The organism is Chryseobacterium hagamense (assembly GCF_007991455.1).
Classification (GTDB): domain Bacteria; phylum Bacteroidota; class Bacteroidia; order Flavobacteriales; family Weeksellaceae; genus Chryseobacterium; species Chryseobacterium hagamense.
The window spans coordinates 518,167-575,837 of record NZ_BJYJ01000001.1 but is presented as its reverse complement, the minus strand read 5'-3'; the positions used below and the strand labels follow the sequence as shown (position 1 = coordinate 575,837).

Here is a 57,671-nt window from a genome sequence, read left to right as displayed (position 1 = left end):
TTAAATAATTTTTAAAGGTCTCATCCGGCATTTTGTTCCTTATTTCCGAAAGGAATGGATAAACTTCACAAAACGTATCTTCAAAAGTTCTCTGGAAAGCATAGAGGGAAGGAAATGCCTGAAGCTCGATCAGCTGTGGCTCTATTTCGCCGTTTTCACTTTTGCAGATTCCGAAATCGATGGTGAAAAAATGCGGCTGATGCGTGTCGTTCGGGACGCGACAGTTTTCCGGGATTGCTTTCCGTAAGGTTTCTGCCGGTAAAGCTTTAATCTGGTCGATAATGCTGTCGCTGGCCTCCAGAAGTTTGGCTTTGAATTCTCTGGTCAGGAACAGCGGGCTTTCCGATATCCTGAATGCGGGCTCGATACCGCTTTTTTCTTTCAGGATCTCTTTCAGCTGAGCGTATTTTTCATTTGAGAATTCCTGATTAAACTGCTTTCTGTATTTTGGGATCATATTCTTTTCCTTTTTGTGATTTAAAAAATCGGACATGGAGCCCGATTTTTGAATATTTCTGTTGGTTGTAATTAAACGGTTGCCCGGGCCTGATTCAGAAGATTCTTTTTCGCGTGGTCCAGGAATCGTGGGAGAATCTGTGCCTGCGTAAGCAGAATTTTGTCTTCATCATCAATCCGGTCGATGGTTTCCAGGTATTTTTCCATCCCGAAATTTTCAATCATGGCGGCTTTGTTTTTTTCGACCTTCAGGTTTTCGATCATTCCGGCAGGATTGGCTTCGGGATGAAACTGGGTACCGAAAATCTCTTCCGAGAAGCGCACGGCCATTACCGCTCTTTCCAGGTTGATGTGAGGCCGGAATTTTTCAATGGCAACAATATGCATTCCCAATTCTTCAAAACGATTGTAATCGGGCTCAATAAACTGGAACGCTCTTGAATCCACGCCGTAGAAGGGATCCGGTAAATTTTTAAGCAGAAACTCCTGTTCGCCTTCTTCGGTTTTGTGAATCGGCATTACCCCGAAAGAGTAGGACTTCCTTCTGTTGATGGTTCCGAGTTTCCAGTGGATGCCGGCCAGCTGGAAAGAATGGCAGATCAGGAACAGGTATTTCTTCCGGTCACCCGATTGATTATGCTCAAAAATTCCGTCCAGAAAAGCGGCAAACCGGTCTTCCCATTCCAGTCCTTCCCGGTGCGGGTCACCCGGCCCGCCTGAGGAAATGAAAATGTCGAAATCCGCAATGGCCGGCATTTCATTTTTAAACCTTACATCAAATGTTTCAATATGTACATGTTCTTCCGTGCCTTGCTGAAAAGCTTCGGAGATTTCTTTAATATTCTTAAATCCCTGGTTTGCCTGATTGTTGTTCATGTCTAGCAAAGCCATTCGTATATCTTTCATACCGCATTATTTTTGCAAAGTTACCGAAATATTATAAAGCCGTTTCGCTGTGGGTGATTCCGTATTCCGTTTCAGAGATCATATAATCCACGACTTTGGTAAGGTCGCCGGTTTCGTTAAATACCTTCAGCTGGCGGTCTGCACCGGTTCCGTTTTCGAGGATCGTCCAGGCATAATCCACTTCTTTCCGGCATCCCAGATCATCCACGACATCGTCGATAAATTCAAGCAGCTCTTTTAGCAAATCAGGATAAGGAACGGATTCTTCTTTCCCGAAATCAATCAGGTGGGCATCAATTCCGCTTTTGGAAGCCCTCCATTTATTTTCATTCAGCAAAAGCCTGCGGTAACTTCTGAAGCTCAGGTTCTGCTGGTGCAGTTTGTAGATCTTGGCCACCAGGGATTGCATAATGGCAGCCAGGCATACGGTTTCATCGATCCGTAAAGGCATATCGCAGATCCTGAACTCAATGGTAGGGTAGAACGGGTGAACCCGCAGGTCCCACCAGATTTTCTTGGCATTGTCAATGGTGCCCGTTTTTACCAGCAAATCAACATAGCTGTCGAACTCTGCCAGGGAATTGAAGAAACTCGGAATTCCGGTTCTCGGGAATTTTACGAAAATTTCCTGACGGTATGATTTGAAACCCGTATTTCTTCCGATCCAGAAAGGAGAATTGGTAGACAGGGCGTACACGTGCGGCAGAAAATACCGCATTACGTTCTGGATCCTTACGCCTTCTTCACGGTTCGGGATTCCGATGTGGACATGAAGACCGAAGATTAAATTTCCACGGGCCACATCGCCCATATCATCCACGATTTTATTGTACCGTTCCCCGTTGGTAATGGTGTTGTGTTCCCAGTTGGAAAAAGGATGGGTCCCGCCGCCGGAAACCCGGAGTCCCTGTTCGTGGGCGGTTTTTATGAGGTGACTTCTCAGGTTCGTCAGTTCCGCTTTGGCCTCCTGGATATTCTGGCAGATGCCGGTTTCCATTTCGATCATGGATTCGTGCATTTCGTGCTTTAAATTTTCACTTAAAACCGCTTTCCCGCCTTCGATGATTTTCGAAACATGAGAAATCAGGTCCCTGCTCTCAACATCAATGATCTGATATTCTTCTTCGATTCCGATAGTAAATTGATGCATTTTTTTGTGTTTTCAGAGGTTCTTATTTTACAGAATCTTTAACGAAAGTTCCCCAGGAGATGTTCGGCTTGCCGGGAACATATTCTTTCGCTTTTTCAACGGCTAATTTAGCGGCATGCTCTACGATCCAGGCAAAGTTTTCTTCCCCTACCGAATTGCGGTCGGCATCGGGAGCCGGATTGCAGAAATCAATGGCATACGGAATTCCGTCGCGTACGGCAAACTCCACCGTGTTGAAATCGTAGCCCAGTGCCCTGTTCATTTTAAGCGTATAGTCATGGATGGTTTTCAAAATCTTTTTAAGTTCTTTGCCCCCGGTTTTATGCGTTGTTTCATATCTCAGGTGAGGTTCGTTTCTCGGTTCGTACGGCATGATGTGTACGTATTTCTGGCCCAGGCAGTACACACGGTAATAATCGTCGAAAATAATTTCTTCCTGTACCATCATCACCAATTGCTCCGTTTCGCCAAGTTTGGCCCATAGGTCTTCCGGACTGTCGACGCGGTAAACATTTCTCCAGCCGCCGCCGTCGTGAGGTTTCATATACGCCGGGAATCCCACATAATCGAAAATATATTCCCAGTCATGAGGAAACTGCAGGTTTCTGAATGAGGTTTCCGAAGTGTTGGTCGGCCTTTCATGAGAAGGGAGAAGGACGGTTTTCGGAAGAGGGATGCCCAGTTTCGTCATCAGAGCATTATTGAAAAACTTTTCGTCGGCACTCCACCAGAAAGGATTATTGATGACATACGTTCCGTTCAGCGCTGCATTTTTCAGGTAAGCCCGGTAAAAGGGCACATCCTGCGAAATCCGGTCGATAATTACGGCATACCCGTAATCGGCACCCTGTTCAAGCTTATCGATATTTACCGGTTCGGCAACGATTTCCCCACTGCCCAATTCATTCACTTTATCGATAAATGCCCAGGGAAACGTATCTTCCATCCCGAACAAAATTCCTACTTTTTTAGCCATAATGTATTTTTTTATTTTTGTTAATTATTGAATATTTTGATTGAGATCTGAATTAATGATGATCTTTTAATTTAATCTCTGTGTGCTTAGCTGAGCAGAATCTCCTGGCAAACTTAAAGACAGTTAGTCGAAAAAAAATCTTTACGGACTTCGCATTAAGATTCTTTGTGCTTATAGTTCAGTCAGTTTTATGAAAAAAATGCTCCGATAAAAGTGGGGAATACCATTCGCCAGAGCGGCCAGTCATGGTTGATCCACTTCTTTTCATCGTACCAGAAATCGATTCCTTTTGATGACAGGATTTCGGCCATTTCCGCATTTTTATCCCTGCAGATGTCCTGATCGGATGTGCTCAGCACGATATGCAGGTGTTTGTATTTCCAGGCTTCGTCATTTTTTACGAATTCCCTGGGGCAATTGAAGTATACCAGATCATCGGAATAGCCGTCCATAAAATTCCTGATGCTGAATGCTCCCGAAAGGCAGAATAAATGCGACACCACATCCGGAAACCGGAAGGCAAAATTGGCAGCATGATATCCTCCGAAACTTGCGCCGGCTACGGCTACACGGTAGGTATTATGAAGCTTCTGAATATAAGGCACGAATTCCCTGATCAGGAACTGTACATATTTTTCGTAATTCCGGATTCTCTCCTGCGGCGGAATGCTTTCATCGTAAAAGCTCCGGCTGTCGATCGTCTGGATGTTGTAGAGTTTTACTTTTCCCTGTTCCACAAACCAGTTGATGCTTCCGTTCAGCTGAAAATCGTGGTTCTGGGTATAAAGCCCCTGTGAAGTCGGGAACATGATGATCGGGTAGCCGTAATGGCCCGTGACCTCAACTTGGAGGCTTGTTCCTAAAATATGTGAATAATAATCGGTATGTTCTATTTTCGGCATTTTTTGTTATTTGGAGTTAAAAGGTTTTCAGCTCTTGATCTCTGCTTTTGATTTAAACGGAAGGCAAAACCTGAAATTATACCGGTTTGTCCCGTTTCCGGCGTATTGCTGTTAATATTTAAAAATTCAGGAGGTAGGCTTATCCTTCGGAGGGAGAATGCTCAGCATTTCAGCCTGGATTTTTTCAGCGGCTTGATCCAGTTTTTCCTGTACGACATCCGCATCCTCTGATCGGTAAACGATGCCCGCATGATAATCAATCGGCAGGAATTTTACGGCTTCTTCACATTCAAACTGACTATAATCAGGTTCTTTATCTTTAATCAGGGCGATGATCAGTCCGGAATAATACCCGGTCGGTTTCGGGATCTTATACTTTTTACCACGAAGCAGTGCGTCTTCTATCTTTGCCCATTCTTTCCAGATGTTGATCCGGGTGGATGCTTCCACCAGATCGGGAATATGGGCACCGCCTACCCGTGAGGAAGTTTCAAGAAAGTAATATTTTCCGTTGTCCCGGCTTCTGATAAATTCGGTATGGGTAGCACCGTTCATCAGTCCGAAACTGGAAAGCACCTGGGCATTGGCCTTTTCCAGCGCCTTATATTCAACCGAATGGGGCCCTAATGTTTTGGTCCTGAAAACGCCGCCTTCATGGGAGACCTGCATCGGCGGGGCAAGATATTTTGAAGCAGAGGTAAAAACGATTTGTTTATTGAAGGTAAGGCTGTCTACATGATAGACATCGCCGGGCTTAAAGTTTTCCAGTAAAAAAAGGTGACGCTCTTCCCCTAAGTTGTTCAGGGCCTCCCACAAATCTTCCCTGGAAGTCAGTTTTTTAATGCCGGAAGCGGAGGCTTCGGAACGGGGCTTGAGGACCCATGGAGCAGGAACCTGATTGGTAAAGGCATTTACCTCATCATTGTTGAAAACAGCGGTAAATTCAGGAACGTTGATACCGGAATCTTTGGCTTTCTGACGCATGGCCAGCTTATCTCTGAAATAGCGGTGGGTAGTCTGTCCCATCCCGGGAATCCTGAAAGTTTCCCGGATAAGGGCAGCTTTTTCCACATCGTAATCATCCAGGGCGATTACCGCATGGATCTTCCGGGTCTGCATCAGATGGGAAAACCCCTGAACCAGATGATCGAGGTTCCATACCGACGGTTTGATCTCGGGCATGTAAAATATCTCGTCGATGGCGTGCCAAGGCCAGTTTTTCTCTTTGAGATTCTCAGATGTTACCAGGATTACTTTATTACCGAGTCTTTTCATTTCATTCATGAAATTATAACCCTTGTAATAGCATGAAATGCACACTATAGTTTTCTCCTCCATACAACGTTTTTAGTTTTTTGATGGATTTTTAAAAGCGAAAATCTTTATTTTTTAATTATTTGATGTTAAAAAATAAAATATCGTATACTTTTGAAAATCCTATCAATTATACAGAGAATTTTTGTAATAAACTAATTTTTAGTGATAATTTTCGATTAAATCTGCCAGCAGCTGTACGCCGAATCCGGTGGCTGCCTTTTCTTTTGCATAGCCCACATTTCCGAAGGCAACGCCGGCAATATCCAGATGGGCCCACTTCGGATGGTTTTCAATAAACTGTTCCAGGAATTTGGCGGCTACGATACAGTCTCCGATGGGTTTCATGGAAATATTTTTGAGATCGGCGACATCGGAACGGATGTCGTCTTTCCAGATGTCCCAGAGCGGTAAATTCCAAAGTTTCTGGTTGGTCTTGTCTCCGGTGGTAAGAAGGAGATTCTTAAGCTCTTCGCTGTTGGAAAACAAGGCCCCGCAGGTATCGCCGAACATCCGTACGGAGCTTCCCGTCAGGGTGGCAAGATCAATCAGGAAATCGGTTTTAAAATTTTTAGCCAGGTAAGAAAGTCCGTCTGCCAGAATCATTCTTCCTTCCGCATCGGTATTCAGCACTTCGATGGTCTTTCCGTTGTAGGCGGTAATGACGTCGCTCGGAAGAAAGGCTTTCTCGGAAATGGCATTGTCGGTGATGGGAAGAATGGCAACGATATTCACCGGGAGCTGCATTTCCGCAGCATAAATTAAAGTTCCCAAGACCGCTGTCGCGCCGCCCATATCCGATTTCATGTAGTGCATGTTGTCCGGGTTTTTCAGGGAAATCCCCCCGGTATCAAATAATACGCATTTTCCAACCAGCCCGAAAGTCCTGGCATTTTTAACGGTGGTTTTATATTCAAGGATGGTAAATGCCGCGTCATAAGCACTTCCCTGATTCACGGAAAGGTAGGCTCCCAGACCGAGCTCCTCGCATTTTTTCCTGTTGAATACCGTGTATTTTATATCGTACTTTTTAGCTAAATTTTTTAGATATAAACTGAAAATATCCGGTTTTTTAAGATTGGCGGGTTTGTTCAGCCATTCCTGGCAGGCCGTCTGTCCGTTGCTGATGGCTTCCGCTTTTTTACCGATGTGATCTAGCTTTTTCTGGCTTAAATTTTCAAAATGCAGTTCGAATCCGGGATTCCAGAAAGCATGTGTTTTTTCGAAAGGATAGTGGTAGGTCCCGGTCAGCAGGCCTTTTATGAACTCTTCAAACTGTCTTTCACTCATTAGATCAGCCAGGACCAGTGTAGGGACTGCCTGTATTTTTTCTTTGTAGGTCTGGGAAAATTTCAGGGCCACCTGTTGAACCTCAAAACTCTGCACACCCAGTTTTCCGAGGCCGATAAAATAAACCGTTCCTTCTTCATGGACCTGAATAAAGACGTCATGCTTCTTCCCGGTAAAAAAAGTGGAAATGTTTTTATGGAAATTCCTGCCGGATTTTGCCCATTCTTCTTCCGTAAAAAGATGAAAGACCTGCGTATAGTTTTTATTTTTTTTGTTGATAAGTTTCATACGTTAATTTTTTATGCTGTCCTGCTTGGGTTTTACTTCCACAGGGTTTTCGGTATTGTTGTAGTACAGCCATTCGATGGCTCTCGGAAATTCCTGCGACCAGTAAAATTCGCTGTGCGTGCCTTCCGGGTTGATGCTGGTCCTGATTTCAAAATCAAACAGGCCATTCTGTTCCCAACGTTTCATGGACTCTTCAAAGGTATGGATCCTTTTTACCATTTTAGAGCCTTCCTGGCCGCCGCCATAAAGATAGATCTTTGTTTTGAAGGGAACCCTGAAATTCATCATCGGGAAATTATTGTTCGGTTCCACCCAAAGCGAGGGCGAAAAAATCAGAAGCTTGGAATAGACTTCAGGATACAGGAAACCGCTGTAAATGCTGATCAGGGCGCCGAGCGAGCTTCCGCCGATTCCGGTATTTTCACGGTCTCTTTTGGTACGGTAGTTCCGGTCTACAAACGGTTTTAAAGTATCGGTGATGAAACGGATGTATTTTTTTCCTTCGGAGCCATTGGCCACATGATCGTTGTCGAAAATATATTCTTTGATCCGGTCTTCGCTCCCGTGCTCGATAGCGACGATGATTACCTCTCCGCGGCCATATTCCGAAAGTACGGAAAGCTTTTTGTCGATTTCCCAGTTTCCGTAATCACTGCCTTCGTTGAACAGGTTCTGGGCGTCCTGCAGGTACAGCACCGGATAGTTCTTGTCGGAATCGTAATAATCATAAGGCAGCAGCACCCATATTTTACGGTACCGGTCAAGCTGAGGGATGTAGAATTTCTCCGAAATGATTTCGGCGATCGGAAAATACTCGTCCTTGAAGGGCCCCCAGTTCAGCCTCCATTTTTCTACGGTGTCCGTTGCGGTGCCTGAAGATTTCAATGCTTTCCGGTTTGGGGTAATATTTCCGTATCCGTCCAGCTCCACGTTTTCCCAGCCGCCTTTGGTGAACTTGTATTCCACGAGCCCGGGCAGCAGCTGGTCGTCAATTTCAATGGAATAGTGCCGGTTATCGTCCCGGGTAAGCCGGAACCGCTGATCTCTGGGATTCCAGCGGTTAAAATTTCCGGTAATATAAATAATTCTCTCATCCGGTTCTGTAGTACAAAGTTCAAACTTCATCAGTGTCTTTACTAAATTTTGAAGGGATAAATTTATAAAAAATCTTTTTATGGCAAATAATTTCCCGAATCATGGTATTACTGGCCGAAAAGCTTTATATTTGGTAGAAACTAGCAACATGAGCCGGCTAACATAATAATTAATTTACTCATAATTAATATAGGTTACCGGTATTTTCCGTAGTTTCAAAAAATATAAAATTAAAATGAAGACCGTAATGAATTCGGTTAAAACGTACACTCTTTTCACAGATCAGGACATTTATCTTTTCAGGGAAGGTAAGCATTATAAGCTCTACGACAGGTTCGGAGCGCACTCTGTAGAAAAAGACGGGGTTAAGGGCGTTTACTTCTCCGTTTGGGCCCCCAATGCCAGCAAAGTTTCGGTAATCGGGAACTTCAACGGCTGGAATCAGGACGGTCATGCTTTATTTCCCCGTTGGGACGGCTCGGGAATCTGGGAAGGCTTTATCGCCGGCCTTACCTGGGGAACCTTATACAAATATGCCATTGAAACCCACCGCGGTGAAATTCTGGAAAAAAGCGACCCGTATGCTTTAAGCTGGGAACAGAATCTCCAGGCGGCCTCGCTGGTTTCCACCACCTGGTACGAATGGCAGGACAAAGAATGGATGCAAAGCCGATGGCAGAAAAATACCCTGAAAGCGCCTGTTTCCGTGTATGAAATGCATCTCGGATCCTGGGTGCGGGACGAACATCATCCGGAGAAATTTCTGAATTACCGGGATATTGCCGTTAAGCTTATTCCCTATATCAGGGAGATGGGGTTTACCCACGTCGAATTTATGCCTTTGATGGAATATCCGTATGATCCCAGCTGGGGCTATCAGATTACGGGTTTTTATGCAGCCACTTCACGCTTCGGCTCGCCGCAGGATCTGATGTTCCTGATCGATGAGCTTCACCGGAGCGGCATCGGTGTGATTTTAGACTGGGTGCCTTCGCATTTCCCAGGGGATGCCAATGGCCTTCACCAGTTCGACGGCTCTTACCTGTATGAACACGAAGATCCGCGGAAAGGCTTTCATCCCGACTGGAAATCCTACATTTTTAACTACGGAAGAAACGAAGTGAAATCTTTTCTGATTTCCAATGCCATGTTCTGGCTGGAAAGGTACCATGCCGACGGATTAAGGGTGGATGCGGTAACTTCCATGCTCCATCTGGATTATTCCCGGAATGAAGGCGAGTGGGAACCCAATATCTACGGCGGAAACGTCAACCTGGAAGCCAAAACGTTTTTACAGGAATTCAATACTGCAGTATATAAAGAATTCGGCGACAACATCATTACCATTGCGGAAGAAAGCTCCGACTTCCCGATGCTGACCAAGCCCGTTCATGACGGCGGCGTGGGTTTCGGGATGAAGTGGATGATGGGCTGGATGCACGATACGCTGGCTTATTTTAAGGAAGACACTGTCAACAGGAAATTCCTTCACCATAAGCTGACCTTTGCTTCGATGTATATGTACAATGAAAACTACATGATGCCGCTGTCACACGACGAAGTGGTGCATGGAAAAGCAAGCCTGATTTATAAGATGAAAGGTGACGAATGGCAGAAATTTGCCAATCTCCGGGCACTGTACGTTTATATGTTTACGCATCCGGGGGCAAAGCTGCTTTTCATGGGGGATGAGTTCGGACAAACGAGCGAATGGAATTTCAGGAAAAGCCTCGACTGGCATCTGCTCAACTTTCCTGTTCATAAAGGATTGCAGACAGCGGTTAAGGATCTAAACCATCTCTACCGCAATGAAACGGCGTTTTATGAAACCCAGTTCAGCCCGGAAGGTTTTGAATGGGTGGAAGCGGATGATACGGATAACTCGGTATATATTTATTTAAGAAAAGGAAAAAAAGAAGAAGATGTCCTTATGGTTATCCTTAATTTAACACCAAGGGTTTTGGATTATAAAATCGGCGTTGCTGCCGGAAGCCAATGGGAAGTCATTTTCAATTCCGATGACGAAAAATATGCCGGCAGTGGTGTTCAACCCGATATTTTCAGGGAAGATGCTGAAGAATACAAAGGACATCAGAAGTCGATCAGCATCAGGCTGCCGCCGCTGGCCGGGGTGGTTTTGAAAAAGAAAGCAAAAAATAACAACGGGAAGGAAGCAAGCAAAACAAAAGATAAGAAAGATGATTCAGGTAGAAGACGTACTGGGAAGCCACTACGATGATATTAAAAATAGGGTGATAAGAACTGATTTCGATACTGAAACATTAGAATCCTTTTCAGCTGCCGGAATTGAACCTCCGGTCAGCGAAGCAAAGTTTACCGGCAATCTGTATTTTTTCAGCTGTAAAATTGACCGGTATAAGATTGGCTTTTCTGATAACAGAATTGACGAAATTACCTTTATTAAAGGAAAAAACGATGCTATGGCAATGATTAACGGTTTTATAGCATCAAAGAGATTTGAATTCCAGTCGGTCACTAAAAAGCAGGTGAAAGAGACACCGTCTGAAATTTTAAAGGATGATTCGAAAGATGGGATGAATTTCATCGGGTTTGAAATCCAGCATTTTGAATCTGAATCTTCTCAATTTAATATGAATGATATTGATCAATACGCTTGCATGACATTCAGATCAGACGATTATGCAGTTATCGTTCAGCAGGAATACACAGAAAAGGACTGTTTCTTTGTATTTGAACTGCGTCCGTTCAACAGTAAAAAAACAAGTAGTAAAATCTCAGAATAATAAACAATAAATGACAGGGAAAAATATGACCGTATTTCATATCAGCACGGAATGTTATCCGGTAGCAAAAGTAGGCGGACTGGCCGATGTAGTAGGAGCTTTGCCAAAATATCAGAATAAAATTAAAGGAATTGATGCAAAGGTTGTTATGCCCTGGTACAACAAATCTTTCGTTCATAACCATGAGTTTGACATCATTTTTGATGGGTTCATCCACCAGGGCCCGAATATGCTGCAGGTGCAGGTTTTAAAAGAAAAATCGGATGCTTTGGGGTTTGAGCTGTATATGGTAAGAATCCCAGGATTGCTGGACCGTGATAATCCTTACGGTTATCAGGACGAAAACTTTCAGTTCATCGGTTTCCAGCATGGCGTGCTTCACTGGCTCAGTGCCATGCAGATCCGTCCGGATGTCCTGCACTGCCACGATTATCATACGGGACTGATCCCCTTTATGGTAGAACACTGTTGGGAATTTTCCTTTTTGAAAGGAGTGAAAACCGTTGCCACTATTCACAACGGAGAATACCAGGGCATGATGAGCTGGGAAATGGCCAATTATCTTCCGTCGTTCGACCGGTATAAATGGGGACTGTTGGATTGGGAAGGACTGATTAACCCTCTGGCCAGCATGATTAAATGTTCCCATGCTTTTACTACGGTTTCGCAGGGGTATATGGAAGAGCTTTTCATCAGCTTCCGCGGACTCGAGAGCCTGGTACGTGAAGAATTCGGAAAAGCCTACGGAATTATCAACGGGATCGATACGGAGGTCTGGAACCCGGAGACCGATCCGATGCTGGATTTTAATTTTAACAGTAAAAATGCCGTAGCCCTGAAGAAAAAAAATAAGGAAAAGCTCTGTAAAGAATACGGCTTACGGCCGGAACTTCCACTTTTTGCCTTTATCGGAAGATTTGCCACCGAAAAAGGAGCGGATTTCCTTCCGGATGTAGTCTGGAGAAGTATTACACAGACTCATGGCGCTTTAAACCTTATGATTCTGGGATCCGGGAATGCCTATATCGAAAATAAGCTGAAGGAATACGATTATATTTACAGCAATTTCGCGCTGGATCTCGGCTATAAGGAACATCTTTCGCATAAAATATACGCTTCGGCGGACTTTTTGCTGATGCCATCCAGGGTTGAGCCCTGCGGACTGAACCAGATGTATTCCATGAGATACGGTACGGTTCCGATCGTAAGGTATACAGGAGGATTGCGGGATACGGTAAACGATATTTCGACAGGTGGGGCAGGCCTGAATTTTACGTTCCCGGCGGTGGATGATATTCTTCATACCATGAACAGGGCACTGATGATTTATAATCAGAAAGGCGCCATGAAAAACCTGATTCATGCCAATATGAATTTCGATTTTGCCTGGGAGACTTCTGCAGAAAAATATATTAATTTATATAAAAACTAATAATAAATAACTAATAGCTAAATTATTGAAAAATTTTAATTGTTTATTCAACTTAGGATTTTTGAGCTTATCCGTTTCTGTTTTTGCACAAAGTAATCCGGCAGGAAATCAGTCGTTATCCACAGGAATGCGAACAGCTGCAACAGTAGGCAGAATGTCTGATCCGGCATATCACCTGCACAGCAAATTTATCGTTCCTAAGCAGAAGCAGGCTGACGGTTTCAAAAAGCTGATGGCCCGGGACGATAAAAAAATCGCCGAAATGGAAATCGAAATACAAGGTTTGAAAAACAACCTGGACAAAGCAGATGACCGGGACAAAGCAGAAAAGAAAATCGAATCAAGACAGAGATGGCTTGATGTCATTAAACGAGAAAGGCAGAAGTTTCAGCAGGAGATCAATACGCTGGAGTCGGAAATAGCCGCAGCCGATAAGGAATAGTTGATGCGCTTAAAAATTAGGTAATTAAGAATAAAAAATAAATGTACATATGAATCGCAATGTAATATCCATTGTTTTAGGAGGCGGAAGAGGAACCAGATTATTCCCTCTTACCTATTCAAGGTCCAAGCCGGCCGTACCAATCGCCGGGAAATACCGTTTGGTTGATATTCCTATTTCCAACTGCCTGAATTCAGGAATGAATAAAATCTTGGTTTTAACGCAGTTCAATTCAGCTTCACTGAATTCACATATTAAAAACTCTTTTCACTTTGATATTTTCAGTAAAGGATTCGTAGATATCCTGGCAGCGGAACAGAATGTAGAAAACGAAAGCTGGTACCAGGGAACGGCCGATGCCGTACGCCAGTCGATGAAGCATTTGGAAAAGTACGATTACGAGTACATCCTGATTCTTTCAGGAGATCAGCTGTACCAGATGGATTTCAAGGAAATGCTGGATTTCCATATCGAAAAAGGCGGTGATGTAACTATAGCTACAATTCCTGTTAACGCAAAAGATGCTACCGGATTCGGGATCCTGAGTTCGGATGATGAGGGGAATATCACTTCCTTCGTTGAAAAGCCGGGTTACGACATGCTGGACGGCCTGAAATCGGAAGTTTCCGACGAAAATAAAAGTGCCGGAAAAGAGTATCTTGCTTCGATGGGAATCTACATCTTTACAAAGAGCATCCTTAAAAAGATGTTTGATGAAGGGGCTGGAGATGATTTCGGCAAGGACATCATCCCGAATTCAATCGGTAAATACACCACTTTAAGCTATCAGTACGAAGGGTACTGGACGGATATCGGAACCATCGAATCATTTTACGAGGCCAACCTGGACCTGTGCCAGGACTTTCCTCAGTTCAACCTGTTTTCCTCTTCACCGATCTACACCAGAGCCAGAATGCTTCCGCCGTCAAAAATCAACGGTTCCTATGTAAGCAAAGCCGTTTTCGGAGACGGATGTATTATCATGGCAGATAAAATTGAAAATTCAGTAATCGGAAACCGTACGAGGATCGACAAAGGAAGTACGATCGTTAACTCTTATGTAATGGGTTCGGATTTTTACCAGGGTACGGCAGAAATCAATGAAAACGATAACAACGGCTATCCGAATATGGGAATCGGCAAATATTGCTATATCGAAAAGGCCATCTTAGATAAAAACTGTCATATCGGTGACAATGTAAGGATCATCGGAGGGAAGCATCTTCCGGACGGTGATTACGGAACGCACTCGGTTCAGGACGGAATTATCGTCGTGAAGAAAGGCGCCGTATTGAGATCGGGAACGCATATCGGATAAAAGGATTGATATTCATTACCAGTTTGCTTTTAGTCCTTGAAATAATTTCAAAAACAGAGTGGCCGCCATATTGGTCACTCTTGTTATTTTCAATACATTTGTGTCATGCGTTTTTTTAAGATCATAGCGGTATTTGTTATTTTGCTGGTCGGGGCCTATGCGGCTTCGATGTACTATTTTGTCGATGAAAATAAAGATTTCAAAATAGAAAAAGAGATCGATTACCCTTTGGAAAAAGTCTTTTCACAATTCAACAGCCTGCAGCATTTTACGCGCTGGAACAATTTCTTTACCAGTTCCAAAACGATCGATATCGATTATTATACCCCTTATGAAGGACAGGGAAGTTCGATCAGCTATGCAGATCCCAAAAACGATACCGACGGGGAGATGTTCATCCGGTATGAAAACCCGAATAAATCACTCAGGTACCAGCTGTTCGAAGACCGGAACGAAAGCCCGACCGTGGTGGACGTTAAATTCAAAGCCCTGTCTTCTGAAAAAACCAAGATTACTTGGGTGGTGCACACGCCCAAGCTATCCGTTTTGCGGAGGGTGGAAAACTTCTGGACGGAAGACCGCTTTGCTGAGAATATCGACAAAAGCATGGCCAACCTGAAGAATGTCCTCGGCAATAAAGTGGAGAAGGACAACCAGATGGCAGCCATCAAATACGACAGCATTATGGTTGAAAATGAGGAAGAAAAGCTTTTGCTGGGAATCAATGTGAGTGCTTCCAACAAAAAAGACGCATTGTATAAAAATATCGTGATGAATTATAACAAAATTTATAATTATACCACGATGGATCTCGGCAAAAAAGATGATGAGTTCGGCTATCCGGTCCTGGTGACCGATGCCGATAATTATAAAGACAAGGAAGTCTCTTATTTCCTGGGGATTCCGTTGTCTAAAAAGTTTGGGGTTACCGATAACAATTTCAGTTTCAGGACGCTTAATCCGGCGCAGAACTATGTGATGTATTACAAAGGAAATTATACCGGAAGAGTGAAGGCGATACAGCAATTAATTCAGAAAGCCAGGAAAGACGAGATGCGTTTTAATGATATCCGTCAGACTTTCATCGAACGCCCTACAGAAGACCAGGATGTCAATATGAAACTCTCATTATCAGTATTTAAGTAATAAATCATTTTATACTTTTTTTAATAGTTTAAAGGCTGTTCCAAGTCGGTTTTTTTTATTAAATTTGAAGCTTAATTCGACAAACAAATTTTAATAACAGATAAACTGTAATAATGGACAGATTTTCATTCCTAAACGCAGCTCATTCTCAGTTGATTGAGGATTTATACCAACAGTACTTAAAATATCCGGACTCTTTAGAACCATCATGGAAAGCCTTTTTTCAGGGCTTCGATTTTGCTTTGGAGAACTACGGGGACGAAGATAACGTTCAATATGTTCAGGCTCCGGCCGCTTCAGCTCCTGTAGTACAGCAGGCGACACAGGCTGCATCCAACGGTGAGGTTCCGGAACACATCAAAAAGGAATTTAAGGTAGTCAACCTGATTGAGGCGTACAGGACCAGAGGCCATTTGTTTACAAAAACCAATCCTGTCAGAGAAAGAAGGCATTATACCCCGACGCTGGACATCGAAAATTTCGGTCTGGATAGATCGGATTTAAATACCAAATTCAACTGTGCGGTTGAAACGGGAATGAAAGGGCCTGCTACCCTACAGGAACTGATTACCCACCTGGAAAACATTTACTGCGATTCCATCGGCGTAGAATACATGCACATCAACAACGTTGAGGAAAAGGATTACATCAAGCAGTGGCTTCAGGTGAATGAAAACCATCCGAGCCTTTCAGCGAATGAAAAAACTGAAATTTTACTAAAATTAAATCAGGCGGTAGCGTTTGAAAATTATCTTCATACCAAGTTTGTAGGACAGAAAAGATTCTCTCTGGAAGGTGGGGAAACCCTTATTCCGGCTTTGGATCAGCTGATCACCAGATCTTCCCAGTTAGGGGTGGATGAAGTGGTTTTAGGAATGGCCCACAGAGGAAGACTGAACGTGCTGACCAATATTTTCGGGAAATCCTACAAGCAGATCTTTTCGGAATTTGAAGGGAAAGAATTTGAAGAAGACGTATTTTCAGGAGATGTTAAATATCACCTGGGTTCATCCAAAAAGATCAAAACGGCTTCCGGAGAGGAAGTTTCGATTAATTTAACGCCTAACCCGTCCCATCTTGAGACGGTAGCTGCGCTTGTGGAAGGCATCTGCCGTGCGAAAGTGGACGATAAGTACAAAGACTATTCTAAGGTTTTACCGATCATCATTCATGGTGATGGTGCCTTGGCAGGTCAGGGTATTGCTTATGAAGTGGCCCAGATGATGACGCTGGAAGGATACAGAACAGGAGGAACCGTTCATATTGTGGTGAACAACCAGGTATCCTTTACCACCAATTACATGGACGCCAGATCTTCTACTTACTGTACCGACGTTGCAAAAGTTACGGAATCTCCCGTAATGCATGTGAATGCGGATGATGCGGAAGCAGTGGTTCACGCGATTCATTTCGCCGCCGATTTCAGGGCGAAATTCGGTAAAGATGTGTACATTGATTTACTGGGTTACAGAAAATACGGTCACAACGAAGGGGATGAACCGAGATTCACACAGCCTAATCTGTATAAGACCATTTCCAAGCACCCGAACCCAAGAGAAATCTATAAAGATCAGTTGTTGAAAGATAACGTGACTTCCAATGATGTGATCGCTAAAATGGAAACCGAATTCAAGGCACTTCTGGATAAAGATTTCGATGCATCCAAAGAAATCGAGAAAAACGTAATGGATGTTTTCATGGCCGATGACTGGACCAATTACCCGATTGCCAGAAGAGGAGCGGTTCAGGATGCGGTGGACACGAAATTCGATCTTGAAAAACTGAAGGCGCTGGCGCTTAAAATGTCTACGCTTCCGGCAGATAAAAAATTCCTGAATAAAATCACGAGACTTTTTGAAAACAGAATCAAAGCCATCGAAGGCAATTCTTTAGACTGGGCTCTTGGAGAATGGCTGGCGTATGCAACCTTGCTGGTAGAAGGGCACAACGTAAGAATTTCCGGTGAAGACGTGGAAAGAGGAACGTTCTCCCACCGACATGCTGTTGTAAAAACCGAAGATACCGAAGAAGAATATATCCCGTTGAGACAGATCTCCGAAAGCAGATTCGATGTCTATAACTCCCATCTTTCCGAATACGGGGTTTTAGGTTTCGATTACGGATATGCCATGGCTTCGCCGAACACCTTGACCATCTGGGAAGCGCAGTTCGGGGATTTCGTAAACGGCGCCCAGATTATTGTTGACCAGTATCTGGCGGCGGCAGAAGAAAAATGGAAGATCCAGGACGGTCTGGTAATGCTGTTGCCTCACGGTTCGGAAGGACAGGGGGCAGAACATTCTTCAGCAAGGCTTGAGAGATTCCTGACGCTTTGTGCGAACGAAAATATGGTGGTTGCCAATATCACTTCTCCGGCCAACTATTTCCACCTGTTGAGAAGGCAGCTGAAATGGGCATTCAGAAAACCGTTGATCGTGATGAGTCCGAAATCGCTGTTAAGACATCCGAAAGTGGTTTCTCCGCTTGAAGATTTTGCAACCGGAAGTTTCAGGCCGATCCTTGACGATCCGAATGCCGATCCTTCAAAAATTGAAAAACTGGTGCTTTGCTCAGGGAAGCTTTATTTCGAATTGCTGGCTAAAAAAGAAGAACTGAATGCCGAAAATATCGCCCTGGTAAGATTCGAGCAACTGTATCCTCTTCAGACAGACGCCATTGAAGCCATCTTTGAAAAATACTCCAACCGCAAAGAAATCGTATGGGCTCAGGAAGAACCTGAAAACATGGGGGCCTGGTCTTACATCCTGAGAAACTTCAGGGATACGGGAATCCAGGTGATCGCGCCGGTACCAAGCGGTGCTCCGGCTCCGGGAAGCCACAAGATGTTTGAGAAAAACCAGAATAACGTAATCAACAGAGTGTTCGACAGAAACGACACGCCGGCAAAAAGACCCGTAACCGCTTAATTAAAAAATAATAATCAATAAAAAAATAAAAAATACGATATGTCAGTTTTAGAAATGAAAGTTCCTTCACCGGGCGAATCCATTACAGAAGTTGAAATTGCAACCTGGCTTGTAAAAGATGGGGATTATGTGGAAAAAGACCAGCCCATTGCTGAAGTGGATTCAGACAAAGCCACTCTTGAATTGCCTGCTGAACAAAGTGGGATCATCACTTTAAAAGCTGAAGAGGGAGATGTGGTACAGGTAGGACAAGTGGTTTGCCTGATCGATATGGATGCTGCAAAACCTGCCGGAGGTGAAGCTCCTGCCGCGGAAGCGCCAAAACAGGAAGAGGCTCCGAAAGCAGCCCAGCCTGCGCCACAGGAAGCTCCTAAACCTGCTGCACAAACTGCTCCGGCAGCCGCTGCCACGCAAACCTATGCTACAGGAGCGCCGTCTCCGGCAGCTAAGAAGATCCTTGATGAAAAAGGCATGGATGCTTCGCAGGTTTCCGGAAGCGGGAGAGACGGAAGAGTAACGAAATCTGACGCTGAACTGGCCGCTGTTCCTGCAATGGGAGGAAATGCGGTAACGGCTACAGGTTCCCGTTCCACGACCACCACAAAACTTTCAGTTCTTAGAAGAAAAATCGCGCAGAGACTGGTTTCCGTGAAAAACGAAACCGCAATGCTGACCACTTTCAATGAGGTGGATATGTCCGAGATCTTCAGATTAAGAAAGCAATATAAAGAAGAATTCGCCCAGAGACATGGGGTAGGCCTTGGTTTCATGTCTTTCTTTACGAAAGCCGTAACCAGAGCATTGCAGATGTATCCGGATGTAAATGCCTCCATCGACGGGGACTTCAAAGTGAACTATGATTTCTGCGATATTTCAATTGCGGTTTCAGGACCTAAAGGATTGATGGTTCCGGTATTGAGAAATGCTGAGAACATGTCTTTTGCAAGCGTTGAAGCCAACATCAAAGACCTGGCGATCAAAGTAAGAGACGGAAAAATTACCGTTGATGAAATGACGGGTGGTACCTTCACCATCACCAATGGCGGTACTTTCGGTTCAATGTTGTCTACCCCGATCATCAATCCGCCACAATCTGCGATCCTGGGAATGCACAATATCATCCAGAGACCGGTTGCGGTAGACGGACAGGTGGTTATCCGCCCGATGATGTATGTAGCGATGTCCTATGACCACAGAATTATCGACGGAAAAGAGTCCGTAGGATTCCTGGTAGCAGTAAAAGAAGCAATCGACAACCCTGTTGGAATACTGATGAACGGAGACGAAAGAAAAGGTCTCGGATTGTAAGATTAAAAGACAATCTCCTATAAATTTAAGATCTCGCCTCAAAAGGGCGGGATTTTTGTATCCTATCTATCAAATACTAAGATGATGTTCTCAAAAATGACCTCCAATATCAAAGTTTCAGTCGTTCCTGAATATGATAGCAAAAATAGTTACCCTTCTGAAAACAGACACGTTTTCAAATACCATATCACGATTGAAAACGACGGCAGTTTTCCGATAAAAGTCATTAAAAGAAAATGGCTGATTTTTGATGTCGGCTTCGGATATACTGAAATAACCGGCGATGGAGTAATCGGTCTTACACCGGAGATCGCCGTGGGTGAAAATTTCACTTATTTTTCCAATGTGATGCTACGGTCCGGAGTAGGGAATATGAGTGGGAAATACCTCGTCAGAAACATGGATACCCAGGAAAATTTTGAGATCGATATCCCGAAATTCAATTTGCTGTCGGAAGTGCTGAGCAATTGATAAGATGGATCCTGATAATTTCCGATATAGTGGCACTTAGTCAGTGGTAAATTAACGTGAACTAGAATAAGAACCGGAGTTCACCGGCTGGAAAAGGGAAGCTGGATGCGGGAAAGACTTTCTGTCAAAAATAGATCCGGAGGTCTTAATAATCAAACTAAACATTTAGCCATTCCGGCAGAGGAAATTCCCGTTTAATCCTTAATTAATAGCCTAAACCAAAATCTGATATCTATTGTTTTAAAATCATTATCCAAATCAATTATTTAAATTCGGCTTGATTATTCATTATTTTAAATAAATTTTAAGCCTGATTAAATAATTTCATATATCTTAATTGTATTGTTGATAGGAATAACTTCCGGCATCCAGCTTCCTTCTCCCAGCCTGATTTATGACCAGGATTTAATTTGGATTTAAACGGTAAATTGATGAAAATCTATCCGATTACAGTTTTTTAATTTTCAGTTTCATAAAATCCGATACTTCTTCATTGCTGGTAAGAAACAGTTTCTCAAAAGCCAGCAGAGAGATCTTGGCACAGACTTCGGCATCGGCACCGGCACGGTGATGGTTAAAACTGATCTGATGATATTCCGCCAAAGGTTTCAGTCCATATTTTGGCAGGTAGTCCCATGATTTTTTAGCCAGCTGGATGCTGCATAAATAATTCAGTTTAGGCGTAAACATTCCGTAATGATTCAGGCATCCGCGTAGTACACCTGCGTCAAAACCGGCGTTGTGAGCAATCATCAGCGTCCCATACATCATTTCTTCCACCTCATACCAGATTTCATCAAAAGTAGGCGCATCTTTTACATCATCCGGAAGAATTCCGTGAACGTCAATGTTAAAAGGGCTGAAATACGGAAAGCTGGGCGGTTTGATGAGCCAGGTTTTGGTCTCAACAATCCTGGAATCCTGAACAACACATACCCCCAGCTCACAGGCAGAATTTCTCTCATGGGTCGCTGTCTCGAAATCAATGGCACAAAAATCCATATTCTTTAATTTTAATCTAAAATAATCCTTATTTTTTTCCCAGAAAATGCTTGAAAATAATCCATTCCGTCTGGTAAAATTTCTTTTTCTGATGTTGCTGTCTGCGTTTCCAACTACCTTCTGCAGATCCGTAAAAGCTGAAATGTGCTTTTAAGACAGCTACAAAATGGGGAAACCCCAGCTTTATTCCAAAATAAACTCCTGCAATCCCGTCCAGGCACAATCTCAGAAAAATAATGCCGGTCAGCCTTGGGAAAGGCGCATTCTTTAATACCATGGACAGGTTATTCCGGATGTTTAAAAATGTCTTTTTGGGGCTTTGCTTATTCAGCGTACCGCCGCCGACGTGATAGACTTTGGATTTCCAGGTGTAAAAAATCTTCCTGCCTGAATTGATGAGCCTCCAGCAGAGATCGATTTCTTCCTGATGGGCAAAAAAGCGCTCATCAAAGCCTTTCTGGTCCCAGAAATCCTTAGAACGGATAAAAAGGCAGCATCCGGATGCCCAGAAGATCTCGGATTCGTCATCATACTGGCCGCGGTCTTCCTCTACTTCGTCAAACATCCTTCCCCTGCAGTAAGGATATCCCACATTATCAATCAGTCCGCCTGCCGCTCCTGCGAACTCAAAATAATTTTTACGGTCGTACGCTAAAATTTTAGGCTGAATGGCTGCAATGGAAGGGTCTTTTTCGAACAATTCAAGAACAGGTTCCGTCCAGTTGGCCGTTACTTCCACATCCGAATTGAGCAGGCAATAGAATTCATGGCCGATCTGTCCGAGTCCCTGATTGTATCCTCCTGCAAAACCATAATTTTTATCGTTCTTAATGATTTCAACCGATGGAAAATGCGCACGCAGAAATGCTACAGAATCATCGGTGGAAAAGTTATCAATGACGTAAATATCTGCATTCCGGGAAAATTCTACGACACCCGGAAGAAATTTTTCGAGCCAGCTTTTCCCGTTCCAGTTTAAAATGGCAACCGCTAATTTTTTCGGCATGAGAAGCTATATTTTTACTGAATCAAATTTTTTAATAGAGTCCTGATATTTCCATTTCCGGTGTGACCAAAGGTAATTGTCGGGACGTTTATGCAACGTGTTTTCCAGGAGTTTATGGAATTTTTTCACTACTTCATTTTCCGTAAACTTTTCCCCATCGGGATAAATCCGGTGATAGTTGACCTGGTAGTAGCCGCGTTTTACCTTCTTCATTTCACAGTAGATGAAAGCAAGATCCATTCTGGTGGCGAGTTTATCGTAACCGATAAAAGCCGGCGTTTTCTGATTCAAAAATTCCAGGCCGTAGGTGACATGCGAGAAATGCGGTGTCTGGTCGGCAACAAACATATAGACGGAATTTCCGTCGTTTTTGGATCTGAAAATATTAAGAATCACTTCGTTGGCTTCCAGGGGTTCATTTCCGAAACGGCTGCGGACCTTCCTCATCTGGTTTTCCCAGAAATCATTGTTTACTTTCCGGTATACCGGGTGGCAATGATCCTGCGGAATAAATTTAGCCATAGCATTGATCCATTCCCAGTTGAACACATGTCCTGCCAGCATAATCACATTTTTACCTTCCGCTCTGGCATCATGAAAAACCTGCTGGTTGATATGCTGCATCCTCACGCGGGATTCTGTTTCGGAAATCGTAAATGATTTTACGGTTTCTACCAGATAGTCGGAAAAGTTAAGGTAAAACTTCTTTTTAATCTGCCTGATTTCTTCCGGGGATTTCTCAGGGAAAGATTTCATCAGATTGTCGGTAATCACTTTCTCCCTGTAAGCGACAATGTAATAATTCAGAAAGAAAATAATATCTGAAAATACATACAGAATCTTCAACGGAAGTTTGGACAGGAGATTTAATATTTTAATTAGAAAATTCATAAAACGGACAAATTTACGAATAATAAAATTAGACTGGTATTTTTGATGGCGGTAAGTATTATTTTTTTTAATTTTATATTATGAAAAAATTATTGGTAACCGCTTTTCTGGGATTCAGCCTTGTGGCATTCTCCCAGGAGCTGAAAGATAAACTTAAGTCTCAGGAGACTGATAAAGCTTTGCTGGTGAAAACCGAACACGCAGAACTGGATGCAAAGAAGAAGGCTGCAGAAGAAAAAGCAAAACTTCCGAAACCCTACGATCCCAAAGCAGATGCTGAAAAAGACATTCTGAATTTAGTGGCCAAAGCGAAAAAAGAAAAGAAAAACATCATGATCCAGGCCGGAGGGAACTGGTGCATCTGGTGTCTGAGATTCAATCAGTTTGTACAGACGACGCCGGAGCTGAAGAAAATCGTGGATGAGAATTATGAATATTACCACCTGAACTTTTCTCCCGAAAACAAAAATGAGAAAATTTTTGCAAAATACGGAAATCCGGGAGATAAATTCGGTTATCCGGTCTTTATTATCCTGGATCAGAACGGTAAAATGATTCATGTTCAGCAGAGCGATGTCCTGGAGGAAGGAAAAGGCTACAGTCTCGAAAAAGTGAAGGAGTTCTTCAATATATGGACGCCAAGATCATAAATAAAAGCCGGGAAATTTAGTTTTTCCGGCTTTTGTTATCGCTCTGTAAAAAATAAAAATGCTGCCTCAAAAGAGACAGCATGATCTATAAATACTATTAAAAATAGAATTAAGCTTCTTCAGAAGGCGTTTCTTCTTTTTTAGCAGGAGCTGGTTTAGGAGCTTCTACCGGAGCGTCGGATACGATATCGAATTCGAAGTTATACTCAACATTTCTGTGTAATCTGATGTTTGCGGTAACTTTACCGGTTCTCTTGATCGTATTACCAGGAATTTTGATGTATTTCTTCTCTACGGATACCCCTGCTTTTTGCAAAGCTGCAGAAAGGTCTGCATTATTGATCGATCCGAATAATTTGTCACCTGAACCTACTTTTGCAGGGATGGTAACGGAAGTTTTCTTCAATTGATCTACCACAGCGTTTGCCGCAGCGATTAATTTGGCTTCTTCTTCTTTTCTGGCCTCCAGTGTAGCTTCAAGAGCTGCAATGTTTTTTGGAGTGGCCAAAAGTGCGTATCCCTGAGGAATTAAGAAGTTTCTGGCATAACCAGGCTTTACGCTTACGGTGTCGAATTCAAGACCTAAGTTTTCTACGTCTTTTTTTAGGATAATATTCATTGTTGTTGTCCTTTTTCAGATTTTAGGAGTCTAAAATCAAGTTAGAATTAATGATGTATTCAGCAACAAAAAGCCAAAAGCACGGAGCTAATGGCTGATTGTAATATGTTTTTACTTTAATAAGTCAGCTACGTATGGTAGTAATGCCAGGTGTCTTGCTCTCTTGATTGCAGCAGAAACTTTTCTCTGGTATTTTAAAGAAGTTCCGGTATATCTTCTTGGTAAGATTTTACCTTGCTCATTTACAAACTGTAATAAGAAATCAGCGTCTTTGTAATCAACGTGCTTGATTCCGTATTTTTTGAATCTACAATATTTCTTTTCAGATTTTGTATTGATATCAAGCGGGGTAAGGAATTTTACTTCAGATTCTCCTCCGGCTGAGGCTTGTTTAGCCATATCGTCTATTGCCATGTCTTGTCTTTTTTTTTTAAAATTGGGTTAATGATTAAGCTCTAGCTGCTTTTGCTTTTGCTCTTCTTGTTACAGCGTAGTCTACAGCGTGCTTGTCCAGTTTTGTAGTCAGGTAACGGATTACTCTCTCGTCACGTTTGAATGCCAATTCCAGATCAGCTACTACAGAACCTTCGCCTTTAAATTCTACTAAAGTATAGAATCCGTTCTTTTTCAATTGGATCGGATAAGCTAATTTTTTTAATCCCCAGTTTTCTTTGGCAACGATTTCGCAGTTCTTTTCTTTGATAAGATCTACATACTTGTTCACTGCTTCCTCCACCTGAGCTTCAGATAGAACGGGAGTTAAAATGAAAACAGTTTCGTAATTGTTCATAATGTTAAATGAATTTGTTAATTATTTCGAGGTGCAAAATTAGTGTTAATTTATTAACTATACAAATTTTCGGGATTATTTATCATAGATGATTGATTAATAAGACGTAGCTCGAATCAGAAGAAATGGCCGAAGAAGGGCTGCGGAATGCGGAGGATGTCTGTTTAAAATCCTGAGTGAATCAGCATTAATTTATTATTTTTTGACTGAACAACGGGATATAAGTTAGATACGACCGGATTGACGTTAAATTACATAAACAGAAGTATTATCTGTATGAAAAGAATTCCTGCTACACCTGCTTTAAGAATTCCGCGACATTCAGAGCGTTATCGACGTTGATATTTTCAGGTAATCCGAAATTCAGGATATTGTTTTTGATCTCCAGTCTGAAATTTTCATTGGGGAATGCCTTGATAAGTTCCTGACGGGATTCTTTTAAAAAAGCCATCGTTTTAAACCTGTCGATGCCCAACACATAATAATCATTGAATTCCCTGTTTTTGAAATTGATATTGTACCGCGTAAAAACACCGGCTATTCTGTCTGTCCATTTTTTTTTGCTGACTGAGATAAAGCCGTAATCCTCATTCAGAATTTTCATGCCCCAGATCTGAAGGCTGTCATATATAGCGGTTGTCCGGGCGCCTTTCGCCGTAGTGCCGATTTTGCTGACAATGAAAAGGTAAAACGGATTTTCCTTATTCTGATCCGTGATGAAATAACAGATTTCCGGACTGAACAGGGAATTTTCCGCACCGGAATTAAATCTCTGAAAAGGGGAGTCTTCAATGGCAACTACCGAAAGATCATAGATCCCGGATAACCGGTCATATATTTCGAAAATCAGCTGTTCCTGTTCTCTGGAAAAGCTGAAAAGTTTATCAGCGTTCAATTTTCTGAAATCGAGTTCCATTTTGTAAATCGTTTCTTTCAAAGATAAAATATTTCAAACAAAAAACCTCCGGAAAAATCCGAAGGTTCTGTTTTCAAGGGTGAAAATTACCCATTACTCATTACTTATATTTCCGTGTTCAGATCCCAGTTCTGCAGGTAATCGTGAACATGCTTCAGCATCATTCCGCCTAAAGAACCGTCTACCACGCGGTGGTCATAAGAGTGGGACATGAACATCAGGTTTCTGATGGCGATCACGTCACCGTCCGGAGTTTCGAGAACGGCAGGCTTCTTAACGATGGCCCCGATGGCCAGGATCGCTACCTGCGGCTGAGGGATAATGGGAGTTCCCATCAGGTTACCGAAGCTTCCTACGTTAGAAATCGTGTAGGTGGCGCCCTGTGTATCTTCAGGTCTCAGTTTCTTGTTTCTCGCTCTGTAGGCCAGGTCGTTGATCGCTTTCGCCAATCCTGAAAGAGACAGCTGATCCGCATTTTTAATTACGGGTACGATCAGGTTTCCGTCCGGCAGGGCAGTGGCCATCCCGATATTGATGTTTTTCTTTTTAATGATATTTTCGCCGTTAATGGAAACGTTGATCATCGGGAAATCCTGGATCGCTTTTACCACCGCTTTCACGAAAATCGGCATGAACGTCAGCTTTTCGCCTTCACGTTTTTCGAACAGCGACTTGTTTTTATTTCTCCATTTTACCACGTTGGTCACATCCGTTTCGATGAAAGAAGTCACGTGCGGTGCGATCTGCTTGGCTTTCACCATATTTTCGGCAATGATCTTTCTCATGCGGTCCATCGGGATGATCTCGTCACCGGCAGCAGCGGTAATGGTGGCTGCAGGAGCAGAAGTTTTTACCGGCTGAGAAGCAGGAGCGGACTGTTGTACGGGAGCCGCCTGGGAAGCAGGCTGGTTCCCTCTGTTTTTAACGTAGGCTAAAATATCTTCTTTGGTAATTCTTCCTTCCAGACCGCTTCCTTTGATGGATTTCAGTTCGGGTTCGGAAATATTTTCCTGTTGGGCGATTGATCTTACCAGCGGAGAAAGATAAAGGTCTCCCGAAAACTCTGCGGAAGCCGTTTCTTTCAGCGGTTCTTCGATGGTTTTCAGCGTTTCCGCGTCCGGAGCTGCCGCCTGGGTTTCTGCCGGTGTCTCTTCAGTAGCTGTGTTTCCGCCTTCTCCTTCAATTTCTAAAACAGCAATGGCTTCACCTACCTTTGCAACTTCATCCTTCTGCTTCAGGATCTTTACGATTTTCCCCGAAACCGGTGTCGGAACGTCTGAATCTACTTTATCGGTTGCAATTTCTACTACGGAATCATCCTCTTTTACAGTATCGCCTTCGCTGAACAGCCAGGTGATAATTGTCGCTTCCATAACCCCTTCTCCCATGGAAGGAAGCAATAATTTGTATTCTGCCATTTTTAATTTTTAGATTTTGACAAATATATAAAAAAAATCGTTTTTTTTATGAAATATTAAATTTTAGAAAAATTCAATGTAAATATTCTCGCCCACATTCATTCCGAAGAGTGATTTGGCTCCGTTTTTCCGGTTTCCTTTGTAAATGGTAAGCTCCAAAAGCTGGCTGTCATTGAAAATAGCAGCCGACTGGCCATGAAACTCGGTCTCCCTTTCCCAGTCGGAAACAACTTCCGTATGGTTGGAAAACACCCTTGACAGCGCCAGGTTCCTGAATTTGATCGTAAAATTTTCATAACCTTTGCTGATGGTATCAAAAAGATCTTTATTGATATTTGAGATTATATTTCCGAAATTGTCAATATAAGTCACTTCCCCGATAATCATCTTCTCAGACTCATTATAAACGGGTTTAGGAAACATGAGCTGCTTCGCGGCATCTATTTTCCGGCCGATCACTTCGGGAAGTCCGCCATTGGCGAGATGGACTGCTGCAGGAACAAAAATATCCGTGGATGTGAAATTGATCACATCATCGAACCGGTGATTCAAAGTAATTTCAAAGATAGCTTCGGGCTTGATGTCGAAAAAAATCAGGCTCAGGACGCCGTTGTCCGCCGCGAGGAAGTAATGTCCGTCTGATTTATAGAGAATATTGATCCTCGACCGGTTGTGGAAACTGTCTACGGAGATGATATGGATGGTTCCTTTCGGAAAGTGTTTATAGGCATTTCTTACGATGTAAGAGGTCTGTATCAGGTTAAAAGCCTGTATGTCGTGGGTAATGTCAACAATATTAACCTCCCGGTTCAGAGAAAGAATACTGCCTTTTACAGCGGCGACTCTGTAATCCAAATTTCCGAAATCTGAAGTAAGGGTAATGATTGGCATGGATTGCTGGTAAAGTGATAGAAATGCAAATTTATTTAAAATAAAAGGAAAGCCCGGTAAATATTGGAAAAGAATTTGATATAAGTTTTTAAAAAAAGCATTACATTTAAAATCTAAAATTAATACGACGACTGCATGTTTGAATTAACCTATGATCTGGAGGACATCGATGCGAAGATCTTCTATGGGGTGAATAACCAATATTTCAATTTAATCAAATCAACTTTTCCGACCCTTAAAATTACCGGCAGGGACCACTATATTTTTGCAATGGGAAATCAGGAAGCCCTGGATGTATTCAGGAAAAAGCTGGATGATATCGTTAATTACATTTCAAAAAACAATTCCATCGGGCTGAAAGATGTTGAGAATATCCTGAATATCAAAGATGAGAATGAAAAGCAGCTGGTTTTTGATCAGGACATCATCGTAAAGGGCGTAAACGGGAAGATTATTAAAGCAAAAACCACCAATCTTAAAAAGCTGGTGAAAGAAACTGAGAAAAAAGATATGGTTTTTGCGATCGGTCCTGCAGGAACGGGAAAAACTTATACCAGCGTTGCCCTGGCTGCAAAAGCGCTGAAAGAAAAGCAGGTAAAAAGAATCGTTCTTACAAGGCCTGCTGTTGAAGCCGGGGAAAGTCTGGGATTCCTGCCGGGGGATCTCAAAGAAAAACTGGATCCGTATTTACAGCCTTTGTATGATGCACTCAGAGATATGATTCCGCATGAAAAGCTGGAAGGGTTTATTGAGAAAAAAGTGATTGAAGTGGCTCCGCTGGCCTTCATGAGAGGACGGACCCTGGATGATGCTTTCGTCATCCTGGATGAAGCGCAGAATACCACCCATTCCCAGATGAAAATGTTTCTGACGCGGATGGGAATGAACGCGAAATTTATTATTACGGGAGACCCGACGCAGATTGATCTTCCCCCAAAACAACAGTCCGGACTTAAAGAAGCCATGAGAATCCTTCAGGACGTAAAAGAGATAGGATTTGTTCATTTAACGGAAGAGGATGTGGTAAGGCATCCTGTTGTTAAAAAAATTATTTTAGCTTACAATGCAGAGGATAAAAAGAACAGAGCGGAATAATTTTAGTTAAATTATAAACTTATTAATGCAGAATAATTAAAATTGTTCTGCATTTTTAATTTTTCCGCAAGAAAATGATGGATTTTGATATTTAAAAAAAAATGTTATTTTTGCTGTCGAATTAATTAAAAACTTTAAGCATGAAAAAGTTATTTTTCGCAGCAGTTGCTGTTATGGGAATGAGCCTACACGCTCAGGAATTCAGATTTGGACCTAAAGCAGGTTATTCATTATCAATGCTCACTGGAAAGAGTGACGGAGAAAAGTATAAATTCGATGCAAAATCTACTTTTTACGCGGGTTTTCTGGCAGAATATAAAATCAGTGATAAATTTGCCCTGCAGGGTGAAGTCTTGTATTCTCCAATTGGGGGTAAGCAGGAAGAATCGGTATCTTACAATGAAAGCGGTGTCAGCGTAACAGGGACCGAAAAAACAGATTGGAAATTCGGAACCGTACAGATTCCGGTAAGTGCTAAATTTTATGCAACTGAAAATTTAGCTTTCGGGTTAGGTCTTAACGTAGGCATCGTAACTTCTGCCAAGGTGGATTATACTGCTACCTTAACAGCATCGGCTATGGGACAAACGGAAACTCAAAGCGAAAGTTCAAGTGAAGATGTAAAAGATAACGTTAATACTTTAAATCTGGCTCCGTTTGTAGGTGCAGAATATACGTTGGAAAACGGTTTATTCTTCGATGCCCGATATAATCTCGGGGTTTCCAACCTTATTAAAAAGCCGGAAGGAAACGAAACTTTAAAAAATAGTTTCTTACAGGTCGGAATAGGATTCAAATTCGGAGGGAACTAAGGAGTTATTCCATTAAACAAAAAAGCGGTACAGAATTTGTACCGCTTTTTTGTTTTTATGTAAAATTTCAATTACTAAAAGATACATTCTAATTTTAAACCTATTAAAATGAAAAAACTAGTATTAGCAGGTGCATTTGCATTATTCGGCGGGCTTGCACAGGCGCAGGAAGGCTTCAGGCTTGGTGGCCATATCGGTGCTCCGCTGGGCGATGCGGCAGATGCAGCGAGTGTAACCCTGGGAATCGACGCTGCCTATATGTGGAACATTACAAAAGGTCTGGATATCGGTGCTGCCACAGGATATTCCCACTTTTTCGGAAAAGACAATGTGGATGACTTCGGATTTATTCCTCTTGCCGTTTCCGGAAAGTATACCTTTAATAAGGTTCCTCTTTTTGTCGGTCTGGATCTGGGAGCAGCCATCTCTACCAGAAATTACATCAACAGCGGTCTGTATGTTGCCCCCAGGGTAGGATACCAGATGAAAAAGGTTGAACTGTACTTAGGCTTCCAGAATATCGGCAGCAAATACAAAAATTATGGTCCGGGACCTGATCCCCGCTGGAACAGGAATGACCGTTTTAACTTCGGTGCCGTCAATTTCGGCGCAAATTTCTTCCTGAAATAAAATTTTTTAAACTAAATATAATTAGTTCCGGTTGCAGAATCGGAACTAATTTTGATATATAGTTGCCGAAAATATAAGTGCTCTATTTTTAATACATTTTATTCTCGAAAATTAGAAATATCGGGTGATGATATTAATCACATTAACAAATTTTAATATTCACCGGCACCACTGTAAATTTGCCGTCAGAAAGTATTAAATTTTTAAAAAAATGAAGAAAGTATTAATGGCGGGTGCTATTGCCCTTTTCGGTTTATCTAACGCTCAGATTGCAGCAGGAACTACTTATTTATCAGGATCTGTAGGTTATTCTCAACAGGAGAGAAACAACGGAAACAATAAGACTGAAAACTTCAATGTTTTGCCTACGGTTGGATATTTCGTCAGCAACAATTTTGCAATCGGTTTAGGAATCGGATACCAGACTCAGAAAGAGACAAATATCGTAAACAATTTCATGGTACCGGGAACAACAATCGTAACAACCAATGAAACAAAGCAGCCTGCTTTTGTAGTGGCCCCTTTCGCAAGAAAGTACTGGACTTTAGGAGATAAATTATACATCTTCGGTCAGTTGGCAGTACCAATGCAGTTCGGAAAAGCTGAAGTTGAAAATACGACAGTAACTACTTCAGGATCTTCTGTAACCACGGTATCTTCTTCTTCCGAAGCAAAATATACCCAGGTTGGAGTAACGGTAAAGCCGGGTCTGGATTATTTCCTTAACAAAAACTGGTCTATCGAAGCAACGATCGGAGAATTCGGATACAACAACTTCAAGCCGAAAGACGGTGATGCTACCAACAACTACAGCTTCGGTCTGAACCTATCTACCGTAACCTTCGGTGTTAAATATGTTTTTGCCAAGTAATAAACAAATCATATAAGATGAAAAAGTCCTCAGTTTTTAACTCAGGGCTTTTTTCGCTTAATCCTTTTTTTAACTAATCATCATGAAAAAATTATTGATTGCCGGTGCAGCCGTGTTGTACAGCCTTTCAAATGCTCAGATTAAAACAGGAACCGTCTATATTTCCGGACAGGTAAATTATATTAAGACAGAAACCTCAAATACGGATTTTAGCGACCAGACTTTCAAAATCATTCCGGCGGCCGGTGTATTCATCGCTCCGAATCTTGCCATCGGTACCGGTCTGGGATATACCATCGGCAAACTGGATTATACCGAAACCCTGGGCGGTGGATTTCTTACCACAATTATTAATTACTCAGGAAAAACAAGCGCGGTTACGGTAGCTCCTTTTGTAAGGAAGTACTGGACCTTATCAGAAAAACTATACTTTTTCGGCCAGCTTCAGATTCCTTTGGAATTCGGAAAAATCAATCAGCACGCTTTGATCACCAATATCTATGATTCTGCCGGATCTGTAGATCAACAAACGACTGCTTATGACAATAAATATACTTCCATCGGGATTAATGTAAAACCGGGGTTTGATTATTTCCTGAATAAAAACTGGTCCGTCGAAGCATCGATAGGAGAGTTTGGCTATAAGAATATTAAATCCAGGGATATGGATCCCCGTGACGGCAAAAATTATGATTTCGGCCTGAATCTTTCTGCCGTTTCCTTCGGGGTGAAATATGTTTTTGCCAAATAAATCAACCATACAACTAAACTTTTTTAAATAAATCTTTATGAAAAAATTATTATTAGCAGGTGCAGTGGCACTTTTCGGTTTGTCTAATGCACAAATGACTAAAGGAGACTGGGTCATCAGTGGAAATACCGGTCTTGGTTTCAATACCCAAAGTTCTAAAATGAAAGCCAACGGACAATCTGAGGACGGGCCGAAAATTTCAAGATTTTCCGTAACACCGTCTGTAGGATATTTCGTAATCGATGGTCTTGCGGTAGGTATTGACCTGGGTTTTGACAGCACTACGCAGAAGCAGGACGGGAGCAAAGTAACCCTCTCTACTTTTTCCGTAATGCCGACTGCAACGTATTATTTCAACACGGGAGGTAAATTTTTCCCTTTTATCGGAGCAGGCATCGGTTATGGTTCTACCAAAACGAAATATAATATTGCCAATGCAGTATATGATCCGATCCTTTTCTCAGGAGATGCTACGGAAGACGGGCTGGCATGGAAAGCCAAAGGAGGAGTTACTTACATGGCTACCCAGTCTTTGGGAATCAATCTGGGTCTTGGATTTGACCAGTATTATACAAAAGACACTTATTATAATACTGAAGTTAAAACGACAAGAAGCAATTTCGGTGTAAACTTAGGGTTCTCTTATTTCATCAAAGCTAAAGCCCAGAAATCCGATAAGTAAAAAAATTTGTCAAAGATCTAAACTTTGACAAAGTGCAGAAAAAATCCGGCTCTTTAACAGGCCGGATTTCTTTTTTATATTTAATTTTAGCTTAAAACCATTCTTTCTGGTTCTGGACATACGTTCTGTCGAATTCCTCATCCGATTTGGTAAGGTAAATGATTCCTTCGATAAAACCGATGATACCAGCAATTCCGCAAGTTACAATTCCCAATACCAGCTGGATGATTCCTGCTTTGGTATAACCCAGATAAAACTTGTGAATTCCCAAGCCGCCCAGTAATATTCCTAGAATTCCGGCAATTACTTTTTTCTCAGACTTATACGGGGCACCCGAATTGTAATTGTAGTTGCCCTGCTTTTCATTAATTTCCATAATAATATTTTTAATTAGTTTTTGGTGTGTTTATTTTCCGAACATTCCGCCCATTCCAGGCATATTCGGCATTTTGCTCATCATCTGCATCATCTGTTTTCCCTGAGGACCCTGCATCATCTTCATCATTTTACCCATCTGGTCGAACTGCTTCATCAATTGATTAACATCCTCGATTTTTCTTCCGGCTCCTTTGGCAATCCGGTTTTTTCTCTGGGTATTGATGATCGACGGTCTTCTTCGTTCTTCCGGAGTCATGGAATAGATGATCGCTTCGATATGTTTAAAGGCATCATCGCTGATTTCAACATCCTTGATCGCTTTTCCGACCCCCGGAATCATCCCCATCAGATCCTTCATGTTTCCCATCTTCTTGATCTGGTTGATCTGCTTCAGGAAATCATCGAAACCGAATTCGTTTTTGGCAATTTTTTTATGAAGCTTTTTGGCTTCTTCTTCGTCAAACTGCTCCTGAGCTCTCTCTACCAGGGAAACAACGTCTCCCATTCCCAGGATCCTGTCGGCCATCCTTTCCGGGTAGAAAAGGTCCAAAGCTTCCATCTTCTCACCGGTAGAAATGAACTTGATCGGTTTTTCCACTACGGAACGGATCGTCAAGGCGGCTCCACCACGGGTATCACCATCCAACTTCGTCAGTACGACCCCGTCGAAATTCAAAGCATCATTGAACGCTTTTGCCGTATTTACCGCATCCTGACCGGTCATGGAATCCACAACAAATAAGGTTTCGTTCGGTTTGATCGTCGCATGAACCGTTTTGATTTCATTCATCATCTGCTCATCAATCGCCAGACGTCCTGCCGTATCGACGATAACCACATCATGACCATTAGATTTCGCAAAATTGATGGCATTCTGTGAAATGCTTGAAGGATCCATCGAACCTTCTTCCGTGAAAACGGGAACCCCGATCTGGCCTCCCAGTACTTTCAGCTGATCAATCGCCGCCGGACGGTACACGTCACAGGCAACCAGAAGTGGCTTTTTACTTCTTTTCGTCTTTAAATAACTGGCTAATTTCCCGGAGAAAGTAGTTTTCCCGGAACCCTGAAGCCCTGCAATAAGGATTACCGAAGGTTTTCCCGAAAGGTTGATGCCTTCCTGCGAACCTCCCATCAGATCCACCAGCTCATCATGAACAATCTTCGTCATCAGCTGGCCCGGGGTAAGGGAAGTAAGGACATCCTGTCCCAACGCTTTGTCCTGAACTCTTTTGGTAAGGTCTTTTGCAACTTTATAATTAACGTCGGCATCCACCAACGCTCTTCTAATCTCTTTTACGGTCTCCGCTACATTGATTTCCGTGATTTTTCCACGTCCTGAAATATTGTGCAGCGCTTTGTCTAATTTATCCTGTAAACTGTTGAACATATTTATTGTAAATTATAGGTCTGCAAAAATAAGGAATTTTTGGTATTTATAAACGGTCGGGAAGGTAATATTATATATAAAGATGCAATTTGCAGGGATGATATAAATCAAATGATGATGAAATCCGGGGGAAAAAGCCTATTTTTGCCATAAATTAAAATTAGCCTAATGGTTGTTAGGTTAAAAATAAATTTAAAATGAAGATCAATCCCAATATTCTGGTAACAGTCCTGTTCTTTTTAACCTTCCTGGTTCATTTCTCTCTGTGGAAATTTGTTTTCCATCTGGATGAAATTGTTATCGTGAAGTTCTATCTGTTCCTGAGTGTGATGTTTATGATGATGATAACGCTTATTGTTCTGATCAACAGGGTAGCCCCTGAATTTTTAGGATTATCGGTCATCGGGCTTATTCTTTTAAAATTCGGTCTGATGTATCTGATCCGGAAAAAACTGAACTTTGAGGTGATTCCGGGATATAAATTTCATTTCATTATTCCTTATTTTATACTTACAACACTGCTTACTTATTATGCGATTAAGCTCATTAATCATGATAAAAAACAGTAAAATTATTTATTGTAAACCAGAAAAATTATTATATTTTTGCACAACGAAAAAAACCTATCAATGTTTAAGAAATTCGCAGTTTTATTCTACAGTATTTTTGTATTAAACTTAGTGTCTGCACAGCACGGTGAGGCTACTGCCGGGGCAGGTTCTGTCAGCACGGAGCTTTCAGAGAAAGACAAAGTAAGTAAAGAAAACAAAGAGTACATCGATCATCACTTACTGGATGCTCATGATTTTACATTGATGGTGGATAAAGAAGGTCACCACATCGGTTTCCCGCTTCCTGTTATTTTTTATGATAACGGTATTCATTCTTTTATGAGTAACAAAGAAGGTTTCATTCATGGAGAAACTACGGAGGTTGACGGGTCTTATTATAAACTGCACCACGAAAAGATTTATAAGACGGATGTAGCCGGAAATTTATCTTTTGATGAAGAAGGTCACGTAACTTCAGAAAAAGTACTGGATCTTTCCATTACAAAAAGTGTACTTATTATTTTACTGACTTCAGTCTTCATGTTGTTGTTGTTTACAGGAATGGCTAAGTCTTACAAAAAATCTCAGGTGCCTACAGGAGCAGCAAGATTTTTAGAGCCCTTGGTAATCTTCGTGAGAGACGAAATCGCTATCCCGAACATCGGGCACAAGTACAAAAGATTTATCGGTTACCTCTTAACGGTATTCTTCTTTATCTTGTTCCTGAATGTATTAGGATTGATGCCTTTCGGAATCAATGTTACCGGTAATATTACCATGACATTCTTCCTGGCGATCCTTACGTATCTGATTACAACGTTCTCTGCTAACAAAGACTACTGGAAACATATTTTCTGGATGCCGGGTGTACCTGTTCCGATGAAACTGATCATGCTGCCGATCGAATTGTTAGGAACCATTACAAAACCTTTCGCATTGATGATCCGACTTTTTGCCAACATGACGGCAGGACACATTGTTGTAATGAGTTTGATCGGATTGATCTATGTATTTAAAAATGTAGTTGCAGGAGTTGCTTTCCCTTTCCTTACATTGGTAATTTATCTTCTGGAAGTATTGGTAGCCTTCTTACAGGCTTATATCTTCACGATGTTATCCGCTCTGTTTATCGGAATGGCTGTACAGGAACACGAGCACGAACATCACGCGGCTCACTAATTAAAATTAAGTAAGAAACAAATTTTTAAAATTATATATTATGGAAATCCCTAAAATTGTAGGTGCTGGTATCGTAGTACTAGGTGTAGGTATCGGTCTTGGTAAAATCGGAGCTGCTGCTCTTGAAGCTATTGCAAGACAACCTGAGCAATCCGGAAAAATCCAAACAGCTATGCTTATCGCAGCTGCCCTTGTAGAAGGTGTTGCGTTTGCTGCTCTATTCGCAGTAAACTAATTAAACTAAAAACCACTATCCGTAACGGTTGGTTACAGATAGTGGTTATTTAAGAAAAAAAAGTAATAATTATTTATACATTTATATAATGGAATTAATTCACCAGTTTTCATCAGGATTATTTATCATCCAAACAATTATCTTTCTGGCATTGTTATTCTTGTTAGGCAAATTCGCCTGGAAACCTATTTTAAAATCGATTAATGACAGAGAAACTTCTATTGTTGATGCTCTAAACCAGGCTACCTTAGCAAGAAAAGAGATGGAAACTCTAAAAGAGGATAACGAAAGAGTCATTCGTGAGGCTAAAATCGAAAGAGATGCCATCCTTAAAGAAGCCAGAGAAATCAGAGATAGAATCGTAGGTGAAGCTAAAGATGCTGCCAAATCTGAAGGCGATAAAATGATCGACGCTGCCAAGCAGACCATCAATGCTGAGAAGAATGCTGCCATGGCAGATATCAAATCCCAGATCGGTGTGTTATCAGTGAATATCGCAGAATCGATCCTTAAGCAGAAACTGGATAACAGTGAAGCTCAAAACGAATTAGTTCAGAATTATTTAAACAAATCAAACCTTAACTAAGAATGCTTACATCTAAAGTAGCTAAACGATACGCACAAGGTTTGCTTGATTTCACCAATGAATCAGGTCAGACGGCTACTGTATTTTCTGAAATGAAAGATGTGGTAAAGCTGATGAAAGAATCTGCAGACTTAAACAAATTCTTCCTAACGCCTTACATCGATTCCAAAAAGAAAGTAGAGGTAGCAGGCCAGATTTTTAAGGGATTGTCACAATCTTCTCAGAATCTGATTACTTTGGTGATCAGACACGGTCGTGAAAACCAGCTGAAAAATATCGCTCAGGAATTCATCAACAAAGTAGAAGACATCAATGGAGTGCAGCGAGTGACGCTTACGACGGCAACCCAGCTTTCCAAAGAAAACCTTGAGCAGATTTTAAGAACGTCCAATCTTGTAAACCTTAAGACCAATTTCGATTTGCAGGTGAATGTAAAGCCTGAGATTTTGGGAGGTTACATTTTGAGAGTGGGAGATCAGCAGATCGACGCTTCGGTAAAGTCCAAGCTTAATAGCATTAAGAAAGATTTTCATTTAAATTAAGAAAAAAACAACCATACAATGGCAGAAATAAATCCGGCAGAAGTATCTGCGATCTTAAAACAGCAATTGGCCAACTTCGATACTCAGTCAAACGTTGAGGAAGTAGGTACAGTTTTAACCATCGGTGATGGTATTGCTCGTGTATACGGGTTAGAAAACGTACAATACGGAGAGTTGGTGAAATTTTCTAGTGATGTAGAAGGTATTGTACTGAACCTTGAAGAAGACAACGTTGGGGTTGCGCTTTTGGGGGAAAGTAAGTTAGTAAAAGAAGGAGATACCGTAAGAAGAACAAACAGAATCTCTTCTATTAAAGTAGGAGAAGGAATGTTGGGAAGAGTAGTGGATACCCTGGGTAACCCTATCGATGGTAAAGGTCCTATTACAGGGGATTTATATGAAATGCCGTTGGAAAGAAAAGCACCGGGCGTTATCTTCAGACAGCCGGTAACCGAGCCTTTACAGTCCGGTATCGTAGCGATCGATTCCATGATCCCTGTGGGAAGAGGGCAGAGAGAGCTGATCATCGGTGACAGACAGACCGGTAAGACGACTGTGGCGATCGATACCATCATCAACCAGAGAGAATTTTTTGATGCAGGCCAGCCTGTATACTGTATATATGTTGCGATCGGACAGAAAGCGTCTACCGTAGCACAAATCGTTAAAACGTTATCCGATAAAGGAGCTTTGGCTTATACCGTAATCGTTGCGGCTAATGCTTCAGATCCGGTTCCCATGCAGGTATATTCTGCCATGGCAGGAGCTTCGATCGGGGAATTCTTCAGAGACACCGGAAGACCGGCTTTGATCGTTTATGATGATCTTTCCAAGCAGGCGGTTGCGTACCGTGAGCTTTCCCTTCTGTTGAGAAGACCACCGGGCCGTGAAGCCTATCCTGGAGACGTTTTCTATCTTCACTCCAGATTATTGGAGAGAGCCGCAAAAGTAATCGCTGATGATACTATTGCCAGTCAGATGAATGATTTACCGGACTCTCTAAAACCAATCGTAAAAGGAGGAGGATCATTAACGGCACTTCCGATTATCGAAACTCAGGCAGGTGACGTTTCCGCGTATATCCCGACCAACGTAATCTCCATTACCGACGGACAGATCTTCCTGGAGTCTGATTTATTCAACTCAGGGGTACGTCCGGCGATCAACGTAGGGATCTCCGTATCAAGGGTTGGAGGTAACGCTCAGATCAAATCTATGAAAAAAGTTTCCGGTACGCTTAAATTAGACCAGGCTCAGTATAAGGAACTGGAAGCGTTTGCCAAATTCGGTTCTGATCTTGATGCTTCTACTTTAGCCGTTATCTCGAAAGGGGAAAGAAACGTGGAGCTTCTGAAGCAGCCGGTTAACTCTCCGCTTCCGGTAGACAGCCAGGTAGCAATGATCTATGCAGGTACTGAAAACTTATTGAGAAACGTTCCGATCAGAAAAGTAAAAGAATTCCAGATCGAATATATCGAATTCCTCAGATCCAAGCACCCGGATACAATGGCGGCGATCAAAGCAGGGAAAATTGATGATTCAATCACCAGCGTTCTTAAGCAGGCAGCTAACGACCTAGCTTCTAAATATAACTAAAAATTCAATGTTTAAGGTTTAGAATACAATGTTTTAAACCTTAAACTTCAGACCTTAAACCCTGAACCAAAATAATGGCAAACTTAAAAGAAATACGAGGCAGAATTACATCAATTTCATCAACGATGCAGATTACCCGTGCTATGAAAATGGTTTCCGCTGCGAAACTTAAGAAAGCACAGGATGCCATCGTGATGTTGAGACCGTATTCTGAAAAACTTCAGGAGCTGATCCAGAATGTCAATTCAAGTTCGGATCCTGATCAGATTTCTGTTTATGCTCAGAAAAGAGAAGTAAAAAGAATCCTTTTCATCGCTGTTACTTCAAACAGAGGTCTTGCAGGGGCTTTTAACTCATCCATCGTTAAGGAGCTTAATGCACAGTTTCAGAATAATTCCCAGTATGAAGTGGAAGTGCTTTCGATCGGGAAGAAAGCTTTTGATGCCGTAAGAAGAAGTCGTACCGTATATGCCAATGAAAGCGCAATCTACGATAAGCTAAGCTTTGATGCTGTTTCCCATGTTGCTGAGGCCGTAATGGACAGCTTCAGAGAAGGAAAATTTGATGAAGTTTATTTAATTTACAATAAATTTGTGAACGCGGCTACCCAGGAAGTAACCACCGAGCAGCTTCTTCCGATTTCAATGCCTGAAACAACGGAACCTCAGGTGGAAACCGATTATATTTTCGAGCCAAGCAGAGCTGAGATCCTTGATAACCTGATTCCTAAATCAATCAAGACCCAGGTTTTCAAAGCAGTCCTTGATTCGGTAGCTTCAGAGCACGGAGCGAGAATGACAGCCATGCATAAAGCTACGGATAATGCCCAGGCATTGAAAAATGATCTGGTTATTTTTTACAACAAAGCAAGACAGGCAGCCATCACCAACGAGATTCTTGAGATCGTTTCCGGAGCTGAAGCTTTGAAAAATTCATAAATAATTATTTTACCATAGTATTTATATTGAAGCATCGTGTACCACGATGCTTTTTTTGTTATTTTTATTTTGTATATATTTGTAGCAACAAATTTATATCACTTCTAAATGGACTCGGACATAGTCAGGCTTTTGCTGGCCGTATTACTTGTTTTACTTAATGGCTTCTTCGTAGCCGCAGAATTTTCAATCGTTAAAGTTCGTTACTCACAAATCCAGTTGAAAGCCGCAGAGGGAAACTCGATGGCCAAGCAGGCAGAACATATCATCAAGCATCTTGATGAGTACCTTTCGGCCACACAGCTCGGGATTACACTGGCTTCCCTTGCTTTGGGTTGGGTAGGAGAAAGCGCCCTGCATCATATTGTAGAAAATATTTTCGACTCTCTCAATGTGGAACTCAGTGAGGCGACTGTAACCTCGATCTCAGTTATTACCAGTTTTGTGCTGATTACAATTATGCATATTGTTTTCGGAGAACTGATCCCGAAATCCATTGCGATCAGGAAATCGGAAGCAACCACCATGGCTACTGCCATTCCGTTAAGGGTTTTTTATACGGTTTTCAAACCGTTTATCTGGTTGATGAACCTGATGTCCAATACCTTTTTGAGGCTGGTAAAAATACATCCGGCGTCGGAGCATGAGATTCATTCTACGGAAGAGCTGCAGCTTCTGGTGAAGCAGAGTGCGGACAGCGGGGAAATTGAGGAAGAGAACTATGAGATCATTAAAAACGCTTTTGACTTTACGGACCATTCTGCCAAACAGATCATGGTTCCCCGTCAGAACATCACCTCGATCGATTTTGAGGAAGACATGAATGAAATCATCAATAAAATCATGGATAGCGGCTATTCCAGGATTCCCGTGTATATGGATTCTATTGATAACATCATCGGTATCCTGTATACCAAGGAAATCATCCGGGAGTTTGTAAAAAGAAAAGGTGAACTGAGCCATGATGACTTAAAAGAACTGATGAGGGACGCCTTCTTTGTCGTGGGAAGTAAGAAAATATCGGACTTGCTAAAAATTTTCCAGCAGAAAAAACAGCATCTGGCGATTGTTATCGATGAATTCGGTGGAACGGAGGGGATTATTACCCTGGAGGATATTCTTGAAGAATTGGTTGGGGAAATCCAGGATGAAGAAGATGATGAGGAGAAAATCGTGGATAAGATCGGCGAAAACACCTACTGGGTACAGGCTACACAGCCACTGGACGAAATCAATGAATTCTTACCGAAAAAGCTGGCCCTTTCGGAAGAAAGCGAATACAATACCCTGGCCGGATTTATCCTTCATGCGCTGGAAGACATTCCGGAGGAAAACCAGGAGTTTGAGCTTGAAAATTACCAGTTTAAAATTCTGAAAATGAATAACAAAAGTGTTGAACTGGTAGAATTGGTCTATGAAGAGCCCAATAACGTCAATGACCTGGCAGAGAAAATAGGTGAGGTTTAATCTGTTTTTAAATAAATAACAATATGTTTTACAACCATATAAAAGATTACGATGACCCGAAAAGGAAATATGAGGAAGACGTCCTTGTCATGGAGGATACGGATGAAGTCTATAAGCTGGTTCTGCATAATGATGACGTGCATACCTTCGATTATGTAATCGATTCTCTGATCGAAGTCTGCAAACATACCCTGGAACAGGCGGAACAATGTACTTTACTGGTGCATTTCAAGGGCAAATGTACCGTAAAAACAGGCTCTCTGGATCTTCTGAAGCCTATGCACGAAAAATTGCTCTCAAGGGAACTGAGCAGCGAAATTGTATAAAACAGTCCGGCTCATTGCCGGATTTTTCGTGTCAACTTATTTCAAAATAAAATCGGACTTATTCGCTGGATACGTAAGTTTGCGTGCACGAAAATAAAGTAAATGACGGGAACCCGGAGAAATGATCAGTTTAAAAGAGCATTTCCAAAAAACCTATTCTGTTTTATTTTTGCCCTATAAGATTCCGTATGCTCACTAATCTTCCGGTTTAACCTATTAGCACAGATTTACGCTCTTACAATGCAAATTACATCGGCAAATAAAAAAGGTTGTTCATCAGCTGAGCGAAGCGCCCTTGCGGACGGAAATAGACGCAAGAATTTTATAAAAACCTCAGCGTTCCCTGCGTTTAATCAAATTCAGCCGATTACATTCCAGACAAACTAACCTGCTTTTATTTTGCTCTGTAAAATTCCGTATGCTCACTAATCTTCCGGTTTAACCTATTAGCTCCAGATTTACGCTCTTACATTGCGAATTATACCGGCAAATAAGAAAGATTGCTCATCAGCTGAGCGAAGCGCCCTTGCGGACGGAAATAGGCGCAACAATTTTATAAAAAACTCAGCGTTCCCTGCGTTTAATCAAAGCCAATCCCTTACCTTCTACAACTAATTAACGTAAGTTCGACCGTATCAATATCATATTCAGTCACTTATTTAATTCAAAAATAAAATTGAGACTGATTCGGTCAGGATTTTAAATAATACACAGTTTATGCTTCAGACAGGATTTTATCCTATCCTGTACTGAGCAGGCCTTTCAGGACTTTAAACAAAAGAAATCCTTCCCTGATTGAATAAGAACTCCTCTGATAAAGCGGTAACCTATTCAGTTTGATGATCAGGATCTTTGATCCTATGTCTGACAAGAGAAACTTCCGGCATCAAGCTTCCCTCTTCTCGCCTTTGTTTACGGTTTGTACCTCGAATTCACGTTAATTAATTTCACCCTTAAAAAATACCGATCTGCCTTTACCTTCTTCCGGCTTTTAAATAAAATAGTATATTTGTAAAAACTATAAAGAACAAAAAAGAATGCTTGTAATAGGAATTGCGGGAGGTACAGGCTCCGGCAAAACAACGGTGGTGGACAAAATTATCCAACAACTGGATATCGAGGGAATGAATATCCTTTCACAGGACAATTATTATCATGACAATCATAACCTCACCCTCGTTGAGCGGGAAGCCCTGAACTATGACCATCCGAAATCCATCGATTTCGATTTACTGATCAAACACGTAAGAGCATTAAAAAACAACCAGCCGATCGAGCAGCCGATTTATAGCTTCGTCACCCATTCCAGAACCGGAGATCACGTTACGGTAGAGCCTAAAAACGTATTGGTGGTAGAAGGAATTCTTGTGCTGACCAACAAGGAGCTGCTGAAAGAATTCGATCTTAAGGTATTCGTCCATGCCGACTCCGACGAAAGACTCATCCGGAGAATCAGAAGGGATACCCAGGAAAGGGGAAGGGATCTTAACGAAGTCCTGCACCGCTACCAGACGACCCTGAAGCCGATGCACCAGGAATTCATTGAACCTTCAAAAAACGAAGCGGATCTGATTATCCCGAACATGAGGCAGAATTCCGTTGCCATCGACTTTTTAACGACCGTTATCAAAAATTCGTTGAGAAAACATTAGTCATGAAAGAAAACAAACTGATCCGGGACATTCAGCCGAAGTCTGAAACCCTTAAGCTTATCCAGAAATATATTCTGAATAAATATACCATTACCATCTGCCTGTTTCTGGTCTGGATGATTTTCTTCGACAAAACTTCTTTCCTCGTCATCAACGAGCTCAACGGGGAAATCAACAAATACGAAGACCAGCTTCAGTATTATAAAACCGAGTATGAAAAAAATGATGCATTTTATAAAAAGCTGATGAACAATAAATCTGAAAAGGAAAAATACGCCCGTGAAAATTATTTCATGAAAAAACCGAATGAAGAAATCTTTATTCTGGTGGTAGACAGTACAAAAGTTGCAAAAAAATAGAAGACCTAAATGGCAATTGCTTAATTCGCCTTTACTTATCAGCTGAGCGAATCCTGAAATTCACCATTCACTATTGACCATTCACCCATTATCATAATCCATTACGCCATGTCAGACAATACCTGGGAAAATTTAGTAAAGAGACAGCTTAAGACCGAAGATATCTATTCCATACTGAAAAAGGAAAACCTGGAGGGAATCGAGGTAAAACCCTTTTATGATTCGGTGGAACAGCCTCTGGTGAACCTTCCTAAAATCGAGGAAAACACGCATCTGGTGGCTGTTTATCACGAAAGCCTGGTAGACGATGTATTCGCATTTCTGTTGAATCAGAATGTGGAGAACCTTGAGCAGAAAACCATTTTTGTCAATAACACGGATCTCGCCGGACACATCAGCCCGAAAGAAGAAGATCAGTATTTTTCATTAATTGATGTTTTTGATGAAGAAGAAGCGGTAATCAGCGATCAGATGGTGAAAGAATTATTGGCCAAACAGTTCAGGAGAAACATCTGTATTGATATTTCCCTGCATCAGAATGCCGGCGCAGCAATTTATCAGCAACTCGGCATTGCCCTGGCCAAAACAAAAGAGCTGGTGGAAATCTATGGTGCGGAAATTTTAAATAAATTACTGTTCAGAATCGCTGTCGGGGCCAACTATTTCTTTGAAATGGCTAAGCTGAGGGCATTCAAGATGGTGTTTAATCAACTTTCCAAAGAATATGGTATGGATGCGGTTCCTTATATTTTTGCCGAAACGTCCCTTCGGAACAAGGCGGTCTCCGATAATGAAAACAACCTGATCCGTTCCACGCTGGAGCTGGCTTCAGCAATGATCGGAGGTGCGGACGCAGTATTCAGCAATAATTATCTGGTGGAACGCAGCACTGAAAATTCAGAGGAAATTTCCTTTAAACAACAGATTGTTTTAGCTTACGAAAGCATCATTAATGTTTTTGAAGACGCTTCCAACGGCAGCTACTATGTGGAAGACATTACCCGGCAGATTGCAGAAAAATCCTGGGCCTTTTTTGTAGAGATTGAAGAAGCCGGGGGATATCTTGAACTGCTGAAACAGGGAGTTATCCAGAAAAAAATCTATGAGCACGCCATTGAAGAACAGAAATGGGTGGAAGAGGGAAAAATAAAACTGATCGGCGTCAACCTCTATCCGAAGCTGGAAAAGAAAAAATCCGTAGAGGAATTATATAATGAAAAAGAAATCAGGCCGGTTCGCTGGGCTGAAATGTTTGAATAAATTCCCACGGATTGCACAGATTTTCACAGATGCTTGTAAAAATTCTGTTGAAATTTAAAATATAAAACATAGACCGATGAAAGAAAATGAAATAAGCTTTTATATCAGAAAGTCAATATTCTCTGTATATAATGAGTTAGGGCCCGGATTATTGGAAAAGGTCTACGAAAAAGTTTTATTGCATGAACTTCAAAGTCATGGATTAAAAGTTCGAAATCAGATTCCGACATCTATAAAGTTTAAAGATATTATTATTGATTCGAGTTTTATCGCTGATATTATAGTTGAAAATAAGGTAATTATTGAAATTAAATCGATCCAGTAAATTAGTGAAGTCCATCATAAACAGCTATTGACTTATCTTAAATTATCAAATCTTAAATCAGGAATATTGGTGAATTTCAATACCGATTATATTGCAAAATATTTTTCGAAAAATAAATGGAAATTTGGATTAATAAAATCTGTGAAAATCTGTGTAATCCGTGGGAATAAATATCTTAGATCATAAAGTCGAACAGTACATCGACGCAAATCTCAATACGGATCTGCATGCTTTGCTTTTGAAAAAATCTCCTTTTCCTGAAGTTTCCATGCAGGAAATCGTTCAGCAGATCAAAGGAAAACAGGTCGCCCGGAAAAAGTTCCCTTTTTTGCTGAAAGACGGAATTGTTTTTCCGCCGCAGCTCAGCCTCGAACAGGCTTCTTCAGAAAAGACGGCGCTTTACAAATCGGAAATATTAAAAGGCAATACATTCATCGATCTCACCTGCGGATTCGGGATTGATGCCTATTACCTGTCCAGGAACTTCCGGAAAATCACTCTGGTTGAGCAAAACAGCGAGCTGCTGAACATTGTGGAACACAACTGGAGTGTTTTAGAAAAGAAAGCGACATTCATTAACCGGAAACTGGAGGATTTCCTGAAAGAAAACAATGCGTCATTTGATGTCGTCTATCTGGATCCTGCGCGCAGGGATACCCAAAAAAACAAAGTTTTCCTGCTGGAAGATCTTTCCCCGAACATCATGGAAATCCACAATAAGCTGGTTTCCCTATCGGAAGAAGTGGTGATTAAGCTCTCGCCGCTTATTGACTTAAAATACCTTGTGTCCGTTTTACCCGGTATTTTCAGGATGGAGATCATCGCGGTAAAAAACGATGTAAAGGAACTGGTTGTGTTTTTAACAAAAAAAAGGCAAGGTGAAGTGGACTGCCATTGTGTCAATCTTGAGAGCGGGGAACCGGCGTTTACTTATCAGTTCGGAGAAGAGGAAAACCGGACAGCCGACTACGGAGAACCGGAAAAATTCATCTATATTCCGAATAATGCCGTATTAAAATCAGGAGTCTTCAATCTGATTGCCTTAAGGTTCGGCTTAAAAAAACTGCATCCGAATACCCATCTGTATACTTCAGACCAAAGGGCAGAACATTTTCCGGGACGGATCCTGGAGATGGAAAGTATTGAAGCTAAACAGGTTCAGAAGAAAAGCCGGTTTAATGTCATTTCCAAAAACTATCCTTTAAAGCCGGAAGAAATCAGGAAAAAATACAACCTGAAAGACGGCGGTGAAAACTATCTTATTTTTACACAGTCCAAAAAAGGAAAAATAATTCTAAAATCAATATAAAAATGTTGCCGTAAAATGTAGGATTTCTTAATTTTGGGCAATCAAAAACGTAAGTAGGAACGGCCTGCTGCCGGAAAAGGACCACCGGCCGTCTGAACTGTTCCGGATGAACTTTAAAAAATAAATTTTCCATATGAAAAAATTAGTGATATGTTTAGCCCTTGCTACGGTTGCGGTAAGCTGTAAAAAAATCCAGGCCGGCGGAAATAAAGACGTGATCAAGCTGGAAGAAGGCGTAGACCGGTATTCTGATGACGAGCAGACCAGCGGTGAGCAGGATAATCTTTCCAATTACAGAGGGGATGCGCACGACGGACATGAAGCACCGGCGAAAACAGACACTGCCGGAGCACCCCAGCAAAAAGTAGAAGACGGAAAACATTCGGATGCCACTCCGATTCCTGAAGGATCCCAGAATCCTAAAGCTGAACATTAATAATCAGAAAATATAAGAAATGTCCTGCAGAAACGCAGGACATTTTTTGTGGATGAACAGGAAGCGGTATACTGCCGGCCTGAGGAAAATTATCTGTTTTTACTTGTTCCTGCGGGGCAATTTTTTTACTTTTAACAAAATAATATTTTATAATGCAAGAGACTTTAAATTACATCAGCGAAAACAGACAGCGTTTCGTGGATGAATTGTTTGAATTACTGAGAATTCCTTCTATTTCTGCGGATCCTGCTTACAAAGACGACGTTTTGAAATGTGCAGATGCAGTAGCATCTTATCTTAAAAGTGCAGGAGCCGACAATGTGGAAATATGCCGGACCAAAGGATATCCTATTGTTTACGGGGAAAAGATTTTAGACCGCAACCTGCCAACAGTTCTGGTATACGGACATTACGACGTTCAACCGGCTGATCCGCTGGAACTGTGGACCAGGCCCCCTTTCGAACCGTATATCGAAAAGACGGAACTTCACCCGGAAGGTGCCATCTTTGCCAGAGGTTCCGCCGATGATAAAGGTCAGTTTTTCATGCATCTGAAAGCTTTTGAAGCGATGATGAAAACCAATACGCTCCCTTGCAACGTGAAATTTATCCTGGAGGGGGAAGAAGAAGTGGGATCCGTAAGCCTCGGGGATTTCGTTAACGAAAACAAAGAAAAGCTATCCTGCGACTGCATCCTCATATCCGATACGCATATTTACAGCAACGAGCAGCCTACCGTAACGACAGGCCTGAGAGGTCTAAGCTATGTGGAAGTGGAAATCGAAGGCCCGAACAGGGATCTTCATTCCGGGCTTTACGGAGGTGCCGTACCGAACCCGATCCATGTACTTTCCAGAATGATTGCCAAGCTGATCGATGAAGACGGACACATCACCATCGATGGGTTCTACGACAATGTGGAAACAGTATCGGATTCCGATAGGGCGGATATGAATAAACTGAAAGACAATCCGGAAGAATTCAAAAAATCCATCGGGCTGAACGGTGTGGAAGGGGAAAAAGGATATACGACCCTGGAAAGAACCTCGATCCGTCCGACTTTAGACTGCAACGGCATCTGGGGCGGTTACACCGGAGAAGGGGCGAAGACGGTCATTCCTTCCAAAGCATCCGCTAAAATTTCCATGCGTCTGGTTCCTTATCAGACCCCTGAAGAAATTACCGAAAAATTCACTGCTTATTTTAAGAAAATCGCTCCTGAAAACGTAAAGGTAAAAGTGACGCCGCACCACGGAGGAATGCCTTATGTTTTGCCTACGGACACTAAAGAATTTACGGCAGCAAAGCAGGCGATGGAAACCGCCTTCGGAAAAGAGGTCCTTCCGTACCGAGGCGGCGGAAGCATCCCGATCACAGCCATGTTCGAACAGGTTCTGGGTGCCAAATCCGTTTTAATGGGCTTCGGGCTGGATTCCGATGCGATCCATTCTCCGAATGAACATTACGGATTATTCAATTTTTATAAAGGAATTGAAAGCATACCTCTCTTTTTTGGGAATTATGCCAAACAATAAATAAAGTTTTAAAAATTAGTCCCTTAGAATTTTTCTTAAGGGATTTTTTTTTATATTTACATTAAAATAATTAATAAAATATTATGAAAAAAACTCTATCAGCTCTTCTCTTAGCATCGGCTTCACTGGTGTTCGGACAAACATTAGTAAGTGAAAATTTTGAAACCTTAACCCTGGGAAATTTAGGTACTGATGTTACCGGAACTACTGCCGGACAGAATGGATGGCTATCATTTTACGGATCAAATGCCGATTATCAGATTGCTAATATCGATGCTGCTCATGGAAAATCTTTAACGATCGCCAGCTACAACAGCTACAGTACGGCTACAAACACGACCCTGAATACAAGAGTTGCGGCAAAAGAAACAACGGTAGTCGCAACGGCATCAAATAATATTCTTCATGGTAAGTTCGATTTATATACCGGTCCTTCCACAGGAGCAGGAACCATTCAGATGAGGGTTATCGGAACAAACGGGACGACGTCTACTGCCATAGGCGGCTTTACTTATGATGTGGCAACAAAAGAAATCAGAGGTTTAGGAACATTTACCAATCTGTCCACATCTACTCCAACTGTATATTCGATAGGTTTTGCAGCTGCCCCGGGAGTACTCTTAACAGCGAATACCTGGAATACGTTAGATTTCAGATACAATAAGACAACGGGAGCTTTTACCTGGTACTGGCCGGGAGGTTCGGGGTCAATTGCTGCCAATACCACGGCCTTAGGGCTTATTCCGGGAATGGTAGGAGAAGATGTTTATCTGTATAATGTTACTTCTACAGGAAATACGGTAAGTAAGATCGGTGGTTTTGATAATATTCTTGTAGAATTTACCACTTCATCGTTTTTATCTGCGAACGATCTTGGTTCATATGTTAGAGCCACTCCGTCCGTAAAAATATATCCTAATCCGACATCGGATATCCTGAATATCAAAGCGGATTCGAAAATTAACAGCGTCACGGTTACAGATTTTTCAGGCAAGAAAATAAATGTAACACTGGACAATGATAAAATTGATGTAAGAGCCATCCCAGCAGGATCTTATCTCATCAACATCGAAACAAAAGATGGAATTTCCACTGAAAAATTCATCAAAAAATAACAATCAACTGGTTTAATCAGACCTGGAAAGCTCCTCATTGAAGGGAGCTTTTTTTGTTGCAATAGTATAATAAATATTTATCAGATTGTTTCTTACTAAATGTTTTAAGCGTAAGAAATTAATATTATATCGAATATCAGATAATATTTTCCATTTAATTTGTGTATTTGGTGTGAAAATTATATATTTAGGGAGCTAAATAATTAAATATGAAAAAATTTTTACTATTAGGTTCATTATTGGGAATAACCATGATGAACGCTCAGGGCACCAATGTGTACAGTTACGGCTTTGATGCCGCGTTCGGAACAGACTGGGTAACCACCAACCAGAGTAGTCCTTCTACCACTTCTCTATGGACTAAGGCTACTTATACAACACCATTAACCAATCCTTTATTCGGAAGTGGCAATACCACCACAGTACCTTCAGGACAGGCAGGCGGGGTAAACTCATTTGCTTTGGTGAATTATACCAGTACTAGCGGGGCCGGAATTATCAGCAACTGGCTGATTACGCCATCAGTGAATGTGAAGGACGGTGATGTGGTAAGTTTCTATACCCGGAAAGGAACTGACGGTACCATCGATTATGCAGACCGCCTGGAATTGCGATACAGTTTGGCCGCAAATGCAGTGACTCCTTCGGGAGGATCTTCAGGATTAGGTTCTTATACCAATCTGGGAGTAACGGTAAATCCTAATCTTGCCTCAGGATTCGTGTATCCTAAAGCCTGGACAAAATACAGTTTTACCGTTACGGGAGTGGGAAATAACCCAGTTGCGGTTAAGTTTGCCTTCAGATATTATGTGACCGATGGGGGACCAAGCGGATCAAATTCTGACCTGATTGGTATTGATACTTTCTCCATCGACAGGGGTGTTTTAGCCACCAGTGAAATAGGGACAGCCGGTAAAGCGGTCTCAATATATCCTAACCCGGCAGCTGATTATCTTTCCATTAAATCTGAAGAAAAAATCAATGCAGTGGAAATATATGATATTGCAGGCAAAAAAATCCCGGTATCTATCGAAAATAATAGGATAGATGTAAGGAAACTTAATGAAGGAACCTATCTGATTAATTTAGAAACCAGAGCAGGCAGAATTTCAGAAAAATTCATCAAAAAATAAATACTGACAAATGTTAGTTAATAAAAAACGCTCCAATTGGAGCGTTTTTCTTATTTTTAGGAATTAAATCCAAAATACAATGTTAGAAAATAAAGTCGCTTATATTACCGGTGGAACCAAGGGAATCGGTTTCGGGATTGCTAAAATCCTGTTGGAAAACGGTGTATCCGTCGCATTTTCGGGAAGAAAAAAAGAGGATGTGGAAAAAGCCGAACAGGAACTGAAACACTATTCCGGAAACGTTCTGGGAATTGTTTCCGATGTTAAAAACCTTCAGAACGAAGAACAGGCGGTTCAGTCGGTAAAAGAGAAATTCGGCAGGCTGGATTTTGTAATTGCCAATGCCGGATTAGGAGTTTTCAAGCCGGTGGACCAGCTCTCTGCAGAAGAATGGAATGATATGATCGGGACCAACCTGACCGGTGTTTTTTATACCTTAAAAGCCTCGGTAGAGGAACTGAAGAAGACAGAGGGGTATTATATCACGGTGGCCAGCCTGGCCGGAGCCAATTTCTTTGAGAACGGTGCAGGGTACAATGCCTCAAAATTCGGCGTCGTTGGCTTTACACAGGCAGCTATGATTGATTTAAGGAAGCATAACATCAAGTCTACGGTCATTATGCCGGGCTCCGTAGCCACCAATTTCAACGGGAATGTCCCTTCTGAAAAGGATGCATGGAAAATCCAGCCGGAAGATATGGGAAATCTGGTGCTGGATATTCTAAAGATGAATCAAAGGGTTTTGCCAAGCAAGATTGAGTTTAGGGCAACGAAACCAGGCAACTGAAAACATCTAATGCGCTGAATAATAAATTAGTAAGTATTATGCATGCATAATATATATTTTATTTATATTAGCAAAACATAATTTAATGAAAATCCCGGTATGAAAACCTTCGGCTTTTATACCAAAGAGAATAATAAAGCACGTATGAAACCGTAAGGCAACATAAGGCAGGTAAAAATTAAACAACATATGAAAATATTAGTTTGCATCAGTAGTGTTCCGGATACTACTTCCAAGATCAACTTTACGGCAGATAAATCTGCATTCGACAAAAACGGAATCCAGTGGGTCATCAATCCGCTTGATGAATTTGCACTGACAAAAGCCATCAAATTACAGGAATCCCAGGGCGCAACGGTTACGGTAATCAATGTAGGGGATGCAGTTACGGAACCGGTAATCAGAAAAGCACTGGCCATCGGGGCAAACGATGCGGTAAGGGTAAATCTTGATCCTAAAGACAGCTACTCAACAGCGAAGGAAATCGCTGCGGTAGCACAGAACGGAGGATATGATCTGATTCTTTGTGGTAAAGAATCCCTGGATTACAACGGCGGTTCGGTTCCGGGAATGGTTGCCCAGCTGTTGAATCAGCCTTTTGTAAATGCATCCGTAGGTTTGGATGTCAACGGAAGCGAGGCGACTGCCGTAAGAGAAATCGAAGGCGGAAAAGAAACGATCTCCGTTAAATTACCTGCGGTTATTGCAGGACAGAAAGGATTGGTAGATGAGAAAGATCTGATTATCCCGAACATGAGAGGGATCATGTCGGCAAGAACAAAACCTTTGCAGGTGGTGGAACCGGTTTCATCCGAAGTAAAAGTTCAGGGGGTATCTTATGACAGTGTTCCGCCGAGAGCAGCCGTGAAAATGGTTTCTCCCGATAACCTGGACGAATTGGTAAGATTACTTCACGAGGAAGCAAAAGTAATTTAAAAGAGCCAAGTAAAAAGTAAAAAGATCCAGAGGGCGGGATTCCTATTTATTATTTCAATATAAAAAAATCTCAGATCTTCGGACATTAAACCTTAAACTTTAAACAAAACTAAAATGGCAGTATTCGTATACGCAGAAAATATAAACGGAGTTTACAAAAAAGCGGCTTTTGAAGCGGTTTCTTATGCTAAAGCAATAGCAGACCAGGCCGGAGATACCGTAACGGCAGTCTCTGTAAACCCTACCGATTCTTCAGATTTATTATACAAGTATGGAGCATCCAATGTAATCAACATTAAAGACGAAGGTCTTAAGAATTTCTCCGCTAAAGCCTATGCACAGGCAGTAAGTGAAGTGGCAGACGGAAGCATCATCGTTTTCCCTCACACAACCGATGCATCCTCTGTAGCACCGATGTTGGCAGTAATGAACGGATATTCTTTGATTACCAATGTGCTGGAAGCGCCGGAAAGCCTTTCTCCATTTCAGGTAAAAAGAAGAGCGTTCTCAGGAAAGGGCTATATGCATGCTAAAGCGAAAGGGGAAAAAGTAATCGTTACCGTTTCCCAGAATGCTTTCGGGGTTAAGGAAAATGCAGTTTCCGGTTCGGAAGAAGTAAAAAACCTTTCAGTGGCCAATGAAGATACCAAAGTAATCTCCCATGAGCAGAGCTCAGGAAAACTGGATCTTAAGGAAGCGGAAATCGTGGTTTCTGCAGGAAGAGGATTGAAAGGTCCTGAAAACTGGGGAATGATTGAAGACCTGGCGGGTGTTTTAGGAGCGGCAACAGCCTGTTCGAAGCCGGTTTCGGATATCGGATGGAGACCTCACACCGAGCACGTGGGACAGACCGGGAAAGCCATTGCGCCGAATCTCTACATTGCTGTGGGAATTTCCGGAGCTATCCAGCACCTTGCCGGGGTTAACTCTTCAAAAACCATCGTCGTAATCAACAGCGATCCCGAAGCACCGTTCTTCAAATCTGCCGATTACGGAGTAGTAGGGGATTCTTTCCAGATTATCCCTGCACTGACGGAGAAAATTAAAGCTCTGAAAGGATAAAAAAAGTGAATTGTCAACAGTCGGTTCGCTTTGCCGGTCAGTTTTAAAGCAAACTTTGAAATTCACTTGCGAAGCAAAATTGACAACAGAGTTAATTCACCATTCACCTATAAAAGCCCTGTTTCGGGCTTTTATTTTTGTTTAAAAGTAAAAAAAACATTGAAAAATTAATCTATATTTGTAGCTATGGATTATAAACAGTTAATTATTCGCGGAATATCGTACAGCCAGACACAATCCGGGGCGTACGCGTTATTATTGGAACATGAAGAAACACACATTAAATTACCTGTTGTTATAGGGAATTTCGAGGCACAATCCATTTCTCTCGGTCTTGAGAAAGACATTCATCCGCCCCGCCCGCTTACGCACGACCTTTTCACAAAATTTATCGTTTCTGCCAATTATGAACTCCTTTCGGTGATCATCTACCAGATTGTGGATGGGGTATTCTTTTCAAATATCAACTTTAAAAATAAAGCAACGGAGGAAGAACTCATCCTTGATGCAAGGACTTCGGATGCCGTAGCCATGGCGGTACGTTTTGATGCGCCGATCTTTACCACTCAGCAGGTGCTTAATGAAGCCGGGATCCTCCTTGAGCTGGAAGATGTTTCCAAAGAAGAAGAAACATTCTCGGAAACGGTCCACGACGAAGATAACCTAAGGTCCGTTTCAATGGAAGAGCTCCAGAAGCTTCTCGATGAGGCCGTAAAAGAAGAAGATTACGACACGGCACTGGAAATCCAGGAAGAGATCAAAAGGAGGAAAAAGAAAATCGATTAAAGAGATATTACAATTATAAAATGAATTTAAAATTACGTTTGATTATCCTTAGCTTCCTGCAGTTTGGAGTCTGGGGAGCTTATCTTACCTCCATGGGAAACTATCTGGGCTCTGTGGGACTGGGCTCCAAAATAGGATTATTTTATGCCATGCAGGGTATCGTATCGATTTTTATGCCTGCGATTATGGGAATTATAGCAGACCGCTGGATCCAGGCTCAGAAGCTGCTCGGGATTTCACACTTTCTGGCAGCCGTTTTTCTGATCTGGGCCGGTTATTATGGAATGTCTGCAGGGAATGATGTCGAATTTTCCAGACTTTTTATTCTTTACAGTCTGAGTGTGACGTTTTATATGCCGACAATCGCTCTTTCCAATTCGGTGGCTTATACAGTCCTGGTCAATAATAATTATGATACCATCAGATCATTTCCGCCCATCCGTACATTAGGTACCGTAGGCTTTATCTGTGCCATGCTCTTCGTAAATTTTGCAGGGATCCAGAACGGAGGCCTGACCTTTAATTTTTCTAATAATACCAACTTTCCAAGCTTTCAGAACAGTTACAGCCAGTTTTTTGTTTCGGGAATTTTAGGGATCATCCTTTTCCTTTATTCCTTCACGCTGCCTAAGTGTGAAGTGAATACCAGTAAAGAAAAAAGAACGCTCTCCGATGCCTTGGGGTTAAAGGCTTTTGCTTTGTTTAAAGAAAAAAAGATGGCGATTTTCTTCATCTTCTCTATGTTCCTGGGCGTTTCTTTGCAGATAACAAACGGATATGCCAATCCGTTTATCACAAGCTTTAAAGCAATCCCAGAATACGCAAATACCTGGGGTTCCAATAATGCCAACGCGCTTATTTCTTTGTCGCAGGTATCCGAAACCCTATGTATATTGCTGATACCATTTTTCTTAAAACGGTACGGGATTAAAAAAGTGATGCTTATGGCAATGTTCGCCTGGTTTCTAAGATTCGGATTGTTTGGGCTCGGAAATCCTGGTGGTGGTGTCTGGATGTTCATTCTATCCATGATTGTTTATGGTATCGCATTTGACTTCTTTAATGTATCAGGTTCATTATTTGTAGATAAGGAAACCGATAGGAGCATCCGTTCAAGCGCACAGGGTGTTTTTATGATGATGACCAACGGATTCGGTGCAACGATAGGAATGCTGGGTGCTCAGGAAGTGGTAAACCATTATGTCTTTTCACAATCGGACCCTGTGTTGCAACTTGCGGGATGGCAGACATCATGGTACATCTTCGCTGGCTATGCCCTGATTGTTACTGTTGCTTTTGCTATCATCTTCAAACATCAACACAATCCCAACGAAATTCAGGAAGTAAAACATTAATTTATTTAATTAATTATCAAAATATTAAATTGCACTTTGAAAAAAAGTGCAATTTTTTTTGTTTTTCAGGCAACCTTTTGAAAAATGCCGCGTCTTATAGATAGAAACAGAACCATGAGGAACTTGGAAGAGAACTTTAAGCTGGCAAAAAAGCATGATCGTAAAGGGCAGAAAGCACTTTACGACCTGCTGTCAGCGAAGATGCTGGCCATCGCCAATTCTTATGTCAATAATCTCCATGATGCCGAAGATATTCTGATGAATTCCTTTTTTACCTGCTTTTCAAAAATTGATGAGTGCAGGGAATGGAAAAGCTTTCCGTTCTGGCTGAGGAAAATCGTGGTGAATAATTCCATCAGTTTCATAAGGAAAAATAAGAACATCCTGTATTCCGATGTTGAGGTCAGTGAGCTGGAAAGTACGGATGATTACTGGGAAGATGAAACCGAAGAAATTGATATGGAAGAAATTTTCTCGAAAATGCCGGACGGCTACAGGCTGATTTTCAATCTGTATGTATTTGAAGATAAAAAGCATCATGAAATCGCGGAGATTTTGAACATTTCCGAGGGCACCAGCAAAAGCCAGCTGAGCAAATCCAAAAAATGGCTTACCGGTTTTTTAAAACAAAAAAAAGATGAAAAACAGTATGCTGAATAAACTGAAATCGGGTTATGAGGAAATGGAAGCGAAGCCCTCTGCCGGTTTATGGGATAGGCTGGACGAAACCTTAGAGGAAATACCTGAACGTACCCCGAAGGGTTCTTCACTCTGGTGGAAATATGCTGCGGTGGTTTTGCTGATGGTTTCCCTCGGAACGGTCTTATATCTGAAGTATCAGAATTCTTCAGGATTTAAGAAACCGGTGTATGTAATGAAAGAAGGATCGAAAAGAATGATTTATCCTGAATTCTCAAAGCCCGTTGTTTCAGGCGAGGCAGCAAATCAGAAAAAAGAAATAAAAGCAACCGCCGGTATTCCGAAAAACCAGGCCGAAACAGAAGCAGAAATCAAAGTAATGCAGCCTGAAATTTCACCGGTCAGCATACAACACGCTGCGGTACAGCCACAGCATATTGCCCAAGTGATACCCGTAAAAATTGAAAATACAATTCCTTCTGTATCCGATAGGACGGTAGCGGCGGAAAGAAAAACAAGCTACATCAGCGCCAATGAGCTTCTTCTCGGAAGGGAGTTTGATAAAACCTCCAGACCGTCCGGTA

Annotated in this window: 59 protein-coding genes and 1 pseudogene (2 of these 60 only partly in view); 41 read left to right on the top strand and 19 right to left on the bottom strand. The window is 41.9% G+C overall.

The features are described from left to right. From CHA01nite_RS02525 to CHA01nite_RS02490, 8 genes are all read right to left on the bottom strand, one after another. Positions 1-493, bottom strand: the 5' portion of a protein-coding gene (locus tag CHA01nite_RS02525) for a hypothetical protein (RefSeq protein WP_228458320.1). Its footprint begins 728 nt before the window's first position; the window shows 493 of its 1,221 coding nt (coding positions 1-493); its start codon is at positions 491-493; its stop codon lies beyond the left edge, outside the window. 35 nt (positions 494-528) lie between these two features. Continuing rightward, a complete protein-coding gene (locus CHA01nite_RS02520) occupies positions 529-1,362 on the bottom strand; it encodes a type 1 glutamine amidotransferase (protein WP_146939644.1) in 834 nt (277 codons plus the stop codon). A gap of 31 nt (positions 1,363-1,393) precedes the next feature. Then, a complete protein-coding gene (locus tag CHA01nite_RS02515; protein ID WP_146939643.1) occupies positions 1,394-2,512 on the bottom strand; it encodes a carboxylate-amine ligase in 1,119 nt (372 codons plus the stop codon). A 22-nt stretch (positions 2,513-2,534) separates the two neighbouring features. Next, entirely contained in the window at positions 2,535-3,488 is a 954-nt protein-coding gene (locus CHA01nite_RS02510; RefSeq protein WP_146939642.1) for an ATP-grasp domain-containing protein, read from the bottom strand. Positions 3,489-3,676: 188 nt separating this feature from the next. Beyond that, positions 3,677-4,390, bottom strand: coding sequence for an alpha/beta hydrolase-fold protein (locus tag CHA01nite_RS02505; protein WP_146939641.1), 714 nt, complete (start codon positions 4,388-4,390; stop codon positions 3,677-3,679). 126 nt (positions 4,391-4,516) lie between these two features. Further along, positions 4,517-5,728 (bottom strand): ATP-grasp domain-containing protein, encoded by a 1,212-nt coding sequence (locus CHA01nite_RS02500; RefSeq protein ID WP_146939640.1) that lies wholly within the window; start codon positions 5,726-5,728, stop codon positions 4,517-4,519. Positions 5,729-5,866: 138 nt separating this feature from the next. Next, on the bottom strand, positions 5,867-7,282 hold the full coding sequence (locus CHA01nite_RS02495) for a M17 family metallopeptidase (RefSeq protein WP_146939639.1): 1,416 nt from the start codon (positions 7,280-7,282) through the stop codon (positions 5,867-5,869). Between the two features lie 3 nt (positions 7,283-7,285). Continuing rightward, positions 7,286-8,407 (bottom strand): alpha/beta hydrolase, encoded by a 1,122-nt coding sequence (locus CHA01nite_RS02490; protein WP_146939638.1) that lies wholly within the window; start codon positions 8,405-8,407, stop codon positions 7,286-7,288. Between the two features lie 217 nt (positions 8,408-8,624). On the opposite strand from CHA01nite_RS02490, the gene glgB reads away from it, so the two are divergent. From glgB to apaG, 9 genes are all read left to right on the top strand, one after another. Then, positions 8,625-10,616: a 1,4-alpha-glucan branching protein GlgB gene (gene glgB / locus CHA01nite_RS02485; protein WP_146939637.1), complete on the top strand. Its 1,992-nt coding sequence runs from the start codon at positions 8,625-8,627 to the stop codon at positions 10,614-10,616. A 202-nt stretch (positions 10,617-10,818) separates the two neighbouring features. After that, the gene (locus tag CHA01nite_RS20435; protein ID WP_170234666.1) at positions 10,819-11,142 is read left to right on the top strand and encodes a hypothetical protein; all 324 of its coding nucleotides are present in this window, start codon (positions 10,819-10,821) and stop codon (positions 11,140-11,142) included. A gap of 25 nt (positions 11,143-11,167) precedes the next feature. Continuing rightward, positions 11,168-12,574: a glycogen synthase gene (locus tag CHA01nite_RS02475; RefSeq protein WP_146939635.1), complete on the top strand. Its 1,407-nt coding sequence runs from the start codon at positions 11,168-11,170 to the stop codon at positions 12,572-12,574. A gap of 61 nt (positions 12,575-12,635) precedes the next feature. Further along, the gene (locus CHA01nite_RS02470; protein WP_146939634.1) at positions 12,636-13,016 is read left to right on the top strand and encodes a hypothetical protein; all 381 of its coding nucleotides are present in this window, start codon (positions 12,636-12,638) and stop codon (positions 13,014-13,016) included. Positions 13,017-13,065: 49 nt separating this feature from the next. Next, the gene (locus CHA01nite_RS02465) at positions 13,066-14,334 is read left to right on the top strand and encodes a glucose-1-phosphate adenylyltransferase (RefSeq protein ID WP_146939633.1); all 1,269 of its coding nucleotides are present in this window, start codon (positions 13,066-13,068) and stop codon (positions 14,332-14,334) included. A 105-nt stretch (positions 14,335-14,439) separates the two neighbouring features. Further along, entirely contained in the window at positions 14,440-15,480 is a 1,041-nt protein-coding gene (locus CHA01nite_RS02460) for an SRPBCC domain-containing protein (RefSeq protein WP_146939632.1), read from the top strand. A gap of 113 nt (positions 15,481-15,593) precedes the next feature. Beyond that, the gene (locus CHA01nite_RS02455) at positions 15,594-18,407 is read left to right on the top strand and encodes a 2-oxoglutarate dehydrogenase E1 component (protein WP_146939631.1); all 2,814 of its coding nucleotides are present in this window, start codon (positions 15,594-15,596) and stop codon (positions 18,405-18,407) included. Between the two features lie 39 nt (positions 18,408-18,446). Continuing rightward, positions 18,447-19,715, top strand: a complete 1,269-nt coding sequence (gene odhB / locus CHA01nite_RS02450; protein WP_146939630.1) for a 2-oxoglutarate dehydrogenase complex dihydrolipoyllysine-residue succinyltransferase — start codon at positions 18,447-18,449, stop codon at positions 19,713-19,715. Between the two features lie 81 nt (positions 19,716-19,796). Then, positions 19,797-20,186 (top strand): Co2+/Mg2+ efflux facilitator ApaG/CorD, encoded by a 390-nt coding sequence (apaG, locus tag CHA01nite_RS02445; RefSeq protein ID WP_146939629.1) that lies wholly within the window; start codon positions 19,797-19,799, stop codon positions 20,184-20,186. A 447-nt stretch (positions 20,187-20,633) separates the two neighbouring features. Here the strand turns inward: apaG and CHA01nite_RS02440 are convergent, their stop codons facing one another. The 3 genes from CHA01nite_RS02440 to CHA01nite_RS02430 are packed head-to-tail and all read right to left on the bottom strand — an operon-like array spanning position 20,634 to position 23,085. After that, complete coding sequence (locus CHA01nite_RS02440; RefSeq protein WP_146939628.1) at positions 20,634-21,188, bottom strand: 3'-5' exonuclease; 555 nt, start codon at positions 21,186-21,188, stop codon at positions 20,634-20,636. A 28-nt stretch (positions 21,189-21,216) separates the two neighbouring features. Beyond that, the gene (locus CHA01nite_RS02435; protein ID WP_146939627.1) at positions 21,217-22,194 is read right to left on the bottom strand and encodes a glycosyltransferase family 2 protein; all 978 of its coding nucleotides are present in this window, start codon (positions 22,192-22,194) and stop codon (positions 21,217-21,219) included. Positions 22,195-22,200: 6 nt separating this feature from the next. After that, entirely contained in the window at positions 22,201-23,085 is an 885-nt protein-coding gene (locus tag CHA01nite_RS02430; protein WP_146939626.1) for a lysophospholipid acyltransferase family protein, read from the bottom strand. An 80-nt stretch (positions 23,086-23,165) separates the two neighbouring features. Here CHA01nite_RS02430 and CHA01nite_RS02425 point away from each other — a divergent pair, with 80 nt between their 5' ends. Then, positions 23,166-23,735 (top strand): thioredoxin family protein, encoded by a 570-nt coding sequence (locus CHA01nite_RS02425; protein WP_146939625.1) that lies wholly within the window; start codon positions 23,166-23,168, stop codon positions 23,733-23,735. A gap of 109 nt (positions 23,736-23,844) precedes the next feature. On the opposite strand, the gene rplI is transcribed toward CHA01nite_RS02425, so the two are convergent. The 6 genes from rplI to CHA01nite_RS02395 form a co-directional block, all read right to left on the bottom strand. Further along, the gene (gene rplI, locus CHA01nite_RS02420) at positions 23,845-24,354 is read right to left on the bottom strand and encodes a 50S ribosomal protein L9 (RefSeq protein ID WP_146939624.1); all 510 of its coding nucleotides are present in this window, start codon (positions 24,352-24,354) and stop codon (positions 23,845-23,847) included. Between the two features lie 111 nt (positions 24,355-24,465). Further along, positions 24,466-24,768: a 30S ribosomal protein S18 gene (gene rpsR / locus CHA01nite_RS02415; RefSeq protein WP_146939623.1), complete on the bottom strand. Its 303-nt coding sequence runs from the start codon at positions 24,766-24,768 to the stop codon at positions 24,466-24,468. Between the two features lie 34 nt (positions 24,769-24,802). Continuing rightward, complete coding sequence (gene rpsF / locus CHA01nite_RS02410) at positions 24,803-25,144, bottom strand: 30S ribosomal protein S6 (protein ID WP_146939622.1); 342 nt, start codon at positions 25,142-25,144, stop codon at positions 24,803-24,805. 292 nt (positions 25,145-25,436) lie between these two features. Then, a complete protein-coding gene (locus CHA01nite_RS02405) occupies positions 25,437-26,081 on the bottom strand; it encodes a hypothetical protein (RefSeq protein WP_146939621.1) in 645 nt (214 codons plus the stop codon). 83 nt (positions 26,082-26,164) lie between these two features. After that, on the bottom strand, positions 26,165-27,478 hold the full coding sequence (locus tag CHA01nite_RS02400) for a dihydrolipoamide acetyltransferase family protein (RefSeq protein WP_146939620.1): 1,314 nt from the start codon (positions 27,476-27,478) through the stop codon (positions 26,165-26,167). A 63-nt stretch (positions 27,479-27,541) separates the two neighbouring features. Continuing rightward, on the bottom strand, positions 27,542-28,369 hold the full coding sequence (locus CHA01nite_RS02395; RefSeq protein ID WP_146939619.1) for an SAM hydrolase/SAM-dependent halogenase family protein: 828 nt from the start codon (positions 28,367-28,369) through the stop codon (positions 27,542-27,544). 135 nt (positions 28,370-28,504) lie between these two features. Here CHA01nite_RS02395 and CHA01nite_RS02390 point away from each other — a divergent pair, with 135 nt between their 5' ends. The 6 genes from CHA01nite_RS02390 to CHA01nite_RS02365 all read left to right on the top strand — a co-directional run bounded on the left by CHA01nite_RS02390 (position 28,505) and on the right by CHA01nite_RS02365 (position 33,210). Next, positions 28,505-29,464: a PhoH family protein gene (locus tag CHA01nite_RS02390; protein WP_146939618.1), complete on the top strand. Its 960-nt coding sequence runs from the start codon at positions 28,505-28,507 to the stop codon at positions 29,462-29,464. 140 nt (positions 29,465-29,604) lie between these two features. After that, complete coding sequence (locus tag CHA01nite_RS02385) at positions 29,605-30,276, top strand: porin family protein (protein ID WP_146939617.1); 672 nt, start codon at positions 29,605-29,607, stop codon at positions 30,274-30,276. Positions 30,277-30,384: 108 nt separating this feature from the next. After that, positions 30,385-30,906 (top strand): hypothetical protein, encoded by a 522-nt coding sequence (locus tag CHA01nite_RS02380; protein ID WP_146939616.1) that lies wholly within the window; start codon positions 30,385-30,387, stop codon positions 30,904-30,906. 211 nt (positions 30,907-31,117) lie between these two features. After that, on the top strand, positions 31,118-31,777 hold the full coding sequence (locus CHA01nite_RS02375) for an outer membrane protein (RefSeq protein ID WP_146939615.1): 660 nt from the start codon (positions 31,118-31,120) through the stop codon (positions 31,775-31,777). A gap of 82 nt (positions 31,778-31,859) precedes the next feature. Then, positions 31,860-32,528 (top strand): outer membrane beta-barrel protein, encoded by a 669-nt coding sequence (locus CHA01nite_RS02370; RefSeq protein ID WP_146939614.1) that lies wholly within the window; start codon positions 31,860-31,862, stop codon positions 32,526-32,528. Positions 32,529-32,565: 37 nt separating this feature from the next. Continuing rightward, positions 32,566-33,210, top strand: a complete 645-nt coding sequence (locus tag CHA01nite_RS02365) for an outer membrane beta-barrel protein (RefSeq protein WP_146939613.1) — start codon at positions 32,566-32,568, stop codon at positions 33,208-33,210. Between the two features lie 91 nt (positions 33,211-33,301). Here CHA01nite_RS02365 and CHA01nite_RS02360 read toward each other — a convergent pair whose 3' ends face one another. Then, a complete protein-coding gene (locus CHA01nite_RS02360) occupies positions 33,302-33,586 on the bottom strand; it encodes a TM2 domain-containing protein (RefSeq protein WP_146939612.1) in 285 nt (94 codons plus the stop codon). A 30-nt stretch (positions 33,587-33,616) separates the two neighbouring features. Continuing rightward, entirely contained in the window at positions 33,617-34,978 is a 1,362-nt protein-coding gene (gene ffh / locus CHA01nite_RS02355) for a signal recognition particle protein (RefSeq protein WP_146939611.1), read from the bottom strand. Positions 34,979-35,175: 197 nt separating this feature from the next. On the opposite strand from ffh, the gene CHA01nite_RS02350 reads away from it, so the two are divergent. The 25 genes and pseudogenes from CHA01nite_RS02350 to CHA01nite_RS02230 form a co-directional block, all read left to right on the top strand. Further along, positions 35,176-35,547 carry a hypothetical protein gene (locus CHA01nite_RS02350; RefSeq protein WP_146939610.1) on the top strand — a complete coding sequence of 124 codons (372 nt, stop codon included), beginning with the start codon at positions 35,176-35,178 and terminating at the stop codon, positions 35,545-35,547. Positions 35,548-35,607: 60 nt separating this feature from the next. Next, entirely contained in the window at positions 35,608-36,708 is a 1,101-nt protein-coding gene (atpB, locus tag CHA01nite_RS02345) for a F0F1 ATP synthase subunit A (protein WP_146939609.1), read from the top strand. 40 nt (positions 36,709-36,748) lie between these two features. Further along, a complete protein-coding gene (gene atpE, locus CHA01nite_RS02340) occupies positions 36,749-36,943 on the top strand; it encodes an ATP synthase F0 subunit C (protein WP_002979108.1) in 195 nt (64 codons plus the stop codon). Positions 36,944-37,031: 88 nt separating this feature from the next. Beyond that, positions 37,032-37,529: a F0F1 ATP synthase subunit B gene (locus CHA01nite_RS02335; RefSeq protein WP_146939608.1), complete on the top strand. Its 498-nt coding sequence runs from the start codon at positions 37,032-37,034 to the stop codon at positions 37,527-37,529. Between the two features lie 2 nt (positions 37,530-37,531). After that, positions 37,532-38,071: an ATP synthase F1 subunit delta gene (gene atpH / locus CHA01nite_RS02330; protein ID WP_146939607.1), complete on the top strand. Its 540-nt coding sequence runs from the start codon at positions 37,532-37,534 to the stop codon at positions 38,069-38,071. Between the two features lie 18 nt (positions 38,072-38,089). Continuing rightward, entirely contained in the window at positions 38,090-39,667 is a 1,578-nt protein-coding gene (gene atpA, locus CHA01nite_RS02325) for a F0F1 ATP synthase subunit alpha (protein WP_146939606.1), read from the top strand. 74 nt (positions 39,668-39,741) lie between these two features. After that, complete coding sequence (gene atpG, locus CHA01nite_RS02320) at positions 39,742-40,605, top strand: ATP synthase F1 subunit gamma (protein WP_146939605.1); 864 nt, start codon at positions 39,742-39,744, stop codon at positions 40,603-40,605. Positions 40,606-40,713: 108 nt separating this feature from the next. Next, entirely contained in the window at positions 40,714-42,072 is a 1,359-nt protein-coding gene (locus CHA01nite_RS02315; protein WP_146939604.1) for a hemolysin family protein, read from the top strand. Between the two features lie 23 nt (positions 42,073-42,095). Next, complete coding sequence (locus tag CHA01nite_RS02310) at positions 42,096-42,398, top strand: ATP-dependent Clp protease adaptor ClpS (protein WP_146939603.1); 303 nt, start codon at positions 42,096-42,098, stop codon at positions 42,396-42,398. 1,037 nt (positions 42,399-43,435) lie between these two features. Next, entirely contained in the window at positions 43,436-44,050 is a 615-nt protein-coding gene (gene udk, locus CHA01nite_RS02305; protein WP_146939602.1) for a uridine kinase, read from the top strand. 2 nt (positions 44,051-44,052) lie between these two features. Then, positions 44,053-44,409, top strand: coding sequence for an FtsB family cell division protein (locus CHA01nite_RS02300; RefSeq protein ID WP_146939601.1), 357 nt, complete (start codon positions 44,053-44,055; stop codon positions 44,407-44,409). 108 nt (positions 44,410-44,517) lie between these two features. Next, positions 44,518-45,669 (top strand): methylmalonyl-CoA mutase family protein, encoded by a 1,152-nt coding sequence (locus CHA01nite_RS02295; RefSeq protein ID WP_146939600.1) that lies wholly within the window; start codon positions 44,518-44,520, stop codon positions 45,667-45,669. Between the two features lie 76 nt (positions 45,670-45,745). Further along, positions 45,746-46,180: pseudogene (locus CHA01nite_RS02290) on the top strand (GxxExxY protein). After that, positions 46,155-47,303, top strand: a complete 1,149-nt coding sequence (locus tag CHA01nite_RS02285; protein WP_146939599.1) for a class I SAM-dependent methyltransferase — start codon at positions 46,155-46,157, stop codon at positions 47,301-47,303. The pseudogene CHA01nite_RS02290 and the gene CHA01nite_RS02285 overlap by 26 nt, the downstream one beginning before the upstream one ends. A gap of 133 nt (positions 47,304-47,436) precedes the next feature. Further along, on the top strand, positions 47,437-47,739 hold the full coding sequence (locus tag CHA01nite_RS02280) for a hypothetical protein (protein WP_146939598.1): 303 nt from the start codon (positions 47,437-47,439) through the stop codon (positions 47,737-47,739). Positions 47,740-47,891: 152 nt separating this feature from the next. Next, positions 47,892-49,274 carry a dipeptidase gene (locus CHA01nite_RS02275; RefSeq protein WP_146939597.1) on the top strand — a complete coding sequence of 461 codons (1,383 nt, stop codon included), beginning with the start codon at positions 47,892-47,894 and terminating at the stop codon, positions 49,272-49,274. Between the two features lie 83 nt (positions 49,275-49,357). Continuing rightward, positions 49,358-50,389, top strand: coding sequence for a T9SS type A sorting domain-containing protein (locus CHA01nite_RS02270; RefSeq protein ID WP_146939596.1), 1,032 nt, complete (start codon positions 49,358-49,360; stop codon positions 50,387-50,389). A gap of 209 nt (positions 50,390-50,598) precedes the next feature. Continuing rightward, positions 50,599-51,522, top strand: a complete 924-nt coding sequence (locus CHA01nite_RS02265; protein ID WP_146939595.1) for a T9SS-dependent choice-of-anchor J family protein — start codon at positions 50,599-50,601, stop codon at positions 51,520-51,522. A gap of 79 nt (positions 51,523-51,601) precedes the next feature. Next, the gene (locus CHA01nite_RS02260) at positions 51,602-52,309 is read left to right on the top strand and encodes an SDR family oxidoreductase (RefSeq protein ID WP_146939594.1); all 708 of its coding nucleotides are present in this window, start codon (positions 51,602-51,604) and stop codon (positions 52,307-52,309) included. 189 nt (positions 52,310-52,498) lie between these two features. Continuing rightward, on the top strand, positions 52,499-53,245 hold the full coding sequence (locus tag CHA01nite_RS02255; protein WP_146939593.1) for an electron transfer flavoprotein subunit beta/FixA family protein: 747 nt from the start codon (positions 52,499-52,501) through the stop codon (positions 53,243-53,245). Between the two features lie 114 nt (positions 53,246-53,359). Beyond that, complete coding sequence (locus CHA01nite_RS02250) at positions 53,360-54,307, top strand: electron transfer flavoprotein subunit alpha/FixB family protein (protein ID WP_146939592.1); 948 nt, start codon at positions 53,360-53,362, stop codon at positions 54,305-54,307. Between the two features lie 186 nt (positions 54,308-54,493). Beyond that, positions 54,494-55,093, top strand: a complete 600-nt coding sequence (locus CHA01nite_RS02245; RefSeq protein ID WP_146939591.1) for a bifunctional nuclease family protein — start codon at positions 54,494-54,496, stop codon at positions 55,091-55,093. A 20-nt stretch (positions 55,094-55,113) separates the two neighbouring features. Beyond that, complete coding sequence (locus CHA01nite_RS02240) at positions 55,114-56,448, top strand: MFS transporter (protein ID WP_146939590.1); 1,335 nt, start codon at positions 55,114-55,116, stop codon at positions 56,446-56,448. Between the two features lie 114 nt (positions 56,449-56,562). Further along, a complete protein-coding gene (locus tag CHA01nite_RS02235) occupies positions 56,563-57,108 on the top strand; it encodes an RNA polymerase sigma factor (protein WP_146939589.1) in 546 nt (181 codons plus the stop codon). After that, positions 57,086-57,671, top strand: partial view of a hypothetical protein gene (locus CHA01nite_RS02230; protein WP_146939588.1) — the 5' portion only. 95 nt of this gene lie beyond the right edge of the window; the window shows 586 of its 681 coding nt (coding positions 1-586); it begins with the start codon at positions 57,086-57,088; its stop codon lies beyond the right edge, outside the window. Before CHA01nite_RS02235 ends, CHA01nite_RS02230 begins: the two co-directional genes overlap by 23 nt.

Excerpts from the sequence above, each read along its gene's own strand:
- CHA01nite_RS02520 (WP_146939644.1), bottom strand. The coding sequence starts at position 1,362 with ATGAAAGATATACGAATGGCTTTGCTAGACATGAACAACAATCAGGCA.
- CHA01nite_RS02300 (WP_146939601.1), top strand. The coding sequence starts at position 44,053 with ATGAAAGAAAACAAACTGATCCGGGACATTCAGCCGAAGTCTGAAACC.
- CHA01nite_RS02265 (WP_146939595.1), top strand. The coding sequence starts at position 50,599 with ATGAAAAAATTTTTACTATTAGGTTCATTATTGGGAATAACCATGATG.
- CHA01nite_RS02270 (WP_146939596.1), top strand. The coding sequence starts at position 49,358 with ATGAAAAAAACTCTATCAGCTCTTCTCTTAGCATCGGCTTCACTGGTG.
- CHA01nite_RS02390 (WP_146939618.1), top strand. The coding sequence starts at position 28,505 with ATGTTTGAATTAACCTATGATCTGGAGGACATCGATGCGAAGATCTTC.
- CHA01nite_RS02475 (WP_146939635.1), top strand. The coding sequence starts at position 11,168 with ATGACCGTATTTCATATCAGCACGGAATGTTATCCGGTAGCAAAAGTA.
- CHA01nite_RS02425 (WP_146939625.1), top strand. The coding sequence starts at position 23,166 with ATGAAAAAATTATTGGTAACCGCTTTTCTGGGATTCAGCCTTGTGGCA.
- CHA01nite_RS02310 (WP_146939603.1), top strand. The coding sequence starts at position 42,096 with ATGTTTTACAACCATATAAAAGATTACGATGACCCGAAAAGGAAATAT.
- glgB (WP_146939637.1), top strand. The coding sequence starts at position 8,625 with ATGAATTCGGTTAAAACGTACACTCTTTTCACAGATCAGGACATTTAT.
- CHA01nite_RS02295 (WP_146939600.1), top strand. The coding sequence starts at position 44,518 with ATGTCAGACAATACCTGGGAAAATTTAGTAAAGAGACAGCTTAAGACC.
- CHA01nite_RS02280 (WP_146939598.1), top strand. The coding sequence starts at position 47,437 with ATGAAAAAATTAGTGATATGTTTAGCCCTTGCTACGGTTGCGGTAAGC.
- CHA01nite_RS02495 (WP_146939639.1), bottom strand. The coding sequence starts at position 7,282 with ATGAAACTTATCAACAAAAAAAATAAAAACTATACGCAGGTCTTTCAT.
- CHA01nite_RS02465 (WP_146939633.1), top strand. The coding sequence starts at position 13,066 with ATGAATCGCAATGTAATATCCATTGTTTTAGGAGGCGGAAGAGGAACC.
- CHA01nite_RS02370 (WP_146939614.1), top strand. The coding sequence starts at position 31,860 with ATGAAAAAATTATTGATTGCCGGTGCAGCCGTGTTGTACAGCCTTTCA.
- CHA01nite_RS02400 (WP_146939620.1), bottom strand. The coding sequence starts at position 27,478 with ATGGCAGAATACAAATTATTGCTTCCTTCCATGGGAGAAGGGGTTATG.
- CHA01nite_RS02515 (WP_146939643.1), bottom strand. The coding sequence starts at position 2,512 with ATGCATCAATTTACTATCGGAATCGAAGAAGAATATCAGATCATTGAT.
- rplI (WP_146939624.1), bottom strand. The coding sequence starts at position 24,354 with ATGAATATTATCCTAAAAAAAGACGTAGAAAACTTAGGTCTTGAATTC.
- atpH (WP_146939607.1), top strand. The coding sequence starts at position 37,532 with ATGCTTACATCTAAAGTAGCTAAACGATACGCACAAGGTTTGCTTGAT.
- rpsF (WP_146939622.1), bottom strand. The coding sequence starts at position 25,144 with ATGAACAATTACGAAACTGTTTTCATTTTAACTCCCGTTCTATCTGAA.
- CHA01nite_RS02350 (WP_146939610.1), top strand. The coding sequence starts at position 35,176 with ATGAAGATCAATCCCAATATTCTGGTAACAGTCCTGTTCTTTTTAACC.
- rpsR (WP_146939623.1), bottom strand. The coding sequence starts at position 24,768 with ATGGCAATAGACGATATGGCTAAACAAGCCTCAGCCGGAGGAGAATCT.
- udk (WP_146939602.1), top strand. The coding sequence starts at position 43,436 with ATGCTTGTAATAGGAATTGCGGGAGGTACAGGCTCCGGCAAAACAACG.
- atpG (WP_146939605.1), top strand. The coding sequence starts at position 39,742 with ATGGCAAACTTAAAAGAAATACGAGGCAGAATTACATCAATTTCATCA.
- CHA01nite_RS02460 (WP_146939632.1), top strand. The coding sequence starts at position 14,440 with ATGCGTTTTTTTAAGATCATAGCGGTATTTGTTATTTTGCTGGTCGGG.
- CHA01nite_RS02240 (WP_146939590.1), top strand. The coding sequence starts at position 55,114 with ATGAATTTAAAATTACGTTTGATTATCCTTAGCTTCCTGCAGTTTGGA.
- CHA01nite_RS02430 (WP_146939626.1), bottom strand. The coding sequence starts at position 23,085 with ATGAATTTTCTAATTAAAATATTAAATCTCCTGTCCAAACTTCCGTTG.
- CHA01nite_RS02375 (WP_146939615.1), top strand. The coding sequence starts at position 31,118 with ATGAAGAAAGTATTAATGGCGGGTGCTATTGCCCTTTTCGGTTTATCT.
- CHA01nite_RS02455 (WP_146939631.1), top strand. The coding sequence starts at position 15,594 with ATGGACAGATTTTCATTCCTAAACGCAGCTCATTCTCAGTTGATTGAG.
- atpA (WP_146939606.1), top strand. The coding sequence starts at position 38,090 with ATGGCAGAAATAAATCCGGCAGAAGTATCTGCGATCTTAAAACAGCAA.
- CHA01nite_RS02505 (WP_146939641.1), bottom strand. The coding sequence starts at position 4,390 with ATGCCGAAAATAGAACATACCGATTATTATTCACATATTTTAGGAACA.
- CHA01nite_RS02245 (WP_146939591.1), top strand. The coding sequence starts at position 54,494 with ATGGATTATAAACAGTTAATTATTCGCGGAATATCGTACAGCCAGACA.
- CHA01nite_RS02275 (WP_146939597.1), top strand. The coding sequence starts at position 47,892 with ATGCAAGAGACTTTAAATTACATCAGCGAAAACAGACAGCGTTTCGTG.
- CHA01nite_RS02395 (WP_146939619.1), bottom strand. The coding sequence starts at position 28,369 with ATGCCAATCATTACCCTTACTTCAGATTTCGGAAATTTGGATTACAGA.
- CHA01nite_RS02510 (WP_146939642.1), bottom strand. The coding sequence starts at position 3,488 with ATGGCTAAAAAAGTAGGAATTTTGTTCGGGATGGAAGATACGTTTCCC.
- CHA01nite_RS02335 (WP_146939608.1), top strand. The coding sequence starts at position 37,032 with ATGGAATTAATTCACCAGTTTTCATCAGGATTATTTATCATCCAAACA.
- CHA01nite_RS02255 (WP_146939593.1), top strand. The coding sequence starts at position 52,499 with ATGAAAATATTAGTTTGCATCAGTAGTGTTCCGGATACTACTTCCAAG.
- CHA01nite_RS02360 (WP_146939612.1), bottom strand. The coding sequence starts at position 33,586 with ATGGAAATTAATGAAAAGCAGGGCAACTACAATTACAATTCGGGTGCC.
- odhB (WP_146939630.1), top strand. The coding sequence starts at position 18,447 with ATGTCAGTTTTAGAAATGAAAGTTCCTTCACCGGGCGAATCCATTACA.
- CHA01nite_RS02435 (WP_146939627.1), bottom strand. The coding sequence starts at position 22,194 with ATGCCGAAAAAATTAGCGGTTGCCATTTTAAACTGGAACGGGAAAAGC.
- apaG (WP_146939629.1), top strand. The coding sequence starts at position 19,797 with ATGATGTTCTCAAAAATGACCTCCAATATCAAAGTTTCAGTCGTTCCT.
- atpE (WP_002979108.1), top strand. The coding sequence starts at position 36,749 with ATGGAAATCCCTAAAATTGTAGGTGCTGGTATCGTAGTACTAGGTGTA.
- CHA01nite_RS02500 (WP_146939640.1), bottom strand. The coding sequence starts at position 5,728 with ATGGAGGAGAAAACTATAGTGTGCATTTCATGCTATTACAAGGGTTAT.
- CHA01nite_RS02250 (WP_146939592.1), top strand. The coding sequence starts at position 53,360 with ATGGCAGTATTCGTATACGCAGAAAATATAAACGGAGTTTACAAAAAA.
- CHA01nite_RS02385 (WP_146939617.1), top strand. The coding sequence starts at position 29,605 with ATGAAAAAGTTATTTTTCGCAGCAGTTGCTGTTATGGGAATGAGCCTA.
- CHA01nite_RS02235 (WP_146939589.1), top strand. The coding sequence starts at position 56,563 with ATGAGGAACTTGGAAGAGAACTTTAAGCTGGCAAAAAAGCATGATCGT.
- CHA01nite_RS02365 (WP_146939613.1), top strand. The coding sequence starts at position 32,566 with ATGAAAAAATTATTATTAGCAGGTGCAGTGGCACTTTTCGGTTTGTCT.
- ffh (WP_146939611.1), bottom strand. The coding sequence starts at position 34,978 with ATGTTCAACAGTTTACAGGATAAATTAGACAAAGCGCTGCACAATATT.
- CHA01nite_RS02490 (WP_146939638.1), bottom strand. The coding sequence starts at position 8,407 with ATGAAGTTTGAACTTTGTACTACAGAACCGGATGAGAGAATTATTTAT.
- CHA01nite_RS02315 (WP_146939604.1), top strand. The coding sequence starts at position 40,714 with ATGGACTCGGACATAGTCAGGCTTTTGCTGGCCGTATTACTTGTTTTA.
- CHA01nite_RS02440 (WP_146939628.1), bottom strand. The coding sequence starts at position 21,188 with ATGGATTTTTGTGCCATTGATTTCGAGACAGCGACCCATGAGAGAAAT.
- atpB (WP_146939609.1), top strand. The coding sequence starts at position 35,608 with ATGTTTAAGAAATTCGCAGTTTTATTCTACAGTATTTTTGTATTAAAC.
- CHA01nite_RS02260 (WP_146939594.1), top strand. The coding sequence starts at position 51,602 with ATGTTAGAAAATAAAGTCGCTTATATTACCGGTGGAACCAAGGGAATC.
- CHA01nite_RS20435 (WP_170234666.1), top strand. The coding sequence starts at position 10,819 with ATGGCAATGATTAACGGTTTTATAGCATCAAAGAGATTTGAATTCCAG.
- CHA01nite_RS02380 (WP_146939616.1), top strand. The coding sequence starts at position 30,385 with ATGAAAAAACTAGTATTAGCAGGTGCATTTGCATTATTCGGCGGGCTT.